The following is a 51,654-nucleotide window of genomic DNA, read 5'->3' on the forward strand; positions in this document are numbered from 1 at the left end:
TCAGCCCGAGCGCGAGCACCGATAGGGCGATCATGCCTTCGACCGCCGGCAGGCCTATGCCGGCGAAGGAGAGCGCCGCGCCGGCGATCATCATGCCGACGAAGGCCGCTGGCGCCGCCCACGGCCGTGAAGGCGCAGCCGTCGCCGACCAAATGCCGACCGCGGCCATGGCCATGAGATGGTCGAGGCCCAGCAAAGGATGCGCCATGCCGGCGGCAAAGCCGTCGGTGTGGCCGACACCGACATGGGCGAACGCCGGGCCGGCGAGAGCCGCGAGCGCGCCCGCGGCGGAAACAAGTTTCAGAACCATGCGTCTCATCTCAATTCCTCCCTAGCGCACCTTCACCTTGGCCAATTCCAGGCCGTCCGGACCCATCACATGGGTCGAGCAGGCGAGGCAGGGATCGAAGCTGTGGATCGTTCTGAGGATCTCGACCGGCTCCTCCGGCCGCTCCACCTTCGTGTCCATGAGCGAGGCCTCGAACGCGCCTATATTGCCTTGATGATCGCGCGGCGAGCCGTTCCAGGTGGTCGGCACGACGCACTGGTAGTTCTCGATGCGGCCGTCCTTGATGCGCACCCAGTGGCCGAGCGCCCCGCGCGGCGCCTCGGTAAAGCCGACGCCCCTGACCTCCGAGGGCCAGGTCTTCCGGTCCCATTTGTCGGTGCTCGCCGTCGCGCTGTCGCCCGCCTTGATGTTGGCGACCAGCTTGTCGAGGAAATAGGCCTGCTTGCGCGCGGCCCATTGGGCTTCGAGCGCGCGCGCCGCCGTGCGGCCGAGCGTCGAAAACAGCGCCTCGAGGGGAACGTTCAGCGCCCGCAGCGTCGAATCGACCTGCTCCTTGATGTCCTCGCGGCCCTGGGCATAGCCGACGACGTAGCGGGCGAGCGGCCCCACCTCCATGGCATTGCCTCGCCAGCGCGGCGCCTTGATCCAGGAATATTTCGCGCTCTCATCGATCTCGACGATGTTGGTGCGCGTGCCCTTGGCGTTCGGCCCGAGTTCGTAATGCGCCTCGGTGACGCCGTCCCAAGGGTGAAGGCCCTTGGCCTCGTCCGGATATTTGTACCAGGAATGCGGCACGAATTCCTGGACCTGCTCGGGATCGCGCACGTCGACCGGCTGCACCTCCTTGAGATTGCCGTTGATGATCGCGCCCTGCGGCATCAGGAGATTGGCGGCCGAATAGTCGTTCGCCTTGTCGGGGATGTCGCCATAGGCAAGCACGCTCTTGCCCGACAGCCCTCCGCCGTAGAGCCAGCCCTTGTAGAAGCCGCCGATGGCGATGATGTCGGGGATGTAGACATTTTCGACGAACTCGATCGAGCGGTCGATGACGCTGCGGACATAGTTCAGCCGATCCATGTTGATCGGCGCGCCGGCGGCGAGCTCCCCGTCGATGTTGATCGCGCATGGCACGCCGCCGACCAGCCAGTTCGGGTGGATATCCTTGCCGCCGAAGATCGTGCGCGTCGTCATGATCTCCTTCTGGAAATCGAGCGCTTCGAGATAGTGCGTGAGCGCCATCAGGTCGGCCTCGGGCGGAAGCAGATAGGCGGGGTTGGTCCAGTAGCCGTTCTTGAACGGGCCGAGCTGGCCGCTCTCGACGAATTTCTTCAGCCGGTTCTGGACGTCGCGGAAATAGCCGGGCGACGACATCGGATGGCTCGGCGAAACCGTCTGCTGCAGCTGCGACGTCGCCTTGGGATCGGCCTTCAGCGCGTTGACGGGGTTCACCCAGTCGAGCGCGTGCAGATGATAGAAATGCACGAGGTGATCATGTACCTGCAGCGAAAGCTGCATGATGTTGCGGATCGAGTTGGCGTTCTCGGGGATCGTGATGCCGAGCGCATCCTCGACCGCGCGCACCGAGGTGAGCGCATGCGTTCCGGTACACACGCCGCAGATGCGCTGGGTAAAGGCCCAGGCATCGCGCGGGTCCCGCCCCTTGAGGATGACTTCGAGCCCACGCCACATGGTTCCGGTCGAAACCGCGTTGCGGATGACGTTGTTCTGGTCGACGTTGACCTCGCAGCGCATATGGCCTTCGATGCGGGTCACCGGATCGACGACGACGCGCTGTCCCGAGGTCTCGAGATTGAACCCGTTCGGTGTCTGGATGCCCATCAGCTTTGTCCTCCCTTTTCGCGCATCCGCTTGACGACGCTCGCCGCCGCATGCGCGGCCGCCGCGGCGCCGACCACCGTCGCGGCCGTCGCCCCGATCCTGTCGGCGTTGGCCTCGACGCCGAAGCCGTTGATGTTGCTGAGGCGACTGTAGAAATCGCCCTTGTCCCAGAAGCCGTCCTCCGAGCAGCCGATGCAGGGATGACCGGCCTGGATCGGGAAGGAGAGGCCGCCGTTCCAGCGCACGGTGGAGCAGGCGTTGTAGGTGGTCGGGCCCTTGCAGCCCATCTTGTAGAGGCAGTAGCCCTTGCGCGCGCCCTCGTCGTCGAAGGCCTCGACGAACTGGCCGGCGTCGAAATGCGGCCGCCGGTAGCATTTGTCGTGGATGCGCTGGCTGTAGAACATTTTCGGCCGGCCCTGCCGGTCGAGTTCGGGGAAGCGCTCGAAGGTCAGGATGTAGGTGATGACGGCCGTCATCACCTCGGCGATGGGCGGGCAGCCGGGCACCTTGATGATCGGCTTGTCGGGCAGGCCGGGAACCTTGTGGACGGGCGTCGCACGCGTCGGGTTCGGCCGCGCCGCCTGCACGCAGCCCCATGAGGCGCAGGACCCCCAGGATATGATCGCCTTGGCGTTCTGGGCGGCGTATTTGAGCTGATCGACGAAGGGCTTGCCGCCGATGATGCAGAACATGCCGTCCTCGTTGAGGGGCGGATTGCCTTCGACGGCGAGAATGTAGTTGCCCTTGTACTGCTCGACCGTCTCGGTGACGATCGCTTCGGCCTGGTGGCCGGCGGCCGCCATGATCGTGTCGTCGTAGTCGAGCGACAGCATCGAGAGCACGACATCCTTGGCGAGCGGATGAGCCGAGCGGATGAAACTCTCCGAGCAGCAGGTGCATTCGAGCCCGTGCAGCCAGAGCACAGGAATGCGCGGCTTCGATTCCATCGCATAGGCGATCTTCGGCGCGAAGGCCGGGCCGAGGCCGAGCGACGCCGCCGTCAGGCTGCAGAATTTCAGAAAGCTCCGGCGGGTTATCCCCTGCCGCCGCATGACTTCATAGAAGGTCTCTTGCATCGGGCTCTCCTCATGAGCAGCGCCATCCCTCGACACTGCAGGCATCAATACGCAAGTTCAATGCCAGAACCGGAAGGCAAATGATTTCAGCTGATTATGCTGCAAGACAGAATGCCGACAGCACAGCGAGCCGGATGCCACCGGCAAGCTGACCTACAAATTGCAAGGAACCTTTCACTGCCGATGTGCTTGGCCGGCCGTCTGGTTCCAGCGAAGAACAGGCTTGTCCAGACCGGGTTGCGACCCGCCATTCGCCGGCGTCACTCCTTATCCTGTAGACCTTGCGGGCTGTCCGCTCGGGACAGAAGAAGCCTTCCATTGCCCAGTGTACCAAGATGACGTGGTCGGTGTCAGGGATGGGTTCGGCCTTTCTAGGATATCGCGCTCCGTCTTCAGCTTCGTGGCTTCCTTGCGCAGCCGATCAAGCTTCGGCTTCATCTGACCATGACCGGGAATGCTGCGGATCAGCACTCATCCCACGGACCCATTGCGCAGGACATTCTCATGAGGATTAAGATCACGGTCACCCGCGCCACCGCCACGCCCGATCCTTCACCACCCTCACTGCTTCCAGCTTGACCTTGCGGCTGCATTTCCGGCAGCAGGCCATTGCACCCGAGTTTCGCTGTGGCGAAGGCGGCGGCCGAGTGTGTCTTCAACATCTTTGAGGCTGGCAAGCAGATTATGCCAGCTCAGCCCATATACCCATCACGAGATCGCGCATCAGCAGCGCTTCTGCCCATCTGTCTGTCGAGTCACTCCCAGTTCGTGTTGTGATCGCGTATGGACGAGGCCCAAGCTCGCACGTGAAACTTAGGATGGCCTCTGACCTCGAGCGGCGCCGCCAACTATTGAAGCCGTAGCGCCACCACTTCGCGAAAAGATCTACCCACATCTGGTGATGGGGGAACGAAATCTCGATTTGGACCTGCTCGCGCGATGCCACTCGGCCGTGAAATGCCCAAGACGAATCCAAGATCCGCTCGATCAGTCGATGGTTTTCGGTGCTCACTGGCCAGGCAAATTCCCGGCCCACCAGGAAATGCGATAAGTCTGCGAGGAACGGAATATTGGGTACCGCATCCAGCAAGTCGAGCGTGTAGAAAAGGTCGGTCGTGAGTCGATTGCGGTGCGTCTCGAAATAAACCGGGAAATCGGCGCTTTCGCCGATCCTCATCCAACGCTGAATAAGATCGATCCCCTCGGGAAGTCCGCGCAACCTTACATTACATCCGGCTGCACATTGAAATGCAGTGGGCCAAGCTCACCAGCCAGGTCGATCTGCCTTTTTAAATCATCATCGGTGGCGGGTGCTCCACATGCCTCAACAAGCAGGCCGGTTCCACTTAGAGCCATCTTAAGCGCCTGTGTGTGCTCCTTATTCTCAACAAAAGCGCTAACGCCGGCGAAGGATCCGTCCGTTATCATGCGGACGTTCTCATCTAAAGTTCGCTCAAACCCATCGGGCTCGCGTCGTTCCATCGCCCACAGCGATTGAAGAACCTTGAGTTGCTGCATCAGACCTCCCCTAATCGATACCGTGTGATGATGACTTCGCGCGGCCTGCGCGCCGCGCAGGATTCTTCAGTAAATCACGACGCTCCTGATCGACTTGCCCTCATGCATGAGGTCGAAACCCTTGTTGATGTCCTCCAGCGTCAGCGTATGGGTGATCATCGGGTCGATCTGGATCTTCTTTTCCATGTACCAGTCGACGATCTTCGGCACGTCGGTGCGGCCGCGCGCGCCGCCGAAGGCGGTGCCCATCCAGCTGCGGCCGGTGACCAGCTGGAACGGCCTTGTCGCAATCTCCTGGCCGGCGCCGGCAACGCCGATGACGACCGACTTGCCCCAGCCGCGATGCGAGGCTTCAAGCGCCTGGCGCATCACCTTGGTGTTGCCGGTGCAGTCGAAAGTGTAGTCGGCGCCGCCGATCTGGTCGGCGCCGCGCTTGGTCATGTTGACCAGGTAAGGCACGATGTCGCCGTCGATCTCCTTCGGATTGACGAAATGCGTCATGCCGAATTTTTCGCCCCAGGCCTTCTTGTCGTTGTTCAAATCGACGCCGATGATCATGTCGGCGCCGGCAAGGCGAAGCCCCTGGATGACGTTGAGGCCGATGCCGCCGAGGCCGAAGACCACCGCCGTCGCGCCCTGCTCGACTCGTGCCGTGTTGATCACGGCGCCGATGCCGGTGGTCACCCCGCAGCCGATGTAGCAGATCTTGTCGAAGGGGGCGTCGGGATTGACCTTGGCGACCGCGATCTCGGGCAGCACGGTGAAGTTGGAGAAGGTCGAGCAGCCCATATAGTGAAACAGCTTTTCGCCATTGACCGAGAAGCGCGAGGTGCCGTCCGGCATCAGGCCTTGCCCCTGCGTGGCGCGGATGGCGGTGCACAGGTTGGTCTTGCGCGACAGGCAGGACGGGCACTGCCGGCATTCGGGCGTGTAGAGCGGGATGACATGGTCGCCCTTCCTGACCGAGGTCACCCCCTTGCCGACATCGACGACGATGCCGGCGCCCTCATGCCCCAGGATGGCCGGAAAGATGCCTTCCGGATCGGCGCCCGACAGCGTGAACTCGTCGGTGTGGCAGATGCCGGTCGCCTTGACCTCGACCAGCACCTCGCCGTCGCGGGGACCTTCGAGTTGCACGGTCATGATTTCGAGTGGTTTTCCGGCTTGAACGGCCACGGCGGCGCGTACGTCCATCTAACTTGCTCCATAGTTTGTGGTCCTGATGAAGTGGTGGCAGATGACCTACCCGAGCAATCTCTGCTGCCGGGCGGAGATCCGCTTCCATGAAAATTTTATGTAATTGTGCTTGATGTAACCCACCGCCTCGATGTCATTTTCCCGCACCGCGGTGAGAAGGTCGGTAATCTCCAGTTGCAACAATCGAACCGCATCTGGCCAAATGTCACGAGACATCTCGTACCACACTCGAGCCGCCCTGAAGTACAAGTTATGCCACGTTTCTAGGAATAGTTTGTTTTGTATAAGGTCGCTGATAGCGAAATGTAGCGTATGGTTGATCTGCCAATGTTCCGAGGCATCGAATCGGTCAGCTAAACCGTTGGCTCTGGCGAGCAAAGTCTCTAAAACAGCAACGTCCGCCTCTGTTGTATCGCGCGCCCCTATACGCCCAAAAAGCTGAGCCATTTCAATTCTAACATCGAAAACTTCACGCAGTTGCGACTGGTCAAGAGTTGTCACAAAGGTGCCGATTCCGTTTCTCACCTCCATAAGTCCCTCGATCGAAAGCCGTTGCAGGGCTTCCCGAACCGGCGTGCGGCTTACACCGAACTCGGCGGCGATTTCGGTCTCCCGAAGCATCGTTCCGGGCATATACTTAAGCAAACAAATGCGATCGCGCAGCAAATCGTGGATTTCGCTTGCGCCGACTTTCCTTGGTTCCTCGATCGCGTCAATCATCTCATCTCCGGGCAGCCAAGTTTCGTGATCTCGACCTCATAGACGATCTACGATTCCACTGCGCTTGGCCAGAATCGACATGAGGCGAAATTGCTTGGGTAGGTCCAGCGCGACCACTGTGGTGCAGCAAGGGAGATGGGCGCGTTTGCACCGAGGCGCCATACTATGCTCAGCGCTGCAATATCTCGCTCTGACGAACCACCTCGAGGTTGGATATGGGCACATGGCGGAGCTAAACTATCAAGGATTTCAATGCAATCGTGGCGTCTGCAAGGGCGGAAGCGCTTGGAGCCAGGCGTTTCGCTATCATCGCCTCGGAGACGCGTATGTCCTTCGCGATTGCGGGTAGGCTGCCAAATCCGCATGCTGCAACTACACGCCCGTCGTCGGCAAGGTAGAAATGGATCTGCCCCTTTTCGCTTAGGTCCCGGCAAACTGGCGCGTTCCCATCGCTGCAGATGCCGGCGATCTGCAGCGTCTCATCGTACTGCTCGGACCAAAACCACGGGACATGCTGATATGGGGTATCGGCACCTAACATATTTGCCGCCGCTGCTGCCCCCTGCTGCCAGGCATTCCGCCACACTTCGAGCCTTATGCGTTTCCCATAAAGGCGATGCACGAACGAACAACAATCTCCGGCCGCAAAGATGTCAGGATCGGATGTGGCAAGAGTTTCGTGAGCCGCGATTCCGTTATCGATGGCTAGTCCTGCCGCTTGTGCGAGCTCTACGTTGGGTGTTGCACCCACTCCGACGAGAACAAGATCTGCAAGGTGCCTTTGGCCATCTGCCAATACCACTGAAGAACGTCCTTCAACCGGTTCGACGCCAACGACCGCAGAACTGAGCTTAATGCAAACACCTGCACCTTCGTGCTTTGCCCGGATGCGCTCCGCAATGCTCGCTGGGACCGCTCTCATCAGCAATCGCGGGCCAGCCTCGAGGACAGTCACGGTGGCGTCCTTCGAAACCGCACTTGCCGCAACTTCAAGCCCTATGAAGCCGCCCCCGATGATGACAACCTTGCTTCCGGCCTTGATTGCCTTGCGGATCGCTAGTGCATCAGAGTAAGTGCGCAAAAAGGCCAATCTGCATCCTTTGCCGATCGGCACACTCAACGCGCGTGGGCTAGCACCTGTCGCCAATAACATCCGCTCATACGGCAAACGTTTGCCCCCAGAGAGCGTGACGGTTCGTAACGCACGATCGATTGCCTCTACAACGTGGCCTTGGTGGTAGTCGATTGCCAACTCGGTCAGGCGTTCCGGACTAATCAGGAATTTTGGTGTCGGAACTTGGTCCTCGACCAAAACCGACTTAGACAGAGGAGGTCGCTCGTAGGGGTAGGAGGTCTCATTGCCAATTAGAGCAACGGGTCCACTCCAGCCACTCTCCCTAACCGCCACGGCAGCCGCGGTTCCAGCTTCGCCGGCGCCCACAATCACCATAGCGCGATCAGCTTTCATGCGGGGTCCATACCGTGGTAATCCGCCCAATCTTGCCCCGACAAGGTCAACAACGGCGCCGGTGCCTTGTGCTTGTCAGGGGATGCCACACCGGACACGTACTTCGCCTTAGATCTTGATGAACACAGCATCGGAATCGACTTTGAGCTCGTAGCGTCTCAGATCGATGCAGGCAGGCAGTGACCGCGCTTCGCCCGTTCGATAGTCAAAAGTCCCAAAGTGCTTAGGGCACTCGATGATATTGCCATCTACGATGCCGCCTGAAAGATGGACCTTCTCGTGGCTGCAGTGCCCGTCGATCGCAAAGTAGTCACCGTTCGAGGAGCGAACGATTGCAAATGAGCGCCCTTCATGGTCGAACCTCATGGCTTCTTCAGGCGCCAAAGCATCCAAGGCACAAACCTCGACCCACTTTTCTGGCTTTGTCATACTTCTTCCCTATTCCAAGTCTGCAACTAGCGAACGGGCCATGCGAGAGGCTGCAAGCTGAGTGCTGTAATAGTCGGCTTGCCGGCCAGCTGAACTTCTAGGCCGCTGAGCCGCCGCGTTTGTATTTTTTGGCTTTCATTCGCCGATACATGGCTTCATCCGCCTCTGACGAGCCGTCATGGAATGTCCCAAACCACTCGTCGAACGGGATTAACGTGTCGCCGTAATTCACCTCGAAGTACCTGTGATGGAGGTAGTGATAGTAACCATCAGCGTCCAGATGCTTGTCACCTTCAGTGGTAATCTTATCGAACCCAAGATGGCCCAAAGCTGGGATCAGCGCCTGAATCATAAGGCAGAACATCACGTTAATAGGATGCGAGGGCACTACAAAGAAGAACAGCACGCCAGAAAAATACAGGATGTGCTCGAACGTATGCATTGAGAGGCCCGACCACGGACCAGGGTTCACGTTGTTATGATGTACCTTGTGAATAATGTTATAAAGAGGCCCCATGTGTATCAATCGATGGACCAGAAAAAACTGCAGCTTTAGCCAAGCCGGCGTAATCAATAGAAGAGCAGCGAAGTAAAACGGGTGCTGGGTGATGCCCAGTTGCGCGATGTAACCATTGGAATGAGCCCACCAAGCCACGACTTCGTACGCTGTCCAAATGGGAACCCCACTGCACATCGTCCAGAACACGTTCTCGGCGGTCTGACTGCCAAAAAGAAAGACAGGATTGTCATTGTCAGGCCACTTCGAGTTGTACTTGAAGTTCGTATCCTGTCGGCGCTGAATGTAGAGAAGTGTGTGGAGACCTCCATAGACCAGTATCGCCAGCCCTGAATTTCGCAACAGAATTGCTGCAATCCACTCGATATGGAGCTCTCGCATACTGTCTATGGACGGCGTGAGATAAAGCCACGCGCCAAGCGATATCGCGATCAGCAGGGAGTTCCAAGGCCAAAGATATCCGGGAAAGCCGAAGACCCAGACGAGAAACTTCTTCGGTTGCGCCGGCCATACAAACAACGGCTCCCGCGACGGGCGTTTGCTGGGCGCCCATTGGCCTCGCCGATCACGGCTTCCATACAAGCTATCATCCATCGCGTTCTCCCAGGCTCTCATACCCACCGATGATGTATACAGCATATTCGGGTTTGGGACGCATGTCAACGAGTATGGCGCGTTTGACGGGAATTATGCGCACTGCTTGGCGTTGTGCTGTGTACAGGTACTTTATGAGCGCTTGCGTACTTACGGTACGGTTCAGGATCGTGACCGCAGAGTTTGCGGGACAGCGGGCACGCAGCGGCTTTGCCGAGATTAACTTATCAACGACGAAGCTCAGTCAGCTAGTCGAGGATCTGGTGCTGGAAACTCTCCAGGTGAAGGTTTTGGATCGTCGTTCTGCTCCTGGAGGAAAAGCGGTCTATGCCCCCCCGTCAACAGACGTGTGGGCAAGGCCCTGATGGGGTCTAGAGGACCTGGATTTGCTCTTCTCGTGCCAACAGCAAGAGGGTGTGCGGGGAGCCGATCAGCAGGGTGATCTCCGCCCGCCGGCGGCGCTCCTAAGGCGCATTGCGACCCCTAATCAGCGCCGTCCGGGCACTGGCGAGAACCAAAAAACGTTGAGCGAGATCCCAGTTGCCATCCGGCAGACTCGCACATGCGTGGCCGAGCGGGAATTCCAATCGGACTCTGTGTTAGGCCGCTACCGATAGCGATCTGCCATTTCCGGGCGGAAGTAGCTTCCCGGCGGCGGCGACTTATTTAGCCCATGCGTTCTGACGCGTAGCTTCCCGGACTAGCTGGGAAAACGACCGTCCGGTTGCCGTTCAAGAACACCCGGCGATGGATGTGCGCGTGGATAGCACGGGCCAGCACCTGGCTCTCCACGTCGCGGCCGATGGATACGTAGTCTTCGGCACTTTGGGCGTGAGTGACGCGAACCGTATCCTGCTCAATGATTGGACCCTCGTCCAGATCGGGGGTGACATAATGTGCCGTCGCGCCGATGAGTTTCACCCCCCGCTCATAGGCCTGTTTGTACGGATTCGCCCCCTTGAAGCTCGGGAGGAACGAGTGGTGGATGTTTATGATGCGGCCAGACATCTTGCGGCACATGGCATCTGACAGCACCTGCATGTAACGGGCGAGGACAATCAGGTCCGTGCCGGTCTGCTCCACTAGATCGAGAAGCTGCCGTTCCGCTTGCAACTTGTTCTCGCTCGTCACCCTGATGTAATGGAACGGGATGTCGTGGTTGACGACGACCTTTTGGTAATCAAAGTGGTTCGACACGACGCCGACGATGTCGATCGGGAGGGCGCCGATGCGCCAGCGATAAAGAAGGTCGTTCAAGCAGTGCCCGAAACGCGAGACCATCAGGAGGACCTTCATCCGCTGAGTGTGGATGTGGAGTTCGGCTTGCATTTCGAACTTCTCGGTGATCGGTTTCAGCCCTGCTGAGAGAGCTTCCGCTGCAATTCCGTCTTCTGATACGAACGAAGTGCGCATGAAGAAGCGCCCCGTGCTGAGGTCGTCGAACTGAGAACTGTCAATGATGTTGCATCCCATCTCACACAGAAGACCCGAGATGGCGGCCACTATTCCCCTCCTCGCCGGGCAGGTTGCCGTCAGCACGTAAGTGATCATTATTTACCTTCTTCGCCTGTTCCCGGCTCCGGACCGTTTCCTTTGGGAGTGCGCGTCGTGGAGCGGGAAAACCTAGTAACAATAATTGTGATGAGTCAGTTGTAGGCAACTGTCGTTCATCTCTCACACCAGAAATTTGCACAAAGCGCCTAGATCTACATTTCCACCGGAAGCTACCGCCACAACGGTCTTCCCAATCCACTTCTCGCGATCGCGCAGGACGGCAGCAACGCCAGCGGCGCCCCCGGGTTCGACAATGATTTTCATGTTGTCCGCTAATACCTGCATCGCGACCGTCACTTCGGCTTCCGACACTGCGAGCCCTTCGGTGACAAGTACCTTATTAATGGGGAATGTTTTCTCCCCAGGGATCTGCGTCACGATTGAATCGCAGATTGAGGTGTACCCCGCTTCGTTGCCCACGCGTTCCCCTTTTAACAGGGAGCGCCGGGTGTCATCGAAATGTTCGGGCTCAGCCGCGAAAATGGTGGTTGCACTGGATAACTCAGCCATCGCAGTAGCTATGCCAGCGATCAGTCCACCCCCACCAACGGGACACACCAACGCGTCTGCATACGCATTCAACTTCGCCAGCTGATCGACGATTTCCAATGCAATCGTCCCCTGCCCCGACATCAAGACGTAATCATCATAGGGGGCGATCAGGGTCGCTCCTGTTTGCGCCGCCATATCGCGCGCGATTTTGGCTCTGTCGCCAGTCGCTCGATCATATGTGACAACCTTTGCACCATACTCTTCAGTGTTACGCAGTTTCACAGCTGGCGCATCCTGGGGCATGACTATGGTAGATGAGACGCCCATCTGCGCCGCCGCCGCGGCGACTCCTTGAGCGTGATTGCCGGATGAAAAGGCCACCACACCAGCCTCGCGCTCTTTGTTACTCAGAGACGCGATCTTGACGTAAGCTCCGCGGAGCTTGAACGAGCCGGTGCGTTGCAAACACTCGGCCTTCACAAGCAGACGAAAGCCGAGGCGGCGGTTGAGAAGTTCGGATTCCAGCAATGGCGTAACTCGGGTTACACCTTCCAGAACCCGCGCAGCATCAACGATCATCCCATACTCAAGCATCGCAACTACTTTCCATCAATTTTGACAATCCCAACGCTCGTCGGAGAATGAAGACTTAAGCCGTGCGAGACTGGTGTTCGCGGCAGGCCTGTTCAAATCGCTCGATCTGCTCGGCGCTATCGCAGTAAGACATGACCATACGTTGGCCGTGGCCTTTGTGCTTAAAGCTCCACGGCCGCAACTCAATGCCCTTTTTTTGGAGCCCCTCCAAGAGCTGGCTGGGAAGGACGGCGAATACCTCGTTGATGTGAACTGGATGGACGAGCTCAACGTCGGGACATTGTCTCAAAGCATCCGCTATTCGCGCAGCGTTGCGGTTGGCTTGCAACGCATTTCGGCGCCACAAGTCGTCCTCTAGGTAGCTCAACAACTGCACCGAGACGAAGCGCATTTTCGAGTACAGGTGGCCGGCGCGTTTGTGCATGAAGCGCAGGACTTTTGCGATTTGCGGATCGAATGTGATCACCGCTTCCGCATTCATGGTCCCGTTCTTGGTTGTGCCAAACGTGAGGATGTCTACCCCAGCCTTCCAGGTCACATCGGCTGGAGTCGCGTCCAGATGAACTATGGCGTTCGCCAGGCGTGCCCCATCAAGGTGAACTTTCATCCCTGCATCATGAGCGATTTTGCTTAGTGCTTGGATCTCATCCAATTCATAAACGACTCCCGCCTCTGTTGCCTGAGTAAGGCTCAGTGCGCTGGCAGCCATATGGTGCACGTTGCCGATACCATGGCCTTGCAGCGCGTTCTCTAACGTGGCCACCGATACCTTGTGGTGGTCACCCTGCAGTAGGGTCATGCGGCCCCCGCCGCTATAAAATTCAGGGGCTCCGGCTTCGGTCGTGACGATATGGGCGGTCTCGTGACAGAAGATGGTGCCGTATGGTGGTGTTATCGCGCCGAGAGCGAGGCCGTTTCCGGCAGTGCCGGTCGGCACCGGATAGATGAAGGCTTCGCGCTCAAAAAACTCCGAATAGGCCTGTGACAACGCAGCGGTGTACGGATCTGCGCCATATGCAGTTTCGAAGCCTTTATTGCAGTCCGCCAAGGCTCTCATTATCTGATCGCACACCGGCGCACCGTTGTCCGAATTGAAGTGATAAGTTTCTATTTTAACTTCTCCCGGCTCCAAGAAAGCCGCCGCCAAACTCTGCGGAGGCATCCTCGAGCACATCCCAAAGATAGTCGGCGGAAGCGAAATCGGTCAGCATGTGAAGTCCGTACAGACCCTCGCCCCTCTCGCGAATCAAAACTGCGCTAATTCTCGCCACAACTGTTTGAGCGACCTCGCCAACGGCGAATTTGCTTTCACGTAAATCTACTCCGCAGATTTTTGCCATCATCGGGGGGATGCACTTCCCCACCAAGTAGAGCCAACTATGGCTGTCGGCGCGGGGAAGCGGATAGCCGATCTGAGCCTTGATCTGCCGATCATCGGTCTGCCAGTCTGCTTCAAGCTTACTGCAAATCTGGCTGACGGCGCTTCGGTCGGACAAAATGAGATACTCCTCCCTTCCGAGCCGCGCGATCATGGCGCCGTCTTCAAGGCTTATGGCTTTGTTTGGGCTCTCGGGTAGCGCGGCTACCTTTGTTGTCAGCCAATTTGTGGTTCCGGCTCCCTTGAAGCCGATCCGCGGCAATGTTGACAGGTCATGAATGGCTACATTCTCGTTTTCCGGAATGCCACGCCGGCCTGCCAACCGATGAGCAAACGGAGTGATTGCAGTGGCACACATTTACATCTCCTGGCGAAGATTTTCAGGATCGTAGAAATGAGTGGAAACCACTCCCGCAAGATGCTCGCTCCCGTCGCTTGCACGCAGCACAATTTGGCTTCCAATATTGGCGTCCGAGCGGTCTGCATAGGCCAAGCCTATCACCTTACCCAAAGTCGGCGAGAAGCCGATCGATGTGATGAAACCCGCTATCGATCCATCTTTTACCACCAGGTTGGATTCCTGAAGTCCGGCGTTCGGCATGCGGTCAAGCGCGAACCCGACAAGCTTCCTGCTTGACAATGACTTGCTGCGGATTTCCAAGCTTCGCTTTCCAACGAAGAATGGCTTGGAGTTGGCAACGGCCCAACTCATGTCGAGCTCTTCGGGTGTGGTCATGCCGTCAGTGTCTTGACCGATTATCACGTGTCCCTTTTCGAGCCGCATCAACCTTTGCGCTTCAAGGCCGAACGGACGAATGCCGAGAGCATTTCCCGCATCCTTGATTGCGCTCCAGAGTTCCGATCCAAAGCGTGAGGGCACATGGATTTCGTAGCCTAGCTCGCCGATGAACCCCACCCGGAATACGCGCGCCGGAATTCCCGCCACCTTTCCTTCCCTGTAAGCCAAGTAGGGGAAGTCCTCCGGGGACACCGAAATATCGTCAGTGAGCTTTTCGAGCACCCTGCGTGCGTTGGGGCCAGCCAGATTGACTCCGGCGTATGCAGACGTGACGTTGGCGATATCCACGTCGAGACGCCACTGCGCGTTCCACCACAACATGTTTCGGTATACGCGATCCACCCCCGTAGTGGTCGCAGTGATGTAGAAATAGTGTTCGCCGCGGCGGCATGCGACGCCGTCGTCAATGACCGTGCCGGCTTCGTTCGTCATCAATAGGTAACGGGTTTTGCCAACCGGCAACTTTGCATAGGCGAACGTGTACATCCGGTTCAGAAATTCGGCCGCATCAGGGCCACGGACGTCCAAACCGCCCAAGGTCGAAACGTCGATCATGCCGACGTTATTTCGCGCGTTCAGAACCTCCTTGGCGATGGTTGCGCCTGGATCGTGCTCAGGTCCGTAATACGCGGGGCGAAGCCAGTTGCCGGCCAGCAACCATGTTGCTCCCTCGGCCGCATGCTGCTCGTGCATCGGAGTCCTGCGCATTGGCGTGAACTTCCGACCTGCCAAGATCGCGATCTTCTCTGTCGTAACAGGTGGCCGAGCAGTGGTGACGCCGACCTCACTGATCGTGCGACCCGTGTACTTGGAGACAATCATCGCTGTCGCCAGCGCGGAATGCCGGCCCTGGCTAGGCCCCATCCCGACGGTGGAAAACCGTTTCACGAGTTCGAGCTCACGATAGCCGTCCGCGATGGCGTTTTTGATGTCCTTGACCTGAAGGTCTTCATCAAAGTCGACGAAATCCATTCCCCTGGGGTGCGGAAAGATTGGCCAAGGATGGTTTGGAGTGTCTCGATTTCGAGCCGGAAGCACGGGCCGACTTTTGATTTGATAACCACAATCCATGGCGGCTTTCATGCCTTGCGCCGCGCCATGGGCTATGCAGTCTCGCAGATTGAACATTCCGTCGACCGACCCGGCAAGAAGAACAGCTTCACTCGGTTCGACTATGGCAAAATGGGCTGCTTCTTCATCGTATGTAAGCTTCCCGCCGGCCTGCAATGGCAGTTGATAAGCGGGAACGTACCCGACGGACATGCTGACCAAATCGCAGTCGATCTTTCGACGCCTTTTGCCCGCAGCGCCCCCTGGCTCGATCTCCGCAAGTTCCACGCCGCGGACATGTCGATGGCCCTTTGCTGGATACGCCTCATAGATGCACCACCCGTCGAGGATTCGGACGTTGCGATCCATGATCTGTGAACGCAGTGGTCCCCTCTGGCCGGCTCTACGGAGGTCGCAAATCGCCGCGAGATCTACAGCCGCATCGAGAAGGTCGAGTGCCACGCCATATGCGTCGTCATTGGCGGCCAGCACAATTGCACGATTTCCGGGCTTTACGCCGAACAGCCGAATGAGGCGTTGCGCCGCGGTGCCCTGCATAACGCCGGGCAGATCATTGTTGCGAAATTGCGAGGGCTGCTCGATAAGCCCAGTCGCAAAGACGACGCGTTTCGCCCGCAGCTTGCATAAACGGGTTCCACGAATGACCGGCAGCCAATTGTCGGAATACCATGCGTTGCAAATGGCGTCCGTCCAGACCTCGATTTTGCGGTGCGCATTTATCTCCGCCACGAGGTCGCGATCGATTTCCAATCGTGCATAGTTCAACGCTCCGCCTATCCGAGGATTCTCGTCGACCAGCAGCACGGATGCACCAGCATCAGCCGCCGCTATCGCAGCCGCCATGCCAGAGGGCCCTGCCCCGACCACCACAACGTCGTACCAGCCATAGGCTTTGTCGTAATACCCTTCGCTTGGCTTCGTGACGTCGAGTTTACCAAGTCCTGCTTTGGCTCTGATGATAGGTTCCCAGACCTTTTCCCATATCCCTTTCGGCTTATAGAAGGAGCGATAATAGAAGCCGACCGGCATGAAGCGGGAAAGTTTGTTCATGACGAATCCGCGATCATGACGGGCAGAATGGCTGACATTTTGTGCCCGTACCGCCAGGCCGTCAGAAATCCGATGTCGGTCTGCGAAAACGCTGACTTCGTTTCCAATCTGGACGAGTGTGTTTGAATCTTGAGCGGCCATGGTCAGGATGCCACGGGGCCTGTGGTACTTGAATGAGCGCGACAACACCCACTCGCCGTTGGCGGCTAGCGCTGAAGCGATTGTGTCGCCGGCCACGCCCTCATATTCGCGTCCGTCGAAGGTAAACTTGATTTTTTTGGAGGCGTCGATAAGCAGCCCTTGCCGTCGAGCGAGCACGCTTTTCATCTCGCTTCTCCCAACGGGCCGTCGGCTGGAACGGGGAATGTCGCCAGGATATCGTCGGTGACTGTGTTGCGCTCAGCCAGGAACCAAAAGTTTGTCGGAGTGTGACACCACCACTCACGCACAACGCCGGCCGTGTTGTTGGACATCCAGATGTGATCTGTCCAACTTTTATCGCTGGTCGCTGAGGGATCGGGTTGCCGATGCACCTCTCCGTAGCACTGGAACTCGCTTATGTTGCGCGGCCCGTTTAGCGGGCAAACCATCAGTTTCATGCTGAAGTCCCTCAATGGCTCGCTGCGGTGGCGCCCATTTCGTTGACCAGATCGAACCGGTCGAAACGATCGAGCTGAAAAGGTCTGATCTCGTCAGGAATCCGGTTTTCCGAAATGGCCTTGGCCAGGAAGAACCCGCTGGCCGGTGTGGCCTTGAACCCCCAGGTGCCCCAACCAGCGTCCAACCAATAGTTCGACAGCGGAGAGGGCCCCATGATGGGGCTATAATCCGGCGTCATGTCGGTGATCCCAGCCCACTGGCGGAGGATTTTTAGTTCTCCAATGAAGGGGAACATCTCCAGGGCTGACGCAGCAAGCCCCTCCTTCAGATCAAGAGTAGAGCGAGTGCTATAGAGTTCATAGGGATCCGACCCACCTCCGATCACCAGCTCGCCTCTCGCGGATTGCGAGATGTAGCAATGCAGAGCCGTGGACGACACCATCGGATCCAGGAAGGGTTTGACGGGATGCGTCACCATCGCCTGGAGCGGATAGCTGCGGATCGGCAGCTTCAAACCGACCATTTTCGCGACGACGGAGGAGTAGCCGGCAACGCACTGCACCACGATACCTGCTGAAACATCACCGCGGTTGGTCCGAAGGCGTGTCACTCTATCGCCGGCGACTTCCATCCCCAGGACCTCAGTCCTTTGATGAAGCTCAACCCCACGCTCACACGCGCGGATAGCATACCCCCATACGACCGCGTCGTGACGCGCGAGAGCTGCGTTCGGGTGCCAAAGACCGGCAAGGATTGGCATACCCTTGATATCGAGATTGAGTGACGGCACCAACGTCTTGATCTGCTGGCGATCGACGATTTCGTTGGCTTCACCACAAAAAACGCCGGCATCCGCGCGCAGGCGAAGCGACCTCGAGACGCCGTCCGAATGGGACAACGTCAGCTGTCCCCTTCGGGAATACATCAAGTTATAGTCAAGTTCGTTGGCCAAGGACTCGTAAAGTCTCAGCGACCTTGCGTAGAAGCGGATCGATCGCTGATCGGTGTAATTCGATCGAATAACTGTTGTGTTACGGGCGGTGTTACCACCGCCAAGATAGTTCTTTTCGAGAATTGCTACCTTTTTAATGCCGTGATGTTTGGCCAAGTGATAGGCCAATGAAGCTCCGTGGCCTCCACCTCCTATGATGACCACGTCGTAGTGCGATCGCAGCTCGGGCGTGTTCGGTATCTCATTGCGTTCAGGATAACGCCGCGAAAGACCATACTTTAGAAGCGCAAAAACCATGCCAAGGCTTCCCTTTACCGCAGCCGAAAACCGTTGCGTTGCTCGAACGGCCGCCAGCGCAACTCGCAGTCATCAGCGCCCAAACCCAACGCGAGAGGCAGGCGGTCGACCAGACCGGCGGCGCCTATCCGCGGGGCTTTTCGAACGTCAGGACACCGTCTTGAGCGGCCCATCGCGGCGCAAGGCGCATGTCAGGGCTCCACTCGCGGAAGCGGGATTGAGAAGCGTTCACTTCGCTCAATTGCGTTCGCTGCACGCAGGACGGTCCGTTCGTCAAAGTACCGGCCTACCAGTTGCAAAGCGATCGGGAGACCTTGCGCATGCATTGCGCATGGCATCGTCAGCGCCGGATGGCCGGTCATATTGAAGAACGTGGTAAACCTGGTGATCGCGTTGCCGACCGCTTCGTTGATCCCGTCTCGGGTGACTTTGACTGTGCCGACCTTCTGAGCGATTTCGGGTGTCGCGGGAGTGAGAATCAAATCGACTTCGTCAAACAGGCCATTCGTCTGCTGCCGGTAGATTTCGACGAACCGCTTCGCTCGGACGTAGTGCTCGGCCAGAATGCACTGTCCCAACGCCAATCCGGCACGGAAATCCGCACCATAGAGCTCGCCTCTTTCCTGCAAGTAGGCCGAATGCGCGCTCAGGGCTTCAGGCATTTGCACAGTGAGAGAAACTGTACGGCTATGTTCCATGTCTGGAAATTTCACCGGTATCAGCTTTGCGCCGTTTGCCGCCAGATATTCTTTAACACGATCGAGAGCCTGCACGATCTCGTCATCAGTGCGTTCGTAGTAGAAGTTGCTCGGAATCCCGACGCGGAGACCCGATATGCCCTGGTCGAGGGCGTCGGAATAGTTGCTGACAGGGCAGTTGATGGAAGCGGGATCCTTGGGATCATATCCCGCCACAACACTCAACAGATCAGCGCAGTCGGCAATCGTTCGCGTCATCAACCCGACGTGGTCCAAGGTCCAGCAATAGGGAACCACTCCGGCGGTTGAGACCCGCCCCATCGTAGGCTTCAGCCCAACAAGCCCATTCAGTGCAGCAGGCGCCCGAACCGAGCCGCCAGTGTCTGTGCCAAGGGCCGCCGGCACCAGACCAAACGCCACAGCAGCAGCCGAGCCGCTTGACGACCCGCCCGCAAGGCGCGTGGGATCATAGGCGTTGACAGGTGTCCCATAAACCTCATTCTCACCAGTCGCGCCGTAGGCGAATTCGTGGCAGTTGGTTTTGCCGAGACTTATCGCCTGGACGGAGCGGAGCTTGGCAATTGCAAACGCGTCGCTTTTGGCGATCCTGTCGTGGAATACTCGTGAGCCGGCTGACGTCAGGACATCCTCAACGTCAAACAAATCCTTTGAGGCGTAGGGTATGCCGGCGAAGGGAGAGCCGCCTAGATCCTCGCGAGTGATCTGCCGCGCCTGTTCTCGAGCAGCATCGATGGTCGTTGTGATGAATGCTTTCGACCGCGAATTATACCGGTCGATCCGGTCCGCAAACGTATCGACCAGCTCGGCCGGAGTCATGTGGCCGCTCTGAAGCATTGACTTCAGACGCTTGACACTTTGGAACGCGATGTCGCCACTCATAGCTCGCCTCCGCCTTGCACGCTCATTGCCGGCGGAGTTGTTCCGAGGTCAATTTTTCTGAGCTGCTCAAGCTCATTCAACAGATCCTGGAATCCGGTTATGATCCCCAGTTGAGGATCAACCAATTCGTTTATTTCTTCGTCCGACCACCTATGCGATGCCATCTGAGTGCATATCCCGGTCAGTGTAGCTTTGGTTAGTTTCTGCATGACCCCTCCGGGCATTGTGGCGAAAGAGCGTGCGCCGGGGCTACCGCCACCGGCGCACGCAGTCGTGAGATCACCGTACGATCAGTGTCTCGGGAGTTTTATTTGTCAGGACCTCGCCGCCATTCTCGGTCACCATCACGGTATTGGAAATGAAGTAATCGGCGACCTTCGTGTTGGTGAACCATGAATGGGCATGGACCACCATGCCAACTTCAATCTTGCGGGTCGAGTTCGGGAAAAGGCTGGTGACCATGGAACCGCCCGTCCAACTCGGAGGGAAGCCGATTCCAACTAGGTAACCGCAGTGATGGCGATGATAGTCGACCAGCCCTGCGCTCGCGGCTACCTGGTGCCAAGCCTCATACGCGTCTCCTGCCTTGGCGCCAGGCCGAAGAGCTTCGCAGATCGCCTTCATGCCGCGAATTGCAAGCTGCGCAGACTCTTCCACACCCTTCTGTGCACTACCGACATAAACCAGCCGACCCATTGGAGACTGGTATTTGCGATATGAGGCGCAGGTTTCAAGGAAGACCGCATCGCCATTGCGGAACACCTCACCTCGCCAGGTGGTGTGCTCTTCGCCAAGTCGGCTGGTCGGCCTGATGAACGGGCCAAAGCCAGGATACTCGCTCCCCTCGAGGATCATCTTGCTATGGTAGGCTGCGGCCACTTCGTAGTCCGAGGCGCCATCGTGGATCGCTTCGACGGCAGCCAACGTTCCCAGATCGACGGCATGGGCAGCTTTGCGGGTATATTCCATCTCGAGCGGGGACTTCACCAAACGCAGATCATCGAGAATGCCGGAAGCATCTACCCAGGTGACACCGGAACGGTCATCCTGAATGCGTTCGGCGTGCCGCGGCGTCAGGAAAAGGCTCCGCTTCTCAATGCCAACCCGAGAGTCCAAGAGGCCCAGATCTTTCATGGCCCTGTGGACGTAATCCGAAAGCTCTTCGTGATCCTTGTGGCCGTAGAACTTTGCATTCCGGACTTGGTTTTCGACCGTTATTCGCTCCATTGCGCGGCAGCAAAGGGCCAGTTCACCGTCCTGATTCATTACAAGCACGTGCGCCGCGAAGAAGCCCCAGTGGTCGAGGCCGGTCAGATAATAGATGTTCTCTGGAACAGAAATCACGATCCCGGCCAGCTTGTTTTCTGCCAGCGCTTTACGCGCGTTCTGGACACGGCGATCGAGTTCGCTTTTCGGGAAAGCCAATAGGTCAGTCATAGGTATACCTCGGTTGATACGAAGTGGTGGCGCCGGTCATAGGTATACCTTTCGTATCTCCACGCCGGGAAAATGACAAGTCCCCTTTTGCAAAAACGCGCTGCGCCGGCACTTTCCGCGGACATATCGGGCCAGGACATCAGCTCCCCTTGCGCCAGCAAGCTTGTAGTGGTACACCAATCAGGCATCTTTCAATATGCTCCGAAACGGGAGGAATGCATGAAAATGAAAAGTGTCTTCGCTGCAATTGCGGCCACTGCCGCGCTATTCGTCATCTCTCACAGCTACGCCGACGGGCTGACAGAGCGCGCCGCCGCCGGAAAGCCGATCCGTATCGGCTTCTCGCATGAGATTCCCTGGGCCTATCCAGGAGACAAAAACGAGCCGTTGGGATTCGCGAACGTACTGGCGGTGGGCGTTCTCAAGTCAATGGGGTATACGAACATCGAGCCGGTCGTGACCGACTGGGGCGGTTTGATCCCAGGGCTGCAAGCCGACCGCTTCGACATCATAACAGGCGGCATGTATATCACCGCCAAGCGTTGCAAGAACGTCGCCTTCGCCGAGCCAATGGGCAAATTCGGAAACGCCTTCATCGTGAAGAAAGGCAACCCGAAGGGAATTAACAACTACAAGGACATCAAGGACAAGGGGGCGACAATGGTGACTGTCGCCGGCTATGTGAATGTTGACGAAGCCCTCAAGGAAGGTGTTCCTGAGAGCAAGATCATGCAGGTGCCTGGCCCCACGGAACTGCTTGCGGCGGTGCGTGCCGGCAGAGCCGATGTCGGCGCTGGCAACTATTTCGATATGAAAAATTTTGCCGCTAAAGCACCGGATGAGATCGAGGCAACCGACCCGGCCGCGCTTCCTGATTGGACCAACAACTGGGTGGCGATAGCGTTTAAGAAGGAGGACAAGGACTTCCTGAAAGCCTACAACGAGGCTCAGGCAAAGTACCTTGGAACGCCCGAAATGCTCGAAGCGGTGGGCAAGTTTCAATATACCAAGGCCCAGCTTCCGGGCGACGCGAAGACCGAGTGGGTGTGCGCCAACCGGTAAATCCAAGTGGTTGGCGGGCTGCGACGCGCAGCCCGCCAACATTGTCTGAAGTGGGTGTTCATGACATATACCTCGTTTCTTGCGGAATACGGTGACCGCTTCCTGGATGGGGCGCTCGTAACCGGGATACAATTCATTTGCTCGCTGGCGCTGGCCTCCCTGCTTGCACTCATTTTCGGGCTAATGGTGTTATCGCCAAATCGGGCTGTGAATAGCGTCGCGATTGTCTATATAGAGTTCTTCCGCGGCACCTCACTTCTCGTTCAGCTCTTCTGGCTGTTCTTTGTGTTGCCTCTGTTCGGCATAACGCTGGACAAGGTTTTGACTGGCTTCCTTGCGGTCGGTTTGAATCTTGGCGCTTACGGCGCCGAGCTGGTTCGTGGCGCCATATTGTCGGTGCCACGTGGCCAATGGGAAGCCTCGTACGCTATGTCCATGTCACCGGCCAAACGCATGCGAAGGATCATAATTCCGCAGGCTTTCGCAACCATGTTGCCGGCCTGGGGCAACCTGGTGATCGAGCTGTTAAAGAGCACAGCCCTGGTGGCGCTGATAGCGGTTCCAGACCTTATGTTTGAGGCGCGCCAGTTGAACAGCTCAACTTACCTCTCCACATGGACGTTCGGGACCGCCCTTGTCATCTACTACGTCTTTGCTCGCTTTTTGATTACACCTTGTATGCGCGCGCTTGAGCGCATGATGGCCAGGCGTATGGGAAAGGCCTGAGCAATGCAGTGGGATTGGGAATTTACGGCCGAGATTCTGCCAAGGATGCTTTGGGCGACTGTCAACACCCTAATGGCGGCCGGCATCGGATACGCAATCGCAGCTCTGATTGGTCTTTTGCTCGCGCTCGCTCAACGCACGCGGTTTCAAATACTCACACGGTTTGTTCGTGAAGTTGTGGAATTCATTCGCTCCACCCCACTCGTTCTCCAGATCTTCTTTGTCTACTACGTCGGGCCTGAATACGGGATTGAACTCAGTCCATGGGTAGCAGGCATGATTGCAATCGGCTTGCACTATGCAGCCTATTTGTCGGAGGTCTACCGCGGCGGCATCGAATCGATCCCTAGGGGCCAATGGGAAGCGTGCACCGCCATCAACCTGACCACAATGCAATCTTATAGGCGGATCATCTTGCCGCAGGCCCTTCCGCCTTCAATTGCCGGTATGGGCAACTACCTTGTCAGTATCTTTAAAGATACCCCTATGCTCTCGGTGATTGGTGTCGGGGAATTGATGCAGGCGGCAAACGCCGTCGGCGGGCAGAACTATCGCTACCTTGAGCCCTACACGATCGTGGGCGCTATTTTCTTGATCATCTCATTGACCTCCGCGCGCTTCATTCGTGGGTTCGAAGCCTGGAGTCGGCGGAAGCTAGGAATGGACTAATGGAAGAACTCTCCTCTTATCCCCTCGAGCTGTCCGGCCCCGATATCCCAATGGTTCGGTTCATGAACGTGCGCAAGACCTATGGCAACCTGGTCGTTCTGGACAATTTGAACCTGGATGTCTCGCCAAGCGAAATGGTCACCATCATTGGACCCTCTGGATCTGGCAAGACCACGGTCCTGCGGATGCTTATGACCCTTGAAACGATTAGCGGTGGCGTCATTTATGTGGACGGCAGGCCCCTTACTCATATGCCCAAAAACGGGAAGTTGGTGCCGGCGGATGCAAAGTATCTCCGCAAAGCCCGATCCTCAATTGGAATGTGCTTCCAGCATTTCAATTTGTTTCCGCACATGACAGCCTTACAAAATTGTATGGAGGGCCCACTTCAAGTTTTGGGGCTTTCGCGCAGGGAGGCGCAGCATCGCGCCGAAGAACTTCTCCAGATGGTTGGAATGATCGATAAGAAGGACCAACATCCTTCGCGTCTCTCCGGTGGCCAACAACAACGCGTGGCAATTGCGCGGGCCTTGGCCATGCGGCCCAAGGTGATGCTGTTCGATGAGGTGACCTCGGCGCTCGACCCTGAGGTAATTGGTGAAGTCACGAACGTTATCCGAGATCTGGTCTTCAAACATCGGCTCACGATGCTCATGGTGACTCATCAAATGGGATTCGCGCGCGACATTTCCGATCGTGTTTGTTTCTTCTACGGCGGAAAGATCGAAGAACAGGGCAGTCCGACGGAGCTGTTCACCAACCCGAAAAGCAAACGAACACAGCAGTTTTTGAGCGCAGTCAAGGCCGCGGATTGATCCAATGAGGATTGGTATAGCCGGAATTGGCGCTATAGGTTCGGCGGTGGCACATGCGCTGGACCGCGGAAAAATACCGGGTTGCGAACTAACTGCCATTGCCGCCCGTACAGCGGAGCGCGCGTCGCAATTCAAGGCGACCCTTTCCCAGAAAGGAATAGCGACTGTGGCCTTGCAGGAGTTGCCACTCAAATGCGATCTGGTTCTGGAGTGCCTCCCGCCAAGCATGTTTGAAGCGGTGGCGCTGCCCGTTCTCAGGGAGGGGAAGACGCTCCTTGCTATGTCGGCCAGCCAACTCCTGCGTCGAGATGATCTTGTGGAGTTAGCGCGCCGCACTGGCGGGCGCATCGCGATCCCGTCGGGCGCGATGCTTGGGCTCGATGCCATCAAAGCAGTCGCGGTCGGTGAAATTCATCAAGTGAAGATCAGCACCCGAAAACCGCCAAGAAGCCTTGCAGCCGCACCATATGTTGTGCGCAACGGCATGTTATTGGAAAACTTGGCGGAAGCGGTCTGCGTTTTGAGCGGATCGGTAAGCGAGGTCGCGAAGGAGTTCCCGGCCAATGTGAATGTGGCCGCCGCCCTTAGCTTGGCGGGGCTGGGACCTGACCGCACACAGATGGAAATTTGGGCGGATCCAACCTTGGAATTCAACACTCACACCGTAACCGTGGAGTCCGACAGCTCGAATTTTTCGATGTCGATAAGAAATAGGCCAAGCGACGAGAATCCAGCCACGGGTCGAATTACCTCGCAGAGCGTTATAGCATTCCTGCGCCAAATGAATGCTGTTTTGCGCATTGGCACTTGATGCTACGCAGACTACGTCCTTCGGCCACCCTTGGAAAAAGCGATCGATGATACCCAACAGCTCACCGGGGTCCATTAGCGAAAGCGCCTCGCTAAACTTTCCTGAACGCCAAGAAGGCATGTCTGAAGGGGACAGCCAACTTGCCGGCAAAATGAGCAAGCAAGAAATTTATCTCGAGCTGCGTCGCCGAATATGTCTCCTCGACTATCAGCCGGGTAGCCGCCTGAATGAAAGGGAACTTGCGTCGGAATTTGGCGTCAGCCGGACGCCCTTGCGCACCGTCTTGCAACGCCTTGAATACGACGGTCTCATCGTAAGCCAGCACGGCAATGGCACTGAAGTCACGTCCATCGATCTGGGCTCGATGCGTGATATATACGTCGTTCGCATGCGACTGATGGATGCGATGGCGGAATCTTCGCCGCTTCCAATCACCGACGAGATCATTGGCGAGGTTGACGAATTGGAGCAAGTTTGCCGCCAACTTCTTGTTGGCAAGGACAAACGGCAGTTTGCGGAAATAATCATCCGACTACACAGGATCCTGCATGGCTTAAGCAGCAATGGCCCCCTCAGAAACTTCAATGATATCTTGTTCTTCCAATCCGCAAGATTCTGGTTTTTGCTACTGGAACAGATGAATTTCCGGCAGCAGGTAGAAGACCTTCTGGATGAACTGCGAATGATAAGAAGAAGCTTGGAGCTGCGGGACGTTCGGTTGGTAGCAACGGTTCACAAGTCGCATTTGGCGATGGTGATATCTAGGCTCGACGCCTTAGAGGCGGCTAACAAATCAACCTAGGGCCCGATCAACGCTTTAGCAAGGCCAATCTTCTGTGCACTAAGTCGATCGCCTCCACCCAAGGTAGGGTTGCCTGCTCCTGAACAAGGTGGTCCAGTCCAGCTCGGGTATAGGTACCCTCCGTCGCGATTTTGTCGGATAGGATGTCCAGGGACTCATCCTGCCGCGCCAGGGCGTGGCGAGTAGCGCCTGCCATATTGCCAGCCACAATCAACCGTGCTTGCGCCGGGGTAAGACCGTACTCTAAAAAACGGGCTTCGAGCGTGCCGATGAAGCGGTACATCCAGCCTGCGAGGCAGGCTCCGACCATCGCAAGTTCGAATCGGTCCTCGGTATCGAAAGCCACAACATTGCCCGCCGCTGTCAGCACCGCTTCTACTTCAGGCGATGCCGGAAAGATGGGAAGCAGGCCTTCGCTGACCGACTCAATGTAACTCGATGGCATAATGCGGATCACCAATCGGTGCCCCGTTGCCTTGCGCAATTCCGCAACCGTGACGCCAGCTATGGCCGAAATCAAAACCTGCTCTGAGCGCAATGCAAGCCTTGGGATCGCTTTGGCAAGCTGTTCCGGGCGCACTGCGAGCAGGATCCAATCGGCACCAGCGATAACGCTCGCATCATCGACGGCCACGGTGCAATGATGCGCACTTGCAAGTGCCTCCGCCTTAGATCGGCTGTAAGGCGAGAGAAGGATCGGACCGCCAAAACCGCCCTTGCGCAGTGCACCGATGAGATAGGCGGAAAAGTCCCCTGTCCCGATGACCCCCACTGTCGGCACCTTCATACGCGCAGGATCCTTAGGAGAATATTTCTCACGGTGTCTGCCGTCCACGATGGCCTGACGAGCATCCGTGCTGTTTCAAGTTCTCTCTGCAATAGAATTTTTGCCTTGTAAATTTCGAAAGCGCAGACTGGTCGACTGACTTCGTTCAGAGACGTCGTCCCGGACTGTTGCTTCCAGGCTAATCGCCGCTTCGCTTGTGTGTGGTGTGATTGGCAAGATCAAGGGCCGAGCGCGCGTGCTTTCTGAGTTCCTCGATCGCGCCGCCTGCAAGTTCGACAGCGATGTACGCCTTTATCATCCTTTTGAAATCTGAAGGACCAACGACCTCAAGGATCGGGTGTTGTGCGGCCACAAAGACTTCCTTGGCTAATGAGAGAAGGGCCTCACGGCAGACGAGTCCTACGCTCTGATATTCAACCTCATTCTGCGCGGTTTCCAGCTTCTTGCGAGCAATGCCGATCTGCTGGTCGACAAGACTCGAGCCCGTAGGAGGAGTGACAGAGGGCGCGCGTCCAGAGCGAAGCCGAGCAGCAATTGGATCGATCAACTCGGCAATGAATTGGCGGCGTGACTGATAGCTTGGAAGGTCGCCGCTGCTCCAGCGGCCATACCACTGCCAAAGATCGGAAAACGGAACCGGGTTATCTATGCCTTGATCGGCGAGTTGGGAGCTTAACTCCCCGAAGAGCGTACGGTAATCAGCGTCGACCTGCTGAATTCTTGGCCCGTCGGTCGCGACGCCGATCAAAATGTCGCGGATCCGATCCAGCGCCACGAGAATAGGCGCATTGCGTGGCGCGGCCGAGGGATAGGTTTTCTCGTAGTGCTTGATTCCCGTGGCCGTCAATTTCGCATCGAAGACCATTCCTTCCGGCGCGCGTTGCGTACTGTGCGTGATCAAGCCATCGCGTCGTAGGTCATCCACGCTGCCGATGCAACCTCAACTTTCGGAGATTGGGCCGCAGGCCGCTAACGTCCGAAATAGGCGCAAACTGCCGTGTCAACCTGCCTTTGAAGCGAAATATCGGGTCCCGCTCGGTCGTCCGCCGAATTCCCTCTCACCGTTCGAGAGGTCAAAGCGAGCCTTTCGCTCGCAAGCAACCACATGTCATTTCGTCACCCGCTTTGACGGTGATCGATACGCCGTGCGACCATGAGCGAGCCGCCAAGTCCTCGATCATCTCGGCTCCCAGCTTTTTCGACGCCGGAGCCGGAACGACGCGGTCATGATAATTTTCGGCGTCCAGCATCCGCTCGCCGCCGATGATGACGGGAAGGAGATCAATCGACTGCAACCGCGCATCGGGATCGAAACGGCACGTAGCGACAACGCTTTTCCAAACGTCCGGCGCATTCCACACCACCTCGCCCTCGTTGAGATGGAAGAGAAAATTGCCCAGCCCGAAGAAGATCGGCGCCCCGCGATAGATTTCCACAGGCTGCAGGACAGGGGCACCGTGACTGACGAACACCCCTGCCCCGGCATCGACGTAGGCGCGCGCGAGCGACTGAACCCACGCTGGAACCTCTCGCCAGTTCGGCTCCCAATGGTGATGGTGGAGGTAGGCGATGACGAAGGCACCCTCCGCGGCGGCCCGGCGGATCGCCGAGAGGTGACTTTGCAGGCTCGCCTCGTCCACCAGGATCCGGCGTCTGTTCCTGGAGGAGCGGCAAAAGATCGTTCCGTAAAAATCGATCTCGTCAGGCGATCGAAGTTCGGGCGGATCGTGCGGCTGGGCATAGTTGGCCCGTTCCATCTTGCTGCTTTGGAAGGTGTCCTGAATGCCGGTCAGGCTCGCAAACACCTCAGACTCGACCTCAAATCGCCTCGATACATCGAGCCCGTTCACGCCGGGCCTTGCGGGACACCGATCCGTCGCGTCGGCCGCATACATAGTGGCCGGGCCAGGTCCCGCGTCCATGGCAACCAGCGCCACCCGTCTCGTGCCGAAGGTTTTCATTCCTGGATGACGCGCATCCGCGGCATCGACACCGATACCGGCATGAAGGAAGTCCCTGCCCGCAACCTCTTCGAGCGTAGACAGAATGCCGGGTGGGCCGAGGTCGAAGGCGTGGTTGTTGGAAAGCGCCAAGGCATTGAAGCCGGTGTCCTTCAGCGCATCCAGAACCATGGGCGCCGAACAGCCAAAGTAGGAACCTTTCATCGGCCATCCACCATGCCGGCCGAGGACCGTCGTCTCGAAATTGGTGAAGGCGATATCGGCTTGCCGGATCAGCGCCTTGATCGCGGCAAATCCTTTGTCCTGGACCTGCCGAACATCATGATGAATGAGAGATTGCCCGGTCAGGACGAGCGTGAACGGTGAAGACATGGAGACGTACCTTGGGATAAATTGGGGGAGTGGCGGCGCCTAAGGCGCGTCGCGTTAAAACGGATTCAGGCGACGCGCTTAGGTCCTTGCTTTGTTGCATGTTGTTGTCCCAGAACCGCTGCACGCTTCTGGGCGACATGCATTTCGAGGCCGCCAGAAATCGACGGCGAGCGGTCACTTGGCGAGCTGCGGGGAAATATCCACGCCGAACCACTTCTGGCTGATCCTGCCGAGCGCGCCGTCCCTGACGCTCGCTTCGATAGCCTTGTCGAAGGCTTCGACGAGATCGGTATCCTCCTTGCGAAGACCGACACCGACGCCTGGGCCCCACGTGCCGCCTGAAAGCTGCGGGCCGAAAAATTCGACCGCCTTGCCCTCCGGCGTATCGAGAAACTGCTTCCACACCAAACGGTCTCCCAGCCCCCCGTCTATCCGCTCGGAGGCAAGATCAAGCTTGATATTCTCCTGGCTGTCATAGCTGCGCACCTCCGCGATATCGCCGAAGAGTTCGCGAACGACCGCCTCCGAATTGGACGAGCGCAGGACACCGAGGGTCCTGCCCTTCAGGCTTTCCCTCAGCTTTTCGATGGTCTGCTTCTTCGCCGCGTCGATGTCCGTCAGGTTGAGTTTCGCATCGATGTCGCCGGGGGGTAGGCCGAGCCCCCGGCGCATGACGATCTGGTTCGGTGCCGCCGCATAGGGAACCGAGAAGGCGATCGATTTCTTGCGCTTTTCCGTGATCGACATGCCGGCGATGATCGCGTCATATTTCTTCACGAGAAGGCCGGGGATGATGCCGTCCCAGTCCTGGGCGACGAAGGTGCATTGCAGTTTCATCCGGGCGCAGAGCTCGTTGCCGACGTCGATGTCGAAGCCGACGAGCGCGCCCTTCTCGTCGATATAGTCCCAGGGCGGCGAAGCCCCTTCCGAAGCGATGGTGATCGCCTTGCGCTCCTCGGCATGAGCAAGGCTGCCGACGAGCAGGGTCGCCAGGAGAGCGAAAGCCAGTTGTCGTTTCATGCTATTCCCCTTCTTCTTGATTGGGTTTCTGTTTTTCGGTCACGTGTATGCGCCGCAGGCTCTCCCGCAGGCCGCAGGCGACGCCCGTTTCGTCCGTGTCCCAGGCGCCTGCGAGTTCCGGCAGCGTGATGCAGTCCGCGTCCGTGGCGCCGAGCAGGATCGCTTCATCCCCGAGCTCGGCTTCGGGAATATCGGTGACATCGATGCGAAGGTGCTCGAGATGGATGGGCGGCACGATCGACGCGCGCCGCCCCCTGACCAGCACCGAGGCCGGGGAAGCGAGATATCGCGGCACACCGTGCCCCCAGCCGATGCCCAGCACCGCCAGGCGCATGGCCGGGTGGTATCCCTTAAGGCCCGGAGGCGTGCCCATGCTGTCGTGGCACGTCTTGAGCGCGACGATGCGCGCCTTGATCGTCGACAGGGCCGGATGAGTGGGCAGGGTGCGGCGCCCGGCGGGAGAACGGGTCAATCCGAAGAGGAGCGCGCCGGGATCGACCGCGTCCATGTCGAACTCCGGATGGTGCAGCAGGCTTTCGCTGCTTGAGACCATGACCGTTGCGGGACGGTGCCCCTTTGCCTTCAGCTCTTCGAGAAGTGGCGTCAGGCGCGCAACCTGCGCCGGCGCCGAGGAGCCGGCGTCGCCGAACTCGTTGAGATGGGCATAAAGACCGTCGACGGCGACATTGCCTTGGGAAGCGCACAGATCGATCAGACGTCGGAGGCCGGAAGGGGCCACGCCGGCGCGCCAAAAGCCCAGGTCGACCTTCACGAAGACCTTGAGCGGCGCGCCGGTCTTAAGCCAGCCCGCCAGGTCCGCTTCGCCGGAAATCGAAATCGTCAAATCGAGATCCCGGACAAGATCGACGGCGTTGGGGCCGATGCCCGGATACATGAGGATGGGCTTTCCCGGCGCCGCTTTTCGTACGGCCTGAGCGTCGGCGATCGACACCACGCCGAAGGCGTCGGCACCCGCCGCGGACAACAGGGACGCAACGTTCCCCGCCCCGCAGCCATAGGCGTCCTGCTTCAGGCAGGCGAAGACTTTCGTGTTGGGGCCGATCGCCGCCCGGATGGCGCGGTAATTGGAGGCGATGGCCGGCAAGTCGATCTCACGCCAGGCAGTCTCACGGAGCGGCAGCGGGCTTTGACGGGGACTATTGCTCACGGGCCACCTGCTGCAGGGCAACCCGGCGCGGGAGCGCTTTTACCAGTGGCGCGCCATTCAACCGGGCTTCCAGCACGTGGAAAAAGCCGGCCAGGAGGAAAGTCAGGCCGAGATAGAGCACGCCGGCAGCAATGAAGATCTCGTAGGGCGCAAAGGTTTCCGAGACCAGTTTTCGCGAAAGACCGGTTATCTCCAGCAAGGTCACGGTGCTGGCGAGCGACGTCGCTTTCACGAGGCTGATGACCTCGTTGGCATAGGAGGGAAGCACGCTTCGAAAGGCGATCGGGAAGATGATGCGGCGCTTGATCTGTAACGGCGACATGCCCACCGCCTGCGCCGCCTCGATCATGCCGGGAGCCACGGCCTGGATCCCGCCGCGAAAGATTTCCGTCGCGTAGGCAGCGCCGTTCAGGGAAAAGGCCAGCAGGCAGCACCAGAAAGGATCGCGCAGCACGACCCAAAGCACGCTCGTGCGAATAGCGCCGATCTGACCGAGGCCGTAGTAGATGATGAAAAGCTGGACAAGCAGAGGCGTGCCGCGAAACACATAGGTATAGGCGAGCACGGGCCGTGAAAGCCATTTGCGGGACGAGGCGCGCATGAAGGCCAGGGGCACGGCAAGGACGAGGCCCGCAAACAGCGATGCGAATGTCAAAAGCAGCGTCAGCGGAATGCCGCCGGCAAGCGTGGCCGTGCTGGTGAGGAGAAGCGTGATGTCCATGACCTGGCGCCTCACCGTCCGGGAACGGCGAAACGCCGATCGAGAAGATTGAAGATCAGCAGCGCAAGACTGGTCAGCGCGAGATAGAGGGCCGACGCGGCGAGATAGAACGTCAGCGGCGCCCGCAGCGAGCCCGCGCCGATGGCCGCGACCCGCATGATATCGGTCAGCCCGACGATCGAGATCAGCGACGTTTCCTTGATCAGGGATATCCACTGGTTGGCAAGTGCCGGGAGCGCGATGCGCAGCATCTGCGCCAGGATGACCAGCAGCCAGGTCTGCCACGGATGCAGCCCGAGCGAGCGCGCCGCCTCGATCTGCCCCGTCGGGATGCTGAGCACCGCCCCCCGGAAGATTTCCGCCGTATAGGCGCCGAAGACGACGGTGAGGGAGGCGACCCCGGCGAGGAATGCGTCGACCTCGACATAGCGGCCGAAGAAAGCGCTGATGGCGACCGTTCCGCCGAAATAGATCAGCAGGATGATGATCAGCTCGGGCACACCGCGAATGATCGTCGTGTAGAAACCGGCCGCGAGGCTTACCGCCCGCCACCGCGACAATCGCCCGGCCGCGGCAAGCAGGCCGAGCGCCATGCCGAGGGCGCCGCTGACCAGCGCCAGCAGCACCGTCGTCTTCAGTCCGTTGACGAACTGCACCGCGAACCCGTCCATGCGCGAAGCCTTTCTATCGATGCGAAGCGAGAAAGCCGCGTAGGCGGCCGGAGACGGGAGAAGTGAAGAATTCCCGCGGCGGGCTTTCCTCTTCGATCAACCCGCAATGCATGAAGGCTGCCCGCGTCGACACCTCCCGGGCGAAAGCCAGTTCGTGGGTGACGATCACCATCGTGCGCCCCTCTTCCGCAAGCGCGGCCATGACGCGCAGCACCTCGCCGACCAGTTCCGGGTCCAACGCCGAGGTCGGCTCGTCGAAGAGCAGCACGCGTGGCTCCATCGCCAGCGCGCGGGCAATCGCCACGCGCTGCTGCTGGCCGCCCGAGAGATGGTGGGGCCAGGCCTCCGCCTTGCCCGAAAGCCCGACCTTGGCCAAATAGTGATGCCCAAGATCGGCGGCCGCGTTGCGCCGCATGCCCTTTACCAGGACCGGGCCTTCCGTGACATTCTCAAGCACCGTCTTGTGGGGCCAGAGATTGAAGTTCTGGAACACCATGCCCACGGAAGCCCGCGCCCTGCGGACCTGCCGCTGGTCGAGGATTCCGGCCGGCCCACCATGCCGCGAGGCGGCTCGGATCGCCAGTTTCTCGCCGTGGATCCAGATGTCGCCGCGGTCGGGAACCGTCAGGAGATTGAGGCACCGCAGAAGCGTGCTCTTGCCCGAGCCGCTGCTGCCGAGGATGGAGAGAATTTCGCCCGGCCGGACATCGAGGTCCACGCCGCGCAGGACATCGTTGCCGCCAAGCCGCTTTTCGATCCGCTCGGCGCGGATGCCGTGCGTCAGGGCCTGGTCAGACATCGGACCGCCAGGCATCACGCGCTCCGCGCCAGAGACCGCGTGCTGCCGATGCGAAATACGCGGAATACTGGACAGGGCAAGGCCATTGCTGCGCGCATGGAGCGGCATCATCCTTCTGCTTTCGGTTGTCGATGTGTGGGAGCGCCGCTTTGCTCCGGCGCCAGGCGCCTTCGGAAGGGCGTCTTGACCTCAGAATTGCGCGCGGGCTTCCTGGGGTCAATTTATAAGCGAAATTATTTTTCGATAAGTTCAGCTAATATGGTTGAACATCATCTCAGTTCGAATAGCCGCCTTGGGCGCAGTTGCTCCAATCAGTGTGGCGCAATCGGCCCGGCCGTATAAGTTGATCTTTGCGCGGAGAACGCGAAAACCGGGAGCCGCACGGAAGCCTCGTCATGGTGGAAATCTCAAAAACCGGCATCACGCTTCGCCAGCTTCAGATCCTGCGCGAGGTCGTCAGGTCGGGCTCGGAGCGGGCTGCCGCCAAGGCGCTCGAAATCACCCAGCCTGCCGTCAGCCAGCAAATCCGGATATTGGAGGGGCTGCTCGGGGTCCAGTTGTTCGTGCGCGCCAAGGGGCGGCTTCTTCCGACGACCCAGACGATGATCCTTTTTCGCGATACCGACGCGGCCTTCGTTCAGATGGAGAGGATCGCCAGGACGGTCGCGTCGCTCAAAGGTGTCGACAGCGATACGATCAGCATCGCCGCGCCGCACGTCTTCTCATTCCGGCTTCTTCCGGAGGCTTTCCGCAAGCTGCGCGCACGCCAGCCGGTCGCCGGGATTGTTCTCAGGTCGGGCACCTACCCGGAAGTGGCGGACCACGTGCTGGAGGGACGCGCCGACCTTGGAATCGCGCGGCTGCCGCTGGACGGCAACGTCTTCGACTGGCGCCCGGCGACGACCGCGACCAATGTTTATATTTTCCCCCGTGGCCACCGGTTCACCGAAAAGGACATCATCAGGCCGGAAGACCTCGTAGGAGAACCGCTTGCCGATGTCGAACCCCGGATGCAGTCGCATCTCATGAACGAGAACGCACTGCGATACATGGGAGCGGAACCGCATCTCGCGATACAGGTCGACGTCATTGGCCAGGAAGTCAGTTTCGTCGCCGCAGGTCTGGGCATTTCAAGCAGCAACACCTTTGCCGCCCGGCAATTCGCATCTTTTCCAGTAGAAGTCCGCCCCTTCGAGCCAAGCGCCCTCTATCATTACGTCGTGTTCTGGCAAAAAGGCCGGCGGCTCGGCACTCTGCTTCAGCAGGCGGTGGACGTGCTCGTCGAGTGCGCACAGGACGTGGCCGGCACGTCCTGATTTGTAAAGGACGCAACATCCTGCCATTCGAGAGGTGCAGGCGGCCGGGACAGCGCGATTGCGATGACGTAAAGAAGGCTGCCCAGCTTGGCGCCGCAAACAACCCGGACAATGCCAGGCTACAGCAAACTTCCGAAACCCACAAACATTTGCCAGAACAGATTTGCTAGCTTGCGCTAATATTTGCTTTGAGAGATGCTGGCCTCAGCCGTGGGAGGGTTGGGGTATGAAAATAAAGGTGTTGCTGGCACTCTGTGCCGCTGCCGCGCTATTCGGCTGTCAAACTAGCAATCAAGCAGACTATGTTCAGATCGGGTATGGGCCGGGTTTCGATGTCGCCCATGCACAATGCGAACTGCAGAAAAGGTCAGTAGACCAAGGCTATATTGCGATCGGGTCGCCGGGGTTTGTTGCCGGTGCCGGGATCGGCAATGCTATCGGCAATGCAATTGCTGAAGATGATTTCATGAGGAATTGTCTCATCATCAGCGGCTGGAAGCGTGCGCCGCATGGACAAGCTGGCGCGGCAGCAGCATCGGTCGCTACCGTTGCACCACCTACATCCTATGGGATTGCACGCGCGCCTGGCAGCTGGATCAATACCACGCTGTTGGACTGGTCGGACGCGAACAACAAATGCGTTGCTGGTGACAAGGCGGCTTGCGCCACGCGAGCGAAACTTGGAGCGCAGCTGAAATCAGCTGGCATCAATCCGTCCCCGGTGTAAGGTGGATCGAGGCCATGCGAAGAGTAATCTCGGTGTGCGTCGCCATCGTGGCCTTATGCGTTAGCGGCTGTGCGGCCGACTATCTCAACAATTACGACACGATGACGTTGGCGGCTGGCGACTCCACTCGCCAGAACCAACTTCTCCAGACGGTCGACCCGTTCAACCCCAACAGCAACAACACGAAAATCGAGGGCGACGGGCAGCGGATGACGGCTGTCGTTCAAAGATACCGCGGAACGTCGCAGCCGGCATCGGCCATGCCAAACAGCGGCGCCGATCTGGACTGCGCCGGTGGTAGGGGCAACAATCCCGTGGTCCAGGGACCCGTTGCGGTCGGCCCGTCCGATCCCAACCACCTTGACCGTGATCATGATGGCGTGGGTTGCGAGAGGTAGGGGAGCAAAAATGAAATTCGGGATCCGCAGACCAAGCATCAAACGCAGCCTGGCGGCCAGAACATCCGTCAAGCGCATGGTGAAGCGGAGTTTCGGCCTGCAAGCCCCACGCGGAATGGGATGGGTCACCGACCCCAAGCGAGCCGCTTACAATCGGGTCTATGACCGCACCACCGTCAGCTTCTGGAGCCTGCTAAAAAAGCTGTTTGGAAGCAGATGAAGCAGTTCGGCGCCAAACGCTGTCGCGTCAGCCGTTGGCTAAATGTGCCGCTTCGCCTCGTGCTGGTAACTGTAGCGGCGGCCTCCGCTCTGGTGACACAGTTTGTGATGCACAACACCGGCTCGCTGCCGGAGATCAATCTGCAAAACCTGATAAAATCGAAGTCTGTCGCGATTGCCGGGGTCGCCTCGGTCATCGATGGCGATACGATCGAGGTGCATGGTCAACGAATTCGTCTCAACGGGATCGACGCGCCTGAGAGCCGCCAGTACTGCGATGACGCGAAGGGGTTCGAATATCCCTGCGGCCGGCGTTCCGCCCAAGCCCTGGATGAGTACTTGGCTGCCGCCAGGCCGGTTCATTGCTCATTCGTTACGTGGGATCGCTACGGGCGCTTCGTCGGAGATTGCGCGCGATCCGACGGCGCCAACGTGGCCGCGTGGATGGTCGAGCATGGGCAGGCTCTCGATTGGCCGAAGTACAGCCACGGGGAATATGCACCGCAACAATCGAAAGCCGAGGCTGCGAGGGCCGGTTTGTGGATGGGGTCCTTTCAAGCACCGTGGGACTGGCGAGCGCAACACAGTGACGACGTGCCAACGACTGCACCGCTTTCGGTTTTCGGCGGTGGAAGTGCCGCCTGCAACATCAAGGGCAACATATCGGCCGAGGGCGAACGCATTTATCATATGCCCGGACAAAAATATTACAGCGTCACCCTAATTAGCCCGGCCAAGGGGGAAAGATGGTTCTGTTCGGAAGCCGAGGCTGTCGCAGCGGGTTGGCGAAGATCAAAGCGCTAAAGTTTCTTCAGGACGGAACCACTTTTGGGGACATCCAGGTCGGTCGCTGCGCGCAAAGAAAGCAGCGGGCCCGGATTCTTGAAGTAGGTTCGTTCCTTCGCGTTCTCGATCAGACGCCAATTGGGGGCAGGCGAAGCCTTGTCTGAGAGCGCTTTCCGCCGGCTTACTCGACCGGAAGGCAACCCGGCCGGATCATAGTAACGATATTTCCAACTTGTGGACCGCTTTGTCCGTTTGAGAGAATTTCCTGATGCAAGCCCAGCGATTAAATGGCAGGGTAAAATGGGAAAGTAAAAAGGCGGGGGCGCCCGGTGAATTCAAGCATGAGCCAAAAGCTGGCCAGCTACGGTCAGTGGACATACCGTGGCGCTTGGGCGCTTGAAATTACAGCATCTATCATCGGATTGGCCACCGGCTTGGCTTTGGGTGTCCAAGCCTTCGAAGCCAGCCAATCAGCCACCGCAATGGACTTGGTTCTGGCGAGCGCGCCGTTCTTCATTGTCTCGATTGCCGAACTCACCAAAATCCCGATCGCAACGCTTCTGTACAGCGCCTCCTGGTTCTGGAAGCCTGTGCTTTTGATCTTCCTGCTCCTGCTTGCTGGCATCACTTTTGAAACGGTGCTTCTTGGCCTGGAGCGGGCGGGCACTCTTCGTGAACTGCAATACGAGGAGATCGCCGACCAAATCGACACTCTCACCCGGGAAAACGCAAAGCTGACCGCCTCGGACGAAGCGGCAAAGGAGACGGATCAAGTTGCCAAAGCAAAGGCCGATCTCGAGGAGGTGGGCACGCTTGCCGACAATGCGCGAAAGGAAATTCAAGCGCGCATCAGCGATGTCGACGCGGAACTGCAGGCAACGACCGCACTGACACCCGAGGCGGCAAAGGCGAGAGAACAGCTTAAGGATCAGGAGCAAAGGCGCACGGACCTGGTCGCCGAAAGAGACGCCAGGGTCAAGCAAGCGGTCGAGGAATTTGAGCGACAAAGAGACAGTTACGTCGAACGGATCAAAGACGCTAGGAGAAGCGGCGACGCGGCATCGGCGAAGCACTGGGAAGACGAGATCGGAAAGCTCGCCAACCCCCGCACGAAGACGGAGGCAAAATACGAGCCGCAGATCCAGGATCTAGATCAGCAGATCGTGGCCACGCGCGCTGAGTTCGACCGGCTGAGGCTGCAAAGCCCCAAGATGACCGATGAACAAAAGCAGGTGCTGCAAAATCGGCGTGCGGATCTGGAGAAGTCACTGGACGAGATTGCGGCCGATTGGGAACGACGGCTTTCTCAAGCGCGAGAAGACCTGTCCGCGGCGCAGAGCGCCGAAGCGGCCGAAGGAAAGGTGCTTGCGGCCAATCAGGCCAGACGTGACGAGATAGCAAAGCGGCTCAATGATCTTGAGAAAAGGCGAATCCCGCTGGCCCGGACTGACCAGATCCGACGAATTGCCGCGCGATGGTACAGCGAGAAGCCTGAACAGGTGAGCGAAGGCGAGGCAGGAAAGATAGCTGCCATTTGGTTTGGCTCGCTTGCGGTCATCGCCGGCCTTGCCGGACCGATCACCGCGATGGTGGCTCTCGGTCTGCAGCGCATCGCTGCACAGGCGGACTCTCGTTCCGAGAACCGATTGTCGCGTCTGATCAGGCGGCTTCTTCTAAGATGGCGCTGGCACCGAGTGCGAACGGTCAAAGTCCCGGTCGAAGTGCCGGTGGACAGGGAGGTGGAAAAGCGCGTCGAGGTCCCGGTCGAAAAAGTGGTGAAGGAAATTCTGTATGTTCCAGTCCTCACCGACGATCCAGAAGCGCTGCGCAAAGCACTGAACGAGGATTTGCCTGCCGAGGTCGTGGATCTCGTCAAGGTAGCAGCAAAGGGCGGTCGCAAACGTGCTGGTCCGGCATAACACTGCACTTCTCGAACGGGCGGTCGACCTGGTCGTCAAGCAAGCGGCCATTCCCACTCTAGAGGCTGAAGCTGCAGCCTACGACAAGATCGCCCGCGCTAATGCCTTCCGCAGGATGATGACGGGGTCGGCCGTGGCGGTCGCAGCCGTCGGCATCGGATACGGAGCAGCACTATTCTTCGGGCGAGAGATCAGACCGCCTGTCGTGCCGGACAAACCGATCGAGAAGCGCACCGACAGACTCGATCCGCCCGACACCACCACACAGCCCAAGTCGGACCGAACCAATCCACCCAAGGAGGCAAAGCCGGTCGATCCTCCACCAGCGCCGCCGCCCAACAAGCCTGATACGGTGACCGAGGATTTCAACAAGTTCCTCACGAAGGAGGTCGACTTCGCGGGTGCTCATTGGACGCTTACATCGGGGCACTACTTCACCGAAGAGAACGATCCAACTTGGGATCGGGCGTGGTGCTACACCCGTCGGCTAGTGAACGGCGTCGATGTCAATGCAGATCTGGTAAACCGGGTATCGCCGACTGCGGCGCCCCAAGCTCCCATCGCGCCACCGGCGACACTCGCATCAGTTGGGTTGAACGACGATTCCGCCAGGGAGCTTGCATCGAGATGCGCGTGGCTTGATGGCAGGACATTTAACGCCGCAGATTTCGAGCTCCCATCTGGACGAGCCGAAGCGGCCAAGAAACTCATAGGGCAAGATGGTTGGGACGCGATGGGCTTCGACCTTCCAGGAATGCCGCTCATGAATCTCTCATTCGATCAATGCGAGACCAGATGCGAAGGTGACGATCAATGTCAGGCAATTACCTATGACAAGAAGCACTCCGCGTGCTTCCTGAAAAGCGACGCCTCTATCCTGGTCAGGGCTCCGGACGCCGCAATGGCGGCAAAGCCCGCGGTCGCGAGCAAGGTCCAGTATTCCAGCCTCGTCTTCTACAAGAATACAGTTGTCGTGGGCGATTCCTATTCGAACGAGCCCAGCAATTATGCCAATTGCGTGACCGCTTGCGCGGTGGACCAGAAATGCATGGGCTTCAATTTCGATAGTCCAAACAACATGTGTTCGATGCTCGACCAGGTGTCCTCGCTATCTGTATTCAAGGGTGTGGCCTCGGGAACAAAGGCGGCCGGCAACCAATGATCCGGCGCGTGACTGAAGCTTATGTGCGCCACCGTTGGCTCAGCTACTTCAGGCTTTCGAAAAACCCCTACCCGCTTTGGACGGGGGAGAGTTTAGCAGTGATCGCACTTAGTCAGCTTGGGGGCCGCGAAGAGACCGGCAGGTTCCAGGGAGTCGACTTGAGAGAGCCGTCATTTCCGACCATGGTCGCGCGGTTGACGTCGAAACAGAGACCGAGTCAGAAGTCCGAAAGCATAGGAGTGCAGTCGACTTGGCGAGAGCCAATAATGCCTTGCGTCAATTCGCCTGCCTCTGCATAACGTTATCCGCCGACAGGTAGCGACACTATGGTCGGAAATGGGGGGAGCCGATTGGCAACGATGCGTGCGATATGCCACGCCAAATCTAAGCTGTCGGAACAGCAGACGCACAGCACCGAAAGTGGCCGGACCGTTGGCTGACGCGTTGCTTCCGCAGGATATTCTTAATGGCGCGGCTGTCCGCGACCGGCCGAACCTGTTCGTCATCGGGAGCTTCGATCGGCGTATCACCTTTTATTCGCAGCAGGTCCGGGGGCTTTCTCTGGTCCATGCGCTGAAGGATCTGGGTTACCTCAATGGGAATCCGCGGATTGCCGTGGTCGGCGGCGGTGCGGCCGGCGTCGCTGCAGCGGCAGCTGCCGCGCTTGTTACCGAATCGCAGATCGTGCTGTTCGAAACGGCCGGGGAGCTACTCCCCCTCCAGTCAACGACCGATCGCCGACGGCTCGATCCGCATATCTACGACTGGCCCGCGCATGACACGACGGATCCCATTGCAGACTTGCCAATACTTGACTGGGAGTCCGGATCGTGCCGTTCGGTGCGTGACGACGTTCTTGTTGGCTTCCATGACATCGTGGTCAGGCTCGCGCCAAGGTTGCAGCCTCGTGTGCGCCACCGGGTCACGGCGCTCAACGTCGTACCGGACGGTTACCAGATCGAGTTCACCGATCTGGATAGCCCGCTCCCTGCACCAGGGAACGAGCTTCGCGAGCAATTTCACATTGTCTTGCTTGCGGTCGGCTTCGGGGTCGAGCCAATCGAGCCAGTTCCAACCATTCAGAGTGCCAGCTACTGGACCGACGCCGGCGTGCCGGTTGCCGAGTTCGCGGGCCGACCGACTCCGCGCTTCTTCATCAGCGGAGCGGGCGACGGTGGGCTGATCGACTTCGTTGCCGCCGGCGCGCGCGATTTCGATCACGCTGGCATGATCCAGCTGGTTTCGAGCCATCCGGGGATCGTTGCGCTGAAGCCCGCCCTTGCCGCAATCGATGTCCGCGCGCGTGCGCAGGATGCTGCCGGCGCCCGGTTCGATTTCTTGGCGGCTTATGATGCAGAATTGCTGCAGCCGCTTACCGACATTGGCCTAGTTGCTGCCGTCGCGCAGCAGCTGCGGCCTGGGGTCAGGCTGACGCTGCAGACACAGCACGCCGAACTGTTTGAAGTGTCAACCGCAACGCTCAATCGGCTCGCCGCGTATCTCACCATCAAGGCGATCGAGGGTGACCCGCAACGCACCTTCCGGCACCTGCAATGCGGCGCCGTTGCGCGTATCGCTCCGCCTGACCCGGCCCCTGAAGTCGCAGATTTCTGGCTCGATTGTGCCGGCGAGTCGGTCGCAGCGGATGCTGTCATCGTTCGTCGTGGCCCACGTCGTGATGTCGTCCGTGCTCCGTTCGCTGCTCATTTGGTAGGCCACGAAGCAAACCATAAGGAATGGTTGACGCGACACGGCGATGCAACGCTTGTACCGAAGCTGTCGAGCGCTGCGCGGACCTTGTTCAGAGAGGCCGCGCGTGAGGCTGACGTCCCGCTCGCTCCGCGACTTCAGCGTCTGGCCGCGCATCAGCTGCCGATCTCAGTGCAATTGTTGCGCGAGGCAGGCAATGTCCGGTGGTCGGGCGCGATACCGGCTGAGCAGCTCCTGCGCTCGTGGAGCGAGCACCAGCCTTTCGAGATCATCCTTCCCGATGGCCCGGAAGATCTCGGAGCGGTGGCGGGCGCGGTGCTGCGTGTTGCCTGCCATAGCAACAATTGCCGGTTGCATGCGGCACCAGGTCAATGGAGACAGCATGTCCGGGCGCTCAGTCTGGAGTCACCGCACGCAGAGGGTATGGCGATGCCGGCGATCGTGGCCGGCAATCCCGGCGGTGCGGCCCAGAATCCGGTCCAGCTTCCACCCGATATTCTCGCGCGCAGGATTCACCGATCGCTCGATAGCTGGTTGCTGGAGCGTCTTGATGCGCATCTCCAACCCTTCTTTGCCAGCAATGCCGACCCCGGCCGACCGATTAACCTCAAGATCGCCACCGATCTACGGGCAGCCATGGCGGCTACATGGGCGGTCTGGCACGCTTCGTTCACCGATGAGCCGGTGCTACTTGGCCATTTCCTTCGCTTGATGATCTGCGCGGTCGACGACGACGATAATCGCGACGCCGCGCAGATTTTGGTCGGTCCCAACAAATGGGCGGTCATCCTGCGCGGTACTGCCGTCGCCCTGGCCATTGCCGCCGCCTGGGAGGCCACATCGCCGAAGGGGATCAGGCCCGGCAATCTTGTTCGCCTGCGCAATGGCGACAGCGCATGGGCCGGACATGGCTGCGCAGCCGATATGATCAATGGCGATGAGATGTCATTGTGCGCCGCATCTTTCATGTGGCAGACTCAATTCGTTATTCTTGTCGTCAAAAGTGCCATCGAGGTTAGCCGCATCGCCGAACGCCCGTTTGCGCGGGTCGACGCCGACCAGCCGGGGCTCAGCGAAACGGCAGGCTCTGGTCCGGTGATCATGTCAATAAGTCGCGATTTCGTCGACGCGGTGGCGGCAGGTTTGGCCGAGCTGCGCGCGTTGCTGACTGCCGTGGAGGCACGGCATTTCGAAGCGCTGGAAAAGACGATCGTGAAAGGCGCGGCATGACGGAAAGTTCGACTCTGTCACCCGAACTGGCGAATTTCGCCGAGCGGCTTCGCACAGCGGCGCTGGCGCTCGAGCTGAAGGTTGAGGATCGGCCCGAACTGGCGCGTTCGATCTTCAACGGCGGGTCGACGAAGTCGACCACGCTTAGTCCGACCGATCTGCCGGCGGAGAGCCATGCGATTCGGATCGATCGTTTCAATATCGTACTTGGCATCCTTCCTGACGTTCCTGCGATGGAAGCGGTGCTCGAGACGCTACGGCGATGCCGAAATCAATGTGTTGTTGCGCGCTCCTTCCTGGGGGCGAACGAGACGCTCGACCTGCAGCTTATGCTGCTGGGACCGCGAGCAAGCGAACGGCAGGAGGCCTGGCGGGCTATGGCTTTGATGGTCGAACGCGACGACCGTGTCGCCCGCAAGCTCGCGTGGTTGCGGCCGGAGGATCCCAAGCGGGACGAAGAGAGCTTTGCCGATTTTCTCAAGCGCACCTTCCTCGCCCGACCATGGGTGCATGCCGAGGGGCAGTTCGAAGACGCGGCGCTCGACGAGCTGAGCGGGACCGGCGCGACAGCGCCGGGCTTGCCGCGGACGACCGCCGACGAGTGGGAGCGCATTGCGCTCGACGAGAAGAAATCGCCGGACGACATTGTTGCGGCACTCGTCAGGGCCTGGGAGCGGAGGGGACAGGCATGAGCGAGATTTTCCTATCCCGCGTCGCGATCCATGATTTCCGCACCTTTGGAAACTTCGAGATCGACATTCCGGCGGCGCCCGGCCTGGTTCTGCTCACGGGTACCAACGGCCTCGGCAAGAGCAGCTTCTTTGATGCGATCGAATGGGGCCTGACCAACAAGATCCGCCGTTTTGAACCCTATCTGCAGAATGGCCGAAAGAAATTCGTCGAGAAGGACTATCTCACCCGGCGCGGAGCCGAGCCGGGATCGCATCGCGTTGCGCTGACCTTTTCGGAAGGTGACCTCATCAAGCGCAGCGCGACCGGCGGTACGGCAATGGCGGACATCGTCGCGCAGCTCGCCCGTCCCGATCGCCGCATCATCAATGATCTGGGCACCTATCTCGCCCTCACCCATTTCCTCGGGCAAGCGGCGCAGCAGCGGTTCACTAGCCGAGATCCCCGGGATCAGTGGCAAGCACTGAAGGGACCGAGCGGCATCGACCGGCTCGAGCGCATCCGCGCGGGCCTGCGTGGGCGGCCGACCATCACCGCGTTCACCCGTCGGCTAGATAAAGAGCAAAGAATGGTCGCCGAACTCGAGCGCGAAATCGCGGACTGGCAGGGACGGATGGCTCGCCTGAACAGGCTACGCGCCGCGGCCCGCGCGACCGGCGTGCTCACCGCAGCCGAGGTCGCTGCGGGGATCGACCAGCTCGAAGCTGACCTTCGGCAGCTTGTTGCCGATCAGCCGCTTGACGTCATAACCGCAGATGCCGGACAGCGTCTTTCAGCGCTCGGCGACCGCATCGGAGACACGCTGCGATCATTGGGCGAGCGGAAAGCGGTGTTGGAGACCTTATCGGCATTTCCAGCGCAATTTGCGATCAGCGAAGCCGAAGCAAGCCTCGACCATCCCAGCCTTGTACGGTTACGAAGCGCGGTGAGCGACGCGCATTCACGACTCGATCGCGTATCCCAACTTGTTCCCACAACCCGCGATGCGGTCACGGCTCAGAATGCCGCGATCGCCACGATCGAACAGAATGTCGCCCTACTCGATGCGGCGCGGACCGATCTGGCGCGCCGTGGGCAACTCGCCGAGCTTCAGGCGAAAGAAGCGCAGGATCGTAAGGCGCTTGCCGAGGCGATCGCCACCAATCGCAGGACGATAGCCGACGCCGATACCGTGATAGACCAACATGGCGAGGCCGCAGCTGAAGTCGCGCGCCTGAGAAGCCTTGCCGGCTCGGCACACGCGCTCAACGAAGCGATAGCCGAGTGCGTCGAACTCGAGACGGAGTCTCGGGCGGCCGATGCCGCGCTCGCCCAGGGGCGCGAGGCAGCGGCCAGCGCGGCTGCCGCGCTCACTCCGCTCGAGCAGCAATTGGCCGATCTCAACGACCGGATATCCGGCGCCGAGCGCGAACGTGCAGAGGCCGACCGGCACGCAACTGCGATCAGCGCCGCTCTGTCACAGCTCGCCAGCCACGTTCATCAGGACGATACCGACTGCCCGGTGTGCCGGACGCAGTTCGAGCCGGGAGTCCTCAAGGCACTGGCGGACGCCGCAGCGTCGGGGAGCGATCATCGCCTCGCCCAGGCCGACGATGCGCTCGAGACTTTGCGGGGCGAACGTCCCGCACTCAGCGATCAGATCCGTCGCCTTCGAACCGAGGTGGCGGCTGTCCAGGGGCTCGAGCGGGCGGCAGTTGTGGCCGCAGACGCTGTGACGAATGCGCGCGCCGCTATCGCCCGGACGCTTGAAACGTCTCCTGACGCCGATCTCGCCGCCCTTGCCGCGGCGCGGGCGCGCGACGCGGATGCCGCCCTGGCGGCGGCGGAGGTAGCGCTAGAACCGCTAGCGGCGAGTGCCGCTGCGGCGAGCGAACAACGATCTTCGAAAGCCGCCGATCTCGATGAGCTGATCGCGCGTGACAGCCAATTCGGAGCGCGACTGACGCAGTTTGAGGCCGAAGACAAGGCCTGTGCAGATCGGATCGCGGCGCGCAATCTGTCAAACGTCACGATCGGCGAGCTTGGGATCAGGCTGGCGACGGAACGCGAGCGAAGCGAAACCGCAAAGGCGCAACTCGCCACACTTTCCGAAGCGGCGAACGCAGCCGTCGCCGACGTTCAGGGGGAGCGAGCCGCACTCGATGCCGCTCAACGCGAGCTTGCGGCAGCCGAGGTGGTCCGCAGAACCGCCGAACAGGCGGCGCGGCAGATGCAGCAGCGTTGGACCCGAGCGGGTCTCAATAACAGTCCGGGCCAAGCCGAATATGATCGCGGCATTGCCGCGATCGAGGCCGTGCTGGCCGGACTGCGTTCGCTCGCCGAACGGCAGCTTGTGCTAGCACGCGACAACGAAAATGCGCTGCTTCAGAGCGAGATCGACGAGATCGTCGCGTCGATGCAGACCGCAGGTGGGGACAAGGACGTGCGCGAACCGGCGGCGTATCTTGGTGCACTCAAGATCAAGCTCGAGACTGCCCGCGCGGCGGTGAAGCTCACTACCGCCGCACGAAGCGCAGTGAAGCGCTATTCGGAGAATTTGCAGGCACAGGCGGACGATTTTTCCGCGCGCGTACTCGATCCACTCAACGTGGTTATCGACGACTTCAACGAGGCGATGCTGAGCACGCCCGGTGAGAGTATTCAGTTCAAGGCCGACACGCGGGTCGATGCGACAAGCTTCGGTATGGCACTGCGCTACCGGGAGAAGGTGGAGAATGCGATCGAGATAAAGAAGGATCTGCCGCCCCAGGTCGTGCTGAGCGAAGGCCAACTTGCGGCCAACGGCTTCAGCATCCTGTGTGCGGCGAGCACCGCTTACCCCTGGTCGCGCTGGCGGGCACTGCTGCTTGACGATCCGCTTCAGCATAATGACATCATTCACACTGCCGCCTTTGTAGACGTGATGCGCAACATGGTCGAATTGAACGGCTATCAGCTGATCATGTCGAGCCACGATCGAGGCGAGAGCGATTTCATCGCGCGCAAGTTCGATGCGGCCGGGCTCCCCTGCTCGACCGTGCTTCTGACAGCCCCATCGGACAAGGGTGTCGTCTGGGTCCCACCCGAACATAATCAGGCAGCGGCGGGGGTCATGCGGCGGGGCATGCAGGCATCGAGCGCCAATAGCGCCTAACGCGACGTTCGACAGCGGCTCTGGCCGGCTAAAAGTCGGATAAAGCGCCATCGGCTCGTCGATCTGGATCGATGCTCCAGGTCTCGATCCGATCGGCGATGTCGAGCGCTGTCCGGTTCTCGCGGTGTGCGGCCATGTGCAGAACGTTGCGGATGATGAGGACGAGTGCAGCCGACGTCGGGCCCCTATGAATATTTGGTTTCCAAGCTTTCTCTTCCAAAAGCGGGCGGTCGGCAAAGTCACAGGCGCGATCATGGAGAGCGCTAGCTAGGTCGGACTGGAATGGCCGGTTTCGGGAACGGCGAACGGCACAGTGAACGACGAGAACTAGGCGCGAAGCAGTCATTCGGCATCATGGCGGCAGACAGTCGCCTCATAGCAAGGCTCGGGGAACCGAACCAATCCACAGAAAAATTTTGTTGGTATTTTTGTTGGGCGGAAACGCCAGTAGGCGATGGTCATCTATCTGGCAACAAAGGCATATTTCGTTCGATTGGATTCCGCCTCTGGGCACCATCAACTTAAAGTTGTTTTTTCGCCTCGTAATAAATTTTCACAACCATTGCGCTGGTCACAGCCGGAAGTCGGCTCTTGCTGCGACGCTCTCTGAAGGTCCGGAATAGGGCCGCAAACGGACTGTCCACTGTCGGCGCCGGCATGGCAAAGCGGACATTCAGTTGGCCACGTTTTGCCGAGACGGCGCCATTGCGCTAACCTGCAAACATGCGTAGTCGCTGATAGAACGAATTTCGCTGAGGGGGCGAATTCATGGAGATGCAGCAGGTCCGCTATTTCCTGGCCCTGTCCAACACGCTGAACTTCACCAGGGCAGCTGAGGAATGCAATGTCACTCAGCCGGCATTGACGCGTGCGATCAAGACGCTCGAAGAGGAACTTGGCGGAGAACTCCTTCGCCGGGAGCGCCAGCATTCGCACCTGACCGAGCTTGGGCGTCGCATGCTGCCGTTGCTGCAACAGTGCTACGACGCGGCCACTTCCGCAAAATCACTGGCCAAAGCGGTGCAAAGCAGCGACGTCGCGCCGCTCAACGTCACGATTTCCAACAGTGTCAACATCGCGTTGCTGGTTTCACCGTTCACGGAACTGTTCCGGGCATATCCCGGCGTGCACCTCAAGATCAGCCGTGGTTCGCCAAGCGCCGTATCGACGCGCTGAAGGACGGTGATGCCGAGCTGGCCGTTGCCGGTCCGTTGGGGCCGGCCTGGGACCGCCTCGACATGTGGCCGCTCTTCCAGGAGGGGATCGAGCTGGCCGTGAATGCCGCCCATCCGCTGGCGCGGCGCAACGAGGTCGATGTTGCGCTGACCCAGCTTGCCGCGGAACCTGTGCTCAGCCGGATCGATTGGGAGACAAGCGAGGAACTGTCGCGGTGCCTCTCCGCAAAAGGCTATTCGCCTCGAACTGCGCACGAAGTCGAGACCGACCAGGATCTGCTTGCGTTGTTGGAAGCCAACGCCGGAATTGGCTTTGTCTCGTTCACGGCACCGCGGTCCACGAACACGCGCCGGCTCAAGCTTCGTGATCTCGACGTCTCGCGGACCGTTTCCGTCTACGCGGTTGCTGGCAGGCACCGTTCTCCAGTCGCGACGACGCTGCTCAACCTTTTGAGGTCGGCCGACTGGTCGTCCTTCGGCGTCAGCGAGCCCGCCTGAGCGCCGCGATCAGGTCGTCAATGTCCATGCGCCGGCGGTAGTCCGGATCAACGAAGCGATCCGTGATGACGCCATCGGTTCCGACGATGAAAGTCGCCGGGATGGGCAGGAACCAGCTGCTGTTGCCCTGATAATTTGGAATATCTAGCCCGAGGCCCATCAGACGCTCCATCTCGGCGCCGACCCAGATCGCAAGGTTGAGAGACAGGGCATAGCCATTGTCCATGTCGATCAAAAAGGGAAACTGCGCGCCGACCAAGGCTTTCATAGCTTTGGCAAATTTGCGCCGTTCCGGCATGATCACGACCACTTGACCACCCAGATCGGAAATCTGGCGCTGCACCTCGACGATGCCGATGGCGTTCAAGCGGCAATAGGGACACCAATGCCCGCGCTGGAAGGTGATGACGGCTGGCCCCTCTGCAAGGATGTCGGCCAGGCCGACAAGCCTGCCTTCATCGTCAGGCAGCAGGAAACCAGGCATGGCGTCGCCTGCGGACGGCGCCATGGCCCCGGCGCCTTGTTTCTCCAGGCGATCCACCAGCCTGTCCACGGCGTCAGCGAATTCGGAATTCAAGCGTCGGACTGCCCCAGCGATTACCGCCAACCGTTCGTTGAGCGGCGCATCAAGCTCGATGGCTGCCTGGACGGACTGTTCGAATGTCATTGCCTGGTCGTCGGCGGCCATATCTGCACTTTCATACGTCGCATGCAGCCTACCACCGAAACGCCTTGGCCCTTGCCATGCTTTTCCTGCATGGTTTCGATGCCCCGCGTATATCGTCGCATGCCAGGTTCATCTTCTATTCGACTTCTCGGATCGGCGCGTTACATCATGTTCTTGATGTCTGCCGAAAAAGTCGGGAAGCCGTAGACCATCTCACCCAGCTGCGATGCCGTGATGCCATGCTTCATGGCGAGCGCGAAGATATGGATCAGTTCCTCGCCAGCATGACCGACGATATGGGCGCCGACGATCCGCTCCGTGGTTTCCTCGACAATGACCTTCGACCACGCAAGGTTCTCGGCATAGGTCCTCGCGGACAGCCAGCCTTGCATGTCATTGACGTGGACCTTGACGTGAAGCTCCTGCTCTCTCGCCCTGGCTTCGGTCAGCCCGACACTGGCCAGGGCCGGGACGGTGTAGAGCGACGCTGGTATGTGGGCGTAATCCGGGCGATGTCTCGGGCCATCGACGATGTTGCGGCCGACGATGCCGCCCTCGTAAGTTGCCACTGGGGAGAGCTGCGGAGAATTCCAGACCGCGTCGCCGCAGACATAGACGTCAGGGTTGGAGCGCGAGCGCAGATGATCGTCGATCTCGATGCGGCCTTCGCGGTGCACGACGACGCCAGCGCCAAGATCGAGGCTCTCGACATTGGCAATGCGCCCGGCGCAATTGATGACACGATCCGCGTTCACCAGATATTCGATGCCGTCCTTTGCGAACCTCACTCGCAATCGCCCGTCGGCCTTGTCGACACCCTTGATCCACGCCTTTGTGTGGATACTGATCCCCAAGCGTTCGCTCTCGCTGCGGAGCTGAGCAACGGCATCCGCATCGAAACCTCCTAGCAACTGTGGCAGCGCTTCAAGGATCGTGACGTCTACGCCGGCGCGCGCATAGACGTGGCCCAGCTCGAAGGCAATCACGCCGCCGCCGACAAAGACCACGGCGCCGGGCAGCTCCGGGTCGTTCAGGACATCGTCGGAAAAGGTCAGGTGCTCGGCGCCCGGGATCGGCAGCGGGCGCGGCTTGGAGCCAGTGGCGATGACGATGTTCCGGGCCTCGAGCTCCCGGCCATTGACGCGGATGGTATTGGCGCCGACGAAAACGGCCTCACCGGGGATGACATCAACACCACGCTTGGCCATCAATCCGGACAGCCGGGACGGAATGTCCCGGATGATTGCCTTTTCCCGCTCGATCAACGCCCGCCAGTCGAGCCGCGGCCTATCGACGGTGATCGCGTGACGATCGGCCTTGCCGATCTCGTCGAGAACATGGGCTGCCGCGACCAAGACCTTCTTTGGCGTGCAGCCGCGATTGGGACAGGTGCCGCCAAGGTCGCGTGGTTCGATCATGGCGACCGACAGCCCGGCTGCGCGCGTCGCGACCGTCACGCCCATTCCGGCATTGCCGCCGCCCAGGATCACGACATCATACTTTTGCATCGCAGCGCCTCCGCCGCTAGTGAAGCTTGATCCGGGGCCTGGTGCGCCTGACCACCATCTCGCCGATCGAATCCAGCGCCATCTTCGCGAATCCATGCACCGCTTTGAGATGCATCTTGTGCAGCGAGCGATAGGCAAGTCTCGCAAACAGGCCTTCAATCTTCAGTCCGCCAATCAGGCTGCCGAATGCGCCGTAATCTGCGAGCGAGACGAGCGAGCCATAGTCGCGATAGCGGAACGCTGAAGCGGTTCGTCCCGCAAGGCGAGCGGCAACTACCCGAACCAGATGGTCGGCCTGTTGATGAGCTGTCTGGGCTCGCGGCGGCAAGGCATTGTCTTCGCCTGGTAGGATGCAGTTCGCGCAGTCGCCGATTGCGAACACGTTCTCGTCTCCGACCGCACGCAAGGTCTCGTCCACGGTCAGGCGGTTGATGCGGTCGGTCTCGAGGCCATCGAGGCTTTTCAGGAAATCCGGCGCCTTGATCCCGGCCGCCCAAACCACCAACTCGGCCGGCACAAAAAGCTTCTCTCCAAGTCGGATACCGTCCTCGGTCACCTCGGTGACCTTGATGCCGCATCGGATCTGCACGCCCAGCTTGATCAGCAGGTGTGCCGAGGCGCGCGCCATGTGCTCCGGAAGAGCAGGCAGGATGCGCGGCCCCG

47 protein-coding genes and 2 pseudogenes (1 of these 49 cut by a window edge) are annotated in these 51,654 nt (G+C 59.4%); 18 read left to right on the top strand and 31 right to left on the bottom strand.

What is annotated here, in order from left to right:
* The 20 genes and pseudogenes from AC4FWB_RS18510 to AC4FWB_RS18605 all read right to left on the bottom strand — a co-directional run.
* Positions 1–319, bottom strand: the 5' portion of a protein-coding gene (locus tag AC4FWB_RS18510; RefSeq protein WP_491027698.1) for a HupE/UreJ family protein. 260 nt of this gene lie to the left of the window's left edge; the window shows 319 of its 579 coding nt (coding positions 1–319); it begins with the start codon at positions 317–319; the stop codon falls past the left edge of the window.
* 12 nt (positions 320–331) lie between these two features.
* Positions 332–2,128, bottom strand: coding sequence for a nickel-dependent hydrogenase large subunit (locus AC4FWB_RS18515; protein WP_491027699.1), 1,797 nt, complete (start codon positions 2,126–2,128; stop codon positions 332–334).
* On the bottom strand, positions 2,128–3,204 hold the full coding sequence (locus AC4FWB_RS18520) for a hydrogenase small subunit (RefSeq protein ID WP_127299106.1): 1,077 nt from the start codon (positions 3,202–3,204) through the stop codon (positions 2,128–2,130). Before AC4FWB_RS18520 ends, AC4FWB_RS18515 begins: the two co-directional genes overlap by 1 nt.
* A gap of 366 nt (positions 3,205–3,570) precedes the next feature.
* A pseudogene (locus AC4FWB_RS18525) lies at positions 3,571–3,814 on the bottom strand (transposase); the annotation flags it as partial.
* Positions 3,815–3,886: 72 nt separating this feature from the next.
* A pseudogene (locus tag AC4FWB_RS18530) lies at positions 3,887–4,722 on the bottom strand (sugar phosphate isomerase/epimerase).
* Positions 4,723–4,788: 66 nt separating this feature from the next.
* A complete protein-coding gene (locus AC4FWB_RS18535) occupies positions 4,789–5,916 on the bottom strand; it encodes an S-(hydroxymethyl)glutathione dehydrogenase/class III alcohol dehydrogenase (protein ID WP_491027700.1) in 1,128 nt (375 codons plus the stop codon).
* 48 nt (positions 5,917–5,964) lie between these two features.
* On the bottom strand, positions 5,965–6,639 hold the full coding sequence (locus tag AC4FWB_RS18540) for a GntR family transcriptional regulator (RefSeq protein WP_491027701.1): 675 nt from the start codon (positions 6,637–6,639) through the stop codon (positions 5,965–5,967).
* 232 nt (positions 6,640–6,871) lie between these two features.
* Complete coding sequence (locus AC4FWB_RS18545; RefSeq protein ID WP_491027702.1) at positions 6,872–8,107, bottom strand: NAD(P)/FAD-dependent oxidoreductase; 1,236 nt, start codon at positions 8,105–8,107, stop codon at positions 6,872–6,874.
* A gap of 108 nt (positions 8,108–8,215) precedes the next feature.
* The gene (locus AC4FWB_RS18550) at positions 8,216–8,536 is read right to left on the bottom strand and encodes a Rieske 2Fe-2S domain-containing protein (protein WP_491027703.1); all 321 of its coding nucleotides are present in this window, start codon (positions 8,534–8,536) and stop codon (positions 8,216–8,218) included.
* Between the two features lie 97 nt (positions 8,537–8,633).
* Positions 8,634–9,647, bottom strand: coding sequence for a sterol desaturase family protein (locus tag AC4FWB_RS18555; RefSeq protein ID WP_491027704.1), 1,014 nt, complete (start codon positions 9,645–9,647; stop codon positions 8,634–8,636).
* Positions 9,648–10,313: 666 nt separating this feature from the next.
* Positions 10,314–11,198 carry a formyltetrahydrofolate deformylase gene (gene purU, locus AC4FWB_RS18560; RefSeq protein WP_491027705.1) on the bottom strand — a complete coding sequence of 295 codons (885 nt, stop codon included), beginning with the start codon at positions 11,196–11,198 and terminating at the stop codon, positions 10,314–10,316.
* A gap of 123 nt (positions 11,199–11,321) precedes the next feature.
* Entirely contained in the window at positions 11,322–12,287 is a 966-nt protein-coding gene (locus AC4FWB_RS18565; protein ID WP_491027706.1) for a threonine/serine dehydratase family protein, read from the bottom strand.
* Positions 12,288–12,342: 55 nt separating this feature from the next.
* On the bottom strand, positions 12,343–13,434 hold the full coding sequence (locus AC4FWB_RS18570) for a threonine aldolase family protein (RefSeq protein ID WP_491027707.1): 1,092 nt from the start codon (positions 13,432–13,434) through the stop codon (positions 12,343–12,345).
* Positions 13,400–14,023, bottom strand: a complete 624-nt coding sequence (locus AC4FWB_RS18575) for a sarcosine oxidase subunit gamma family protein (protein WP_491027708.1) — start codon at positions 14,021–14,023, stop codon at positions 13,400–13,402. Before AC4FWB_RS18575 ends, AC4FWB_RS18570 begins: the two co-directional genes overlap by 35 nt.
* Complete coding sequence (locus AC4FWB_RS18580) at positions 14,024–16,912, bottom strand: 2Fe-2S iron-sulfur cluster-binding protein (RefSeq protein ID WP_491027709.1); 2,889 nt, start codon at positions 16,910–16,912, stop codon at positions 14,024–14,026.
* Positions 16,909–17,184 carry a sarcosine oxidase subunit delta gene (locus tag AC4FWB_RS18585; RefSeq protein ID WP_491027710.1) on the bottom strand — a complete coding sequence of 92 codons (276 nt, stop codon included), beginning with the start codon at positions 17,182–17,184 and terminating at the stop codon, positions 16,909–16,911. Before AC4FWB_RS18585 ends, AC4FWB_RS18580 begins: the two co-directional genes overlap by 4 nt.
* Positions 17,185–17,195: 11 nt before the next feature.
* Positions 17,196–18,434 (bottom strand): FAD-dependent oxidoreductase, encoded by a 1,239-nt coding sequence (locus tag AC4FWB_RS18590; protein ID WP_491027711.1) that lies wholly within the window; start codon positions 18,432–18,434, stop codon positions 17,196–17,198.
* A gap of 191 nt (positions 18,435–18,625) precedes the next feature.
* A complete protein-coding gene (locus tag AC4FWB_RS18595; RefSeq protein ID WP_491027712.1) occupies positions 18,626–20,032 on the bottom strand; it encodes an amidase in 1,407 nt (468 codons plus the stop codon).
* On the bottom strand, positions 20,029–20,241 hold the full coding sequence (locus tag AC4FWB_RS18600) for a hypothetical protein (protein WP_491027713.1): 213 nt from the start codon (positions 20,239–20,241) through the stop codon (positions 20,029–20,031). Before AC4FWB_RS18600 ends, AC4FWB_RS18595 begins: the two co-directional genes overlap by 4 nt.
* A gap of 70 nt (positions 20,242–20,311) precedes the next feature.
* Positions 20,312–21,469: a M24 family metallopeptidase gene (locus tag AC4FWB_RS18605; RefSeq protein ID WP_491027714.1), complete on the bottom strand. Its 1,158-nt coding sequence runs from the start codon at positions 21,467–21,469 to the stop codon at positions 20,312–20,314.
* A 219-nt stretch (positions 21,470–21,688) separates the two neighbouring features.
* Between AC4FWB_RS18605 and ehuB the strand changes: the two genes are divergently transcribed.
* The 6 genes from ehuB to AC4FWB_RS18635 are packed head-to-tail and all read left to right on the top strand — an operon-like array spanning position 21,689 to position 26,354.
* Entirely contained in the window at positions 21,689–22,531 is an 843-nt protein-coding gene (gene ehuB / locus AC4FWB_RS18610; RefSeq protein WP_491027715.1) for an ectoine/hydroxyectoine ABC transporter substrate-binding protein EhuB, read from the top strand.
* Between the two features lie 60 nt (positions 22,532–22,591).
* Positions 22,592–23,257, top strand: a complete 666-nt coding sequence (gene ehuC, locus AC4FWB_RS18615; protein ID WP_491027716.1) for an ectoine/hydroxyectoine ABC transporter permease subunit EhuC — start codon at positions 22,592–22,594, stop codon at positions 23,255–23,257.
* A 3-nt stretch (positions 23,258–23,260) separates the two neighbouring features.
* Complete coding sequence (gene ehuD, locus AC4FWB_RS18620) at positions 23,261–23,926, top strand: ectoine/hydroxyectoine ABC transporter permease subunit EhuD (RefSeq protein WP_491027717.1); 666 nt, start codon at positions 23,261–23,263, stop codon at positions 23,924–23,926.
* Positions 23,926–24,741 carry an ectoine/hydroxyectoine ABC transporter ATP-binding protein EhuA gene (gene ehuA / locus AC4FWB_RS18625; RefSeq protein ID WP_491027718.1) on the top strand — a complete coding sequence of 272 codons (816 nt, stop codon included), beginning with the start codon at positions 23,926–23,928 and terminating at the stop codon, positions 24,739–24,741. Before ehuD ends, ehuA begins: the two co-directional genes overlap by 1 nt.
* 4 nt (positions 24,742–24,745) lie before the next feature.
* Positions 24,746–25,552 carry an aspartate dehydrogenase gene (locus AC4FWB_RS18630; RefSeq protein WP_491027719.1) on the top strand — a complete coding sequence of 269 codons (807 nt, stop codon included), beginning with the start codon at positions 24,746–24,748 and terminating at the stop codon, positions 25,550–25,552.
* Positions 25,553–25,598: 46 nt separating this feature from the next.
* Positions 25,599–26,354 (top strand): GntR family transcriptional regulator, encoded by a 756-nt coding sequence (locus AC4FWB_RS18635; RefSeq protein ID WP_491027720.1) that lies wholly within the window; start codon positions 25,599–25,601, stop codon positions 26,352–26,354.
* 7 nt (positions 26,355–26,361) lie between these two features.
* Here the strand turns inward: AC4FWB_RS18635 and AC4FWB_RS18640 are convergent, their stop codons facing one another.
* From AC4FWB_RS18640 to AC4FWB_RS18675, 8 genes are all read right to left on the bottom strand, one after another.
* The gene (locus AC4FWB_RS18640) at positions 26,362–27,141 is read right to left on the bottom strand and encodes an NAD(P)-binding domain-containing protein (protein ID WP_491027721.1); all 780 of its coding nucleotides are present in this window, start codon (positions 27,139–27,141) and stop codon (positions 26,362–26,364) included.
* 178 nt (positions 27,142–27,319) lie between these two features.
* Positions 27,320–28,042: a hypothetical protein gene (locus AC4FWB_RS18645; RefSeq protein ID WP_491027722.1), complete on the bottom strand. Its 723-nt coding sequence runs from the start codon at positions 28,040–28,042 to the stop codon at positions 27,320–27,322.
* A 172-nt stretch (positions 28,043–28,214) separates the two neighbouring features.
* A complete protein-coding gene (locus tag AC4FWB_RS18650) occupies positions 28,215–29,474 on the bottom strand; it encodes a CapA family protein (RefSeq protein WP_491027723.1) in 1,260 nt (419 codons plus the stop codon).
* A gap of 174 nt (positions 29,475–29,648) precedes the next feature.
* The gene (locus AC4FWB_RS18655; protein ID WP_491027724.1) at positions 29,649–30,494 is read right to left on the bottom strand and encodes a transporter substrate-binding domain-containing protein; all 846 of its coding nucleotides are present in this window, start codon (positions 30,492–30,494) and stop codon (positions 29,649–29,651) included.
* A gap of 1 nt (position 30,495) precedes the next feature.
* Positions 30,496–31,662: an alanine racemase gene (alr, locus tag AC4FWB_RS18660; protein ID WP_491027725.1), complete on the bottom strand. Its 1,167-nt coding sequence runs from the start codon at positions 31,660–31,662 to the stop codon at positions 30,496–30,498.
* Positions 31,652–32,383, bottom strand: coding sequence for an ABC transporter permease (locus AC4FWB_RS18665; RefSeq protein ID WP_491027726.1), 732 nt, complete (start codon positions 32,381–32,383; stop codon positions 31,652–31,654). Before AC4FWB_RS18665 ends, alr begins: the two co-directional genes overlap by 11 nt.
* Before the next feature lie 11 nt (positions 32,384–32,394).
* Positions 32,395–33,054, bottom strand: coding sequence for an ABC transporter permease (locus AC4FWB_RS18670; protein WP_491027727.1), 660 nt, complete (start codon positions 33,052–33,054; stop codon positions 32,395–32,397).
* Positions 33,055–33,067: 13 nt separating this feature from the next.
* Complete coding sequence (locus tag AC4FWB_RS18675; RefSeq protein ID WP_491027728.1) at positions 33,068–33,853, bottom strand: amino acid ABC transporter ATP-binding protein; 786 nt, start codon at positions 33,851–33,853, stop codon at positions 33,068–33,070.
* 395 nt (positions 33,854–34,248) lie between these two features.
* On the opposite strand from AC4FWB_RS18675, the gene AC4FWB_RS18680 reads away from it, so the two are divergent.
* The 12 genes from AC4FWB_RS18680 to AC4FWB_RS18735 all read left to right on the top strand — a co-directional run bounded on the left by AC4FWB_RS18680 (position 34,249) and on the right by AC4FWB_RS18735 (position 48,816).
* A complete protein-coding gene (locus AC4FWB_RS18680; protein WP_491027729.1) occupies positions 34,249–35,169 on the top strand; it encodes a LysR family transcriptional regulator in 921 nt (306 codons plus the stop codon).
* A gap of 226 nt (positions 35,170–35,395) precedes the next feature.
* Positions 35,396–35,896 (top strand): hypothetical protein, encoded by a 501-nt coding sequence (locus AC4FWB_RS18685; protein WP_491027730.1) that lies wholly within the window; start codon positions 35,396–35,398, stop codon positions 35,894–35,896.
* Between the two features lie 14 nt (positions 35,897–35,910).
* Entirely contained in the window at positions 35,911–36,294 is a 384-nt protein-coding gene (locus AC4FWB_RS18690) for an excalibur calcium-binding domain-containing protein (RefSeq protein WP_491027731.1), read from the top strand.
* 10 nt (positions 36,295–36,304) lie between these two features.
* Positions 36,305–36,514 (top strand): hypothetical protein, encoded by a 210-nt coding sequence (locus AC4FWB_RS18695; protein WP_491027732.1) that lies wholly within the window; start codon positions 36,305–36,307, stop codon positions 36,512–36,514.
* Positions 36,511–37,317, top strand: coding sequence for a thermonuclease family protein (locus AC4FWB_RS18700; RefSeq protein WP_491027733.1), 807 nt, complete (start codon positions 36,511–36,513; stop codon positions 37,315–37,317). Before AC4FWB_RS18695 ends, AC4FWB_RS18700 begins: the two co-directional genes overlap by 4 nt.
* Before the next feature lie 323 nt (positions 37,318–37,640).
* Entirely contained in the window at positions 37,641–39,218 is a 1,578-nt protein-coding gene (locus AC4FWB_RS18705; protein WP_491027734.1) for a hypothetical protein, read from the top strand.
* The gene (locus AC4FWB_RS18710; RefSeq protein WP_491027735.1) at positions 39,202–40,380 is read left to right on the top strand and encodes a PAN domain-containing protein; all 1,179 of its coding nucleotides are present in this window, start codon (positions 39,202–39,204) and stop codon (positions 40,378–40,380) included. Before AC4FWB_RS18705 ends, AC4FWB_RS18710 begins: the two co-directional genes overlap by 17 nt.
* A 432-nt stretch (positions 40,381–40,812) precedes the next feature.
* Positions 40,813–43,320, top strand: a complete 2,508-nt coding sequence (locus AC4FWB_RS18715) for an ABC-three component system protein (RefSeq protein WP_491027736.1) — start codon at positions 40,813–40,815, stop codon at positions 43,318–43,320.
* Positions 43,317–44,012, top strand: coding sequence for an ABC-three component system middle component 1 (locus tag AC4FWB_RS18720; RefSeq protein ID WP_491027737.1), 696 nt, complete (start codon positions 43,317–43,319; stop codon positions 44,010–44,012). Before AC4FWB_RS18715 ends, AC4FWB_RS18720 begins: the two co-directional genes overlap by 4 nt.
* Positions 44,009–47,143 (top strand): AAA family ATPase, encoded by a 3,135-nt coding sequence (locus AC4FWB_RS18725; protein WP_491027738.1) that lies wholly within the window; start codon positions 44,009–44,011, stop codon positions 47,141–47,143. Before AC4FWB_RS18720 ends, AC4FWB_RS18725 begins: the two co-directional genes overlap by 4 nt.
* A gap of 768 nt (positions 47,144–47,911) precedes the next feature.
* Positions 47,912–48,319, top strand: coding sequence for a LysR family transcriptional regulator (locus tag AC4FWB_RS18730; RefSeq protein ID WP_491027739.1), 408 nt, complete (start codon positions 47,912–47,914; stop codon positions 48,317–48,319).
* 35 nt (positions 48,320–48,354) lie between these two features.
* On the top strand, positions 48,355–48,816 hold the full coding sequence (locus AC4FWB_RS18735; protein ID WP_491027740.1) for a LysR family transcriptional regulator substrate-binding protein: 462 nt from the start codon (positions 48,355–48,357) through the stop codon (positions 48,814–48,816).
* On the opposite strand, the gene AC4FWB_RS18740 is transcribed toward AC4FWB_RS18735, so the two are convergent.
* The 3 genes from AC4FWB_RS18740 to AC4FWB_RS18750 all read right to left on the bottom strand — a co-directional run.
* Positions 48,800–49,504: a peroxiredoxin-like family protein gene (locus AC4FWB_RS18740; protein WP_491027741.1), complete on the bottom strand. Its 705-nt coding sequence runs from the start codon at positions 49,502–49,504 to the stop codon at positions 48,800–48,802. The genes AC4FWB_RS18735 and AC4FWB_RS18740 overlap by 17 nt on opposite strands.
* Positions 49,505–49,644: 140 nt before the next feature.
* Positions 49,645–50,991 (bottom strand): dihydrolipoyl dehydrogenase family protein, encoded by a 1,347-nt coding sequence (locus AC4FWB_RS18745; protein WP_491027742.1) that lies wholly within the window; start codon positions 50,989–50,991, stop codon positions 49,645–49,647.
* A gap of 16 nt (positions 50,992–51,007) precedes the next feature.
* Positions 51,008–51,654, bottom strand: a 647-nt coding sequence (locus AC4FWB_RS18750) for an NAD(P)/FAD-dependent oxidoreductase (RefSeq protein ID WP_491027743.1), incomplete at its 5' end; no start/stop codon positions are given.

It is taken from the genome of Mesorhizobium sp. LEGMi-168a, assembly GCF_058312955.1.

Bases quoted from the DNA above. Each gene is read 5' to 3' on its own strand.
- AC4FWB_RS18515 (WP_491027699.1), bottom strand. From the start codon at position 2,128: ATGGGCATCCAGACACCGAACGGGTTCAATCTCGAGACCTCGGGACAG.
- AC4FWB_RS18520 (WP_127299106.1), bottom strand. From the start codon at position 3,204: ATGCAAGAGACCTTCTATGAAGTCATGCGGCGGCAGGGGATAACCCGC.
- AC4FWB_RS18535 (WP_491027700.1), bottom strand. From the start codon at position 5,916: ATGGACGTACGCGCCGCCGTGGCCGTTCAAGCCGGAAAACCACTCGAA.
- AC4FWB_RS18540 (WP_491027701.1), bottom strand. From the start codon at position 6,639: ATGATTGACGCGATCGAGGAACCAAGGAAAGTCGGCGCAAGCGAAATC.
- AC4FWB_RS18545 (WP_491027702.1), bottom strand. From the start codon at position 8,107: ATGAAAGCTGATCGCGCTATGGTGATTGTGGGCGCCGGCGAAGCTGGA.
- AC4FWB_RS18550 (WP_491027703.1), bottom strand. From the start codon at position 8,536: ATGACAAAGCCAGAAAAGTGGGTCGAGGTTTGTGCCTTGGATGCTTTG.
- AC4FWB_RS18555 (WP_491027704.1), bottom strand. From the start codon at position 9,647: ATGGATGATAGCTTGTATGGAAGCCGTGATCGGCGAGGCCAATGGGCG.
- purU (WP_491027705.1), bottom strand. From the start codon at position 11,198: ATGATCACTTACGTGCTGACGGCAACCTGCCCGGCGAGGAGGGGAATA.
- AC4FWB_RS18565 (WP_491027706.1), bottom strand. From the start codon at position 12,287: ATGCTTGAGTATGGGATGATCGTTGATGCTGCGCGGGTTCTGGAAGGT.
- AC4FWB_RS18575 (WP_491027708.1), bottom strand. From the start codon at position 14,023: ATGTGTGCCACTGCAATCACTCCGTTTGCTCATCGGTTGGCAGGCCGG.
- AC4FWB_RS18580 (WP_491027709.1), bottom strand. From the start codon at position 16,912: ATGAAAAGCGTGCTCGCTCGACGGCAAGGGCTGCTTATCGACGCCTCC.
- AC4FWB_RS18585 (WP_491027710.1), bottom strand. From the start codon at position 17,184: ATGAAACTGATGGTTTGCCCGCTAAACGGGCCGCGCAACATAAGCGAG.
- AC4FWB_RS18590 (WP_491027711.1), bottom strand. From the start codon at position 18,434: ATGGTTTTTGCGCTTCTAAAGTATGGTCTTTCGCGGCGTTATCCTGAA.
- AC4FWB_RS18595 (WP_491027712.1), bottom strand. From the start codon at position 20,032: ATGAGTGGCGACATCGCGTTCCAAAGTGTCAAGCGTCTGAAGTCAATG.
- AC4FWB_RS18600 (WP_491027713.1), bottom strand. From the start codon at position 20,241: ATGCAGAAACTAACCAAAGCTACACTGACCGGGATATGCACTCAGATG.
- AC4FWB_RS18605 (WP_491027714.1), bottom strand. From the start codon at position 21,469: ATGACTGACCTATTGGCTTTCCCGAAAAGCGAACTCGATCGCCGTGTC.
- ehuB (WP_491027715.1), top strand. From the start codon at position 21,689: ATGAAAATGAAAAGTGTCTTCGCTGCAATTGCGGCCACTGCCGCGCTA.
- ehuC (WP_491027716.1), top strand. From the start codon at position 22,592: ATGACATATACCTCGTTTCTTGCGGAATACGGTGACCGCTTCCTGGAT.
- ehuD (WP_491027717.1), top strand. From the start codon at position 23,261: ATGCAGTGGGATTGGGAATTTACGGCCGAGATTCTGCCAAGGATGCTT.
- ehuA (WP_491027718.1), top strand. From the start codon at position 23,926: ATGGAAGAACTCTCCTCTTATCCCCTCGAGCTGTCCGGCCCCGATATC.
- AC4FWB_RS18630 (WP_491027719.1), top strand. From the start codon at position 24,746: ATGAGGATTGGTATAGCCGGAATTGGCGCTATAGGTTCGGCGGTGGCA.
- AC4FWB_RS18635 (WP_491027720.1), top strand. From the start codon at position 25,599: ATGATACCCAACAGCTCACCGGGGTCCATTAGCGAAAGCGCCTCGCTA.
- AC4FWB_RS18640 (WP_491027721.1), bottom strand. From the start codon at position 27,141: ATGAAGGTGCCGACAGTGGGGGTCATCGGGACAGGGGACTTTTCCGCC.
- AC4FWB_RS18650 (WP_491027723.1), bottom strand. From the start codon at position 29,474: ATGTCTTCACCGTTCACGCTCGTCCTGACCGGGCAATCTCTCATTCAT.
- AC4FWB_RS18655 (WP_491027724.1), bottom strand. From the start codon at position 30,494: ATGAAACGACAACTGGCTTTCGCTCTCCTGGCGACCCTGCTCGTCGGC.
- AC4FWB_RS18665 (WP_491027726.1), bottom strand. From the start codon at position 32,383: ATGGACATCACGCTTCTCCTCACCAGCACGGCCACGCTTGCCGGCGGC.
- AC4FWB_RS18670 (WP_491027727.1), bottom strand. From the start codon at position 33,054: ATGGACGGGTTCGCGGTGCAGTTCGTCAACGGACTGAAGACGACGGTG.
- AC4FWB_RS18675 (WP_491027728.1), bottom strand. From the start codon at position 33,853: ATGTCTGACCAGGCCCTGACGCACGGCATCCGCGCCGAGCGGATCGAA.
- AC4FWB_RS18680 (WP_491027729.1), top strand. From the start codon at position 34,249: ATGGTGGAAATCTCAAAAACCGGCATCACGCTTCGCCAGCTTCAGATC.
- AC4FWB_RS18685 (WP_491027730.1), top strand. From the start codon at position 35,396: ATGAAAATAAAGGTGTTGCTGGCACTCTGTGCCGCTGCCGCGCTATTC.
- AC4FWB_RS18690 (WP_491027731.1), top strand. From the start codon at position 35,911: ATGCGAAGAGTAATCTCGGTGTGCGTCGCCATCGTGGCCTTATGCGTT.
- AC4FWB_RS18695 (WP_491027732.1), top strand. From the start codon at position 36,305: ATGAAATTCGGGATCCGCAGACCAAGCATCAAACGCAGCCTGGCGGCC.
- AC4FWB_RS18700 (WP_491027733.1), top strand. From the start codon at position 36,511: ATGAAGCAGTTCGGCGCCAAACGCTGTCGCGTCAGCCGTTGGCTAAAT.
- AC4FWB_RS18705 (WP_491027734.1), top strand. From the start codon at position 37,641: ATGAGCCAAAAGCTGGCCAGCTACGGTCAGTGGACATACCGTGGCGCT.
- AC4FWB_RS18720 (WP_491027737.1), top strand. From the start codon at position 43,317: ATGACGGAAAGTTCGACTCTGTCACCCGAACTGGCGAATTTCGCCGAG.
- AC4FWB_RS18725 (WP_491027738.1), top strand. From the start codon at position 44,009: ATGAGCGAGATTTTCCTATCCCGCGTCGCGATCCATGATTTCCGCACC.
- AC4FWB_RS18730 (WP_491027739.1), top strand. From the start codon at position 47,912: ATGGAGATGCAGCAGGTCCGCTATTTCCTGGCCCTGTCCAACACGCTG.
- AC4FWB_RS18740 (WP_491027741.1), bottom strand. From the start codon at position 49,504: ATGGCCGCCGACGACCAGGCAATGACATTCGAACAGTCCGTCCAGGCA.
- AC4FWB_RS18745 (WP_491027742.1), bottom strand. From the start codon at position 50,991: ATGCAAAAGTATGATGTCGTGATCCTGGGCGGCGGCAATGCCGGAATG.